This is a genomic window from Micromonospora sp. KC721 (genome assembly GCF_004348355.1).
GTDB lineage: Bacteria > Actinomycetota > Actinomycetes > Mycobacteriales > Micromonosporaceae > Micromonospora.
In genome coordinates, this window is record NZ_SMJY01000006.1 from 1 (window position 1) to 57,671 (window position 57,671).

Genomic DNA, 57,671 nt, shown 5'->3' on the forward strand with positions numbered 1-57,671 from the left:
GGTGGGAGGGACACCGGCCGGTCGAGGCGACGGAGTTGTTCATCCCGTTCCTCGAACGCAGCGGATACGCGGTGCAGGTGGAGGGGTCGACGGAGATCTACGCCGACGCCGCCGAACTGGCCGACACCGACCTCATCGTGCAGTGCGTGACGATGTCGCAGATCACCGGGGAGCAGGTGGCGGGTCTGGCTGCGGCGGTCGCCGCCGGGACGGGTTTCACCGGCTGGCACGGCGGCATCGTCGACTCGTTCCGCGCCTCCTCTGAGTACCTGCACCTGGTGGGCGGCCAGTTCGCCACCCATCCGGGCATCCAGCCGTGCGACCGTAGCGGCGGAGAGGAGGACAACTTCCTGCCGCACTCGGTCAGGATCACCGACCTCGGCCGGGAGCATCCGATCACCGCCGGGATCGAGGACTTCGACCTGGTCACCGAGCAGTACTGGGTGCTGCACGACGACCTGATCGAGGTACTGGCCACCACCACCCACCCGACGCGGGCGTGGCACCCGTGGCACCGGCCGGTCACCTCGCCGGCGATCTGGACCCGAAACTGGGGCGCCGGGCGGATCGTCGTGACGACTCCGGGACACAGTCTCGACGTCTTGGAGCACCCGTGCGTCCGTACCGTCATCGAGAGGGGGATGGTGTGGGCGACCCGCACGGCGTCGGCATCGTAGGTCTCGGGGTCATCTCCCGCGCGTACCTGAACACGCTCGCCAACCATCCCACGGTGCGCGTCGTCGCGGTGGCCGACAGGGACGCGGCCCGGGCCGTCGCTGCCGCCGCCACGATTCCCGGCGCCGAGGCGATGAGCGTGGAGCGACTGCTCCACCACCCCGACGTGGCGACGGTGCTCAACCTCACGATCCCGGCGGCGCACGCCGAGATCTCGGGCGCGGCGATCGACGCCGGCAGGAACGTCTACGTCGAGAAGCCGCTCACCGCCACGTTCCCCGAGGGTCGGTCGATCATCGACCGGGCGGCGTTGGCCGGCGTCCGCGTCGGTTGCGCGCCGGACACCGTCCTGGGCACCGGTACGCAGACCGCCCGAGCGGCGATCGACGGTGGACTGATCGGGCGCCCGCTCTCCGCGTCGGCCGTCATGGTCACCCCGGGACACGAGCGCTGGCACCCTGACCCCGACTTCTACTACGCCCCGGGCGGCGGCCCACTGCTGGACATGGGGCCGTACTACATTTCGGCGCTGGTCCACCTGCTCGGGCCGGTCCGTGCGGTGATCGGGGCGGCCAGCCAGCTGCGTGATACCCGGGTCATCGGCTCGGGCCCCCGCCTCGGGCAGCGGATCCCGGTCGAGGTGCCGACCCACGTGACCGGTGTGCTGGAACACGTGGGCGGCGCCCTGACCACCCTCACGACCAGCTTCGACGGTGTCGCGACGACGGCCGCGCCGATCGAGGTGCAGGGGGAGAACGGCACCCTCGCCGTACCCGATCCGAACAACTTCGACGGCGAGATCCGCCACCTCGCGCTCGACGGCCCCGGGTGGCGCGCCCTCGAACCGCGGGCCGGCTACGTCGCCGCCTCCCGGGGGGTCGGCCTGATCGACCTGGTCCGGGCCGACGAGATGCGTCCACCGCGGGCCAGCGGTGAGGTAGCGCTGCACGTACTCGACGTCATGACCGCCCTGCTCGGTTCGGCCGCCGAGGGCCGACGGGTCGAGCTGACGACGGCGGTCGAACGCCCCGCACCCGTCCCGTTCACCCCGGCCGAGGACTGGCTGTCAGCCCTCGCGCCCGGGCGCTGAGGACGCCGGCACTGTGGTGGTGCCCCGGCGCGGCCTGCCCGGCGGCTTCCCGCCCGCTTTACCGCAGCCTGACCGGAGGCTACGGGCTGGCCGCGACCGCCTCGGCCGCGCCGGCCGCGGGGAGGACGCTGCGCGCGATGCCGTTGGCCAATGGAACTCTCCGCAACAGCATCGGTTGTCGCCGATGTCAACTGCTTGGACAAGCACGATGTCTGAAGTGACGAGAAGGAAACTTCTCACCGCCGGCGCGGCTGGGGCTGGTGCCGTGCTGCTGCCGGCCGGTTGGACGGCCGCGGACGCGGCCTACCGCTCGGTCGGCCGGGACGTGGGGGCTGATGCCAGCGTCGGTGATTTCCGTAAAGCTTCAATGCAACGGTGCTGGTGGGAACGATGAGGATCATCAGTGCACCGCATCCGACGAGGATGGCGGGGGCACTGGTCCGGTCAAGGAGGAAGCCTCCGAGCGCCGCTCCAAGCGGGGAGGCTGTCAGGAGTACGGCGTTGCGTGCAGCCAGAACCGTGGTGAGCGAGTCGGCGGGCGCGCGGTCCTGAATCAGGGTGAAGGAGAGTGCGGAGTAGGGGCCGTAGACGAGTCCGGCGAAAACGAAGCCGATCAGGGAAGGGACGGCGGTGTGCGTGATGGCGAAGGGGAGCATTCCGACGCCGTGACCCGCGATGATGCCGAGCATGGCTGGCCACAGGGGAAGCTGTCTAGCCGTGCCTAGCGCCAGAGCGCCGACGACGGCTCCGATCCCGAAGGCGGCCCAATAGGCACCGAGCAGCCCCGCGCCGGCATCGAGGTTGTCGGAGACGAACAAGGGAAGGGCGACTTTGACGGGGCCGAAAGCGAGGTTGAACACCCAGGTGACGACGAGCAGGCCGAGGAGTTCCGGCTGACGCCGCAGAATACTCAGCCCTTGCCGTGTGTCGCTGGCCACCGGCCCTGATGTCGGTGAACAGGGCAGGTTGATGCGGCCGGTCTGGAAGGCGAGCACGGCGAACGTGGCAGCGTCCAAGCCGATGATCCATACCGGGGACACCACTCCCACGAGCAGGCCCGCGAGAGCTGGGCCAGCGATCATCGCGCTCCACAGACTGGTGCTGAGCACGCTGTTGGCCGTCAGGCGCTGGTCGTCGGAAAGCAGGGGAGCGAACAGGGCATGCTTGCCGGCCTTGCCCCAGGCGTGTAGCAGCGAGGAGGCACCCAGGAGCCCGACGTACACGGCCGGGGTGAGCACTCCCGCCGCGTACGCGACCGGGACCGCCCCCAGCAGCACGGCCCGTAGCGCGGAGTCAGTGACCAGGAGCCACTGCGCCGGAAGCCGCCGCATCCATCGGCCCAGGACCAGTGCGCCGAGGGCACCGGGCAGGACATAGGCGGCGACAGCGACGCCCGCCAGCGCGCCTTGGCCGCCGTCGGGCCCCAGCGCGAACGCGAGCCACGCGATGGCGACGACGGTCATGCCGTCGCCCAGGTCAGACAACGCGAAGACCGGCATCAGCCGCCGAAAGGTGCGGTCGGCGAACAGGGAGCGGTAGGGGCCGGGCATCAGGCGTCCCGGTGCTGCTGAGAACATGCAGGTCACAGTCGTCCTTCAAGCATGCTTGAAGTCAAGGCAGGATCGGGAAAGGGACGGGCATGCGATATCTACCCATCAGTGAGATCGCGAACAAAGCCCGCGTGCGCGCTTCAGCACTGCGCTACTGGGAGGAGCGCGGTCTGCTGCCTGGCGCACACCGCGAAGGCGGACGCCGAATGTGGCCCGCGAGCACCGTCCGTCGGGTCGCCCTGATCAAGATGGCACAGCGGGTCGGGTTCACCCTCGCCGAGATCACGCAACTGCTAGCCGCCGACACCACACCATCCGCTACCCGCCAGTGGCGGGACATCGCCACGCGTAAGCTGCCCGAACTCGACCAACACATCGCACAGACCCAGGCCCTGCGGCAGGCAGTAGCGGACTGCCTGGAGTGCGGCTGCATGAAATTCGATCAGTGCGTACTACTCGACACCACGGACGCGGCACCCTGACCGACAGGCGCTCACGACCGTACGGGAACCGCGCCTGCGGCGTGGCGGGCGCGATGCGCTCCAGGCGAGCGGCGATCGCGGCAAGCCACTGGTCCAGCCCTTCGATGACCGCTGTGGTCGATGCCCGACGGCGCGAGACAGGAGTCCGGCCCGGCGTCGTCCACTGCCAACAGTGCCATCGCAGCGGCGAACCCCGCAACGTCGAGCCCGACAAGTTGAAGCAGGAGAGGCAGTCATACATCACCGTGCGTCGCCGCCGGCGATGAACACCGGTCCACCCGGAGCGGCAGATCCGCATGGGTCAGAATGTGCCGATGACGATGTCCGCTGACGACTCCGGTCGGGCCCGGATTGTGACGGCCGTTCTTCGCGACGGCGATCGGGTGTTGCTGTGTCATCGAAGCGCCGGACGCCGTTGGTATCCGGATGTGTGGGACCTGCCGGGCGGTCATGTTGACGAGGGGGAGGATCCGAAGGAGAGCCTTGTCCCGCGAGCTTCGGGAGGAGTTGGGGATCACGGCATCGGAGCCGTCCAGCCCGCCGATGCATGAGATCCGGACCGCGACGTTCGACATGCAGATCTGGTTGATCGACAGGTGGACCGGAACACCTGTCAACGCCGCGCCGGACGAACACGACGCTGTGGCGTGGTTCGAGACGTCCGACCTTGACAGGTTGCGTCTCGCCCACGAGTCGTACCTCTCGATGCTCACCGCCGTGCTCGCCACGTGACGTCGCTCTGGGAGCCAGGGGTGCGCGCTCATCGGTACGACCGCGCGTTCAGCCGCAGCACCATCAAAAAGCGGGCTGCCACTTGTCTTGCGGCCGTCCCGTCGCCTGCCAGGAACAATCGTCTCGTCCGGAAGGGTCAGGATGTCGCACCCGGGTAACTCGTCTGATGATGCCACCGAGACGCCGACCAGCGATGCTGATCCTGCGGGTGTCGAGGCACTTCGCGACGCCGAACGCCGTCTTCAGCGAGCGCAGTTGACATCTGACGTCCAGACATTAGATCGCCTGCTCGATGACCGACTGGTCTTCACTGGCCCGGATGGCAGGCTCTACTCCAAGCAGGACGACCTACATGTGCACCGATCCGGTGAGCAGACAATAACCAGGGTTGACGAGGAGGACTTGGGGGTGCTGGTGGCTGGCGGCACCGGCTTGACCTTCTTTCTCGGCACGCTCGAGGGGGCGATGGCCGGGCAACCGTTCCTCGCCCGAGTTCGCTACACCCGCACCTGGGTCCACGAGGCCGACCGGGGATGGCGCCTCATCGCGGCGCACGTCAGCGCCGCGAGTGAGGATGTCGTCGCGCCCACGTGATCGAAGATCGGGGGGATGCGTCGACCGGAGCGGACCCTGGCCTGCGCCCTGACCTCGAACACCGTGGCGTCGGCTACGTCCTGGCGGCCGGCTGCGACCGACGAGTGGCGGCTAACGACGCCGCACCCTCATTCGCGTCGGCCACCTCGCCCAGTGGATCCCCAGCCGCGAAGTCGCCTGCTACCTGTGCTGGTCACCCTGCCCGGCCCTGCTGCACACCGACCGGTTCTGCAGGTCGTCTGTTGATGGTCGCGGCTGATAGCCGCCAGCGATAACCCGTCGGTCACTGTTGGCTTGACAGATGCCACGCTTGGTTTCACCTTCGACCGCAACCGCTCGTCGTGCCGTCCGCAGCTTACCGCTGCTCGGTTGGTTGGCCGTTGTCTGGATCGGGATGGGCATCTTCGTCATCGTCACCGCCGAGATCCTGCCGATCGGCCTGTTGACCTCCATCGGGTCCACATTCGGTGTCTCCGACGGCACGGCTGGTCTGACGATGACCATGCCGGGCCTGCTGGCGGCCGTGTCGGCACCCATCGTCGCCGTCGCCGCCGGTGGGCTCGACCGGCGGACGCTGCTGTGCGGCCTGATGCTGCTCCTGGCCGTGGCGAACGTGCTGGCCGCCACTGCGGCGTCCTATGCCGTCGTGGTGGCGTCCCGAGCACTCGTCGGCATCGTGATCGGCGGCTTCTGGTCGATCGGTGCGGGGCTTGCGGCACGGCTGGTGCGGCCCGAGCGGGTCGGCGTGGCAACCGCGGTGATTTTTTCCGCCGTACCGTTGGGATCGGTCTTCGGTGTTCCAGCCGGGACCTTCATCGCCCAGTACGGTGGCTGGCGTAGCACATTCGTCGTGCTCGGTGCGCTGAGCGTGATCGTGCTGGTGGCACTGGTCGTGGTGCTGCCGCCGCTGCCGGCCGAGCGACCGGTCAGGTTCGCCGCGTTGACGGGTCTGGCGGGTGGTTCCACCGGCCGCACCGCCGTGATCCTCACGGCCCTCGTGGTGACCGCGCACTTCGGCACCTACACCTACGTGACCCCGTTTCTGCAGGTCACCGGCGTCGGCTCGGTCACCCCGTTCCTGTTGGTCTACGGTGTCGCCGGCGTCGTGGGCAACTTCGTCGCTGGCGCGGCCGTACGACTGCGACTTCGGGCCACCATGACGGCCAGCGCTGTCGCTCTCGCCTCGGTCACCGCGATGCTGCCCGCGTTCGGCACCGCAACCATCGGCGCGATGGTGCTGTTGGCCGTGTGGGGCTTTGCCTACGGGGCCGTGCCCATCTGTTCGCAGTCCTGGTTCGCGGCCGCTGGCGCAACCGAGGCCGCGTCCGTGCTGTTCACATCGTCGTTCCAGGCCACCATCGCATTAGGCGCGGTCCTCGGCGGCGTGGTGGTCGACGCGACGTCGCCGTCGATTCTGATGGTCCTCGGCTCGGGCGCCGCCCTGCTCGCCGCGCTCGTTTCGGCCAGGTCGGCAAACCCGTGAGGGCACCTCCTCCGAGGCGTTTCCGGCGCCCCGGCGCCCCGCCGCCGGCCTCGGTGACGGGGACGTCCGGGAGTGACCTCAACGGCTTCGCGCTGACCGTCACCGTCATGTTGCTGGTGGCCCGCTGGGCCGTACGGGCGGGCGGTCTGAAACCGGGCACAGCACCGAGTGCCGGTGGTGGTGACCAGCGAACTCTGATGCCACGTGGCCGAACGCGCAGAGCGGTGCCAGTGTCTCGGCGACGGCCGCCGCTGTGCGCGTCACATCCCCACTACGCCGGTGGAGAGCCGCATCCATGGCATATGTGGCGCGAACACGTCGAGAAGGCGGTCCAGGTCGCGTGCGACGGCGTCACCGCTGACGGGCTCGGGTGTGCAGGGCGGCCCGCAGCGCCGGCCCGAAGACGCGCTGCACGTCTGCCGGAGGCAGCGTGGCGATGGAACGGATCGGGTTCAGGTACCGGGTGAAGATCAGGCCGCCGATCACGCCGACCGCGGCGGTGGCGCGTTCGGTCGCGTCGGGGCCGCCGAGAAATTCAGCAATGCGGACGAGTAGCTCATTATCCAGGTAGCCGCGGAAGGTGCGCATCGCGTCGTCGTCCTGCAACGCCATGCGGTTCTCGGTGGGCGCGGTAGCGTCCCACGGGGCCGCCGGCCCCACCGGCCGGCAGCTGACCGAGCAGGCCTTGGCCGCCGGCTACGAGGTCAGCGCGGTCACCCGTCGCCCCGGCGTCATCCAGCCCCGCTCCGGTCTCACGGTGGTCACCGCGGACGTAACCGATGCCGACGCCGCCGACCGTGCCGTCGCCGGCAGCGATGCCGTGCTGTCCAGTCTGGGAGTCCCGCTCTCCCCGAATCCGATCACGGTGTACTCGCGGGGCAACGCGAACATCGTTGCCGCGATGCACCGCCACGGGGTGAAGCGGCTCGTCACGGTCAGCTCCAGCGTCATGGATCCCACCTGGCGACCGACGGGCGAGTTCTTCTTCAACACCGTTATGGACCCGCTGTTCAACCGCAGGCTGGGCCGCACCGCGCACGAGGACATGCGCCGCATGGAGGCCCTCGTCCGCGAAAGTGCTCAACCTCCAGGACCACGCACTCGCCGAACTCGACGTACGCTGTGGATGATCACGCCGTGACGGGTTTGCCACCACGTCTGGTCGGCTCGGACCCGGGTGACCCAATCGTCGAGGGTCTGCGCGGAGTAGACGGTGTCGACGAATCGGAGTCCCACTCCTGCGGGCGCCATGGCGCGGATCTCGGCGTCCATGCCGGGCGTGGGGATGCGATGCACGACCACGGCCCGACCTGGGAAGTCGGTTTCCACGCCGGCCCACGCCTGCGGCCAGCCGGGCGCGGCGGCGTCCTCGATGCGGCCTGCTGTCTCCATCACCTGCTCCCGCCCTGGCCAGTAGGACGGCTCCGGCGCGGGCGCGGGCGGGGGAGATGGCTGCGGGGCGGCAGACGCGGTGGGCATGGTGCAGGCGGGCAGCGCCAGCAGCGGCAGGGTCAACAGCGCGGTCAGGCGTCGGTGCACCATCTCAAACCTCCTCGGCTGGCAGCGGATACCGCCACTACCAGGAATAAGGATCCAGCCGGAGGCGGAACGTACGCCCGGCCCCGGCTGGTGGGTCGGTCAGCTCCGCGTCAGCCTGCGGTGGCAGGTACCGAGGGTTCGCCCTGCAGGGGCTGGTAGTTGGGCTGGCCGAGGCGGCGGCCGATCTCGCGGCGAAGCGGCGTTGCCCTCAGGGTCGCCGGCAGCTTGTCGGCGCCAGTGCAGGGAGCCGACGAGCGCGGCGATCTTGACGGCTTCAGGGCAGGTGGCAGCGAACAGCCGTGAGGTGCTGAAAGTGGTCTGTTCGGTGCCGGGCGGGATGAGCGTGTCGACCCGGGTCCGCCAGGCGTGCCGGGCGTCCAGGTCCGTGATGGGGTCGGGTTGCCTCAGGCCGAGGCTGCGGCGACGCAGAACTCGTTGCCCTCCGGGTCGGCCATCACAACGTGATGCCCGTCGAACTCCTGCCGGACGGCCCCGCCCGCCTTCACCAGCCGCTCAGACTCCGCCTTGATTCGCGCCCACCGCTCACCCGCACTGCCGTGTCCCGGCACCCGAACATCGATATGAAGCCGGTTCTTCGCCGCCTTCGGTTCGGGAACCTTGAGGATGGAGAGGCGAGGGCCGACGCCGTCGGGGTCGCAGAGCCACGCTCCGTCGCCCTCGGAGTCGTCCTCCGGCAGGTCAAACTGCGCGAGCCACTCCTCGCGGGTCTTGAAGGGAGCAGGGGGCGGCTCGTCGATATAGCCCAGTGCCGTCTTCCAGAAATCGGCGAGCAGTTGTGCGTTCGCGCAATCGAGGGTCAGGTCAATTTTGGCTGCCACGACAGGACCGTACTGCACACCTCTGACAGTTGCCGCCGTGACCAGTGCTCGTGATCCCCGGAGAACGTTGACCGACCGTCGCGGACATGTAGTCTATGAATCGTCGCAGTTCAGAGTCGGTTCACGAGCTCCTGCGGTCCATAAGACCACCATCACCTACGTCTACACGGTGTCTGCCGTCCTGCGGCCGGTCAACTCTCCCTGAGGTCGTGCTGTGCCTACTCGGTGACCTGGGGTCACGGAAGCCGCAGCGCTCCCTGGTGCCCGAGGATGAAGGCCCACAAGGGGCTGCCCTCCGGTTGCCGCCACGCGTTAGCAGGGATACCAGCCAGGGTGCCCTGGTCGAGGTCGGCGCGGTCGCCTCGGGTTCGGCGAGCATTGTCGCCGAACCCGACGCGCCACGGCGACGAAGTTTCCGGACGGCCATGACCCCGGCCTTCCGGCCCGGAGGCCAACGCGCCAATCACTCTGGCGGCGACTCGACTCTCCGGGCCGGACCCAATGCCGCCGACCGCGTGACGCTGCGTCACCCTTTTTCGATCAAGGCAACGTCCGGTCGTGCCGATGAACGGCGGCCATTCGCTCATCGGCTTGGCACACCGGCCGTCCGTCGGCGACGTGCCGGTTCGGACGCGAGTGCGGCGGTTCACGCTGCCAGACACGTTGGTAGGCCGACGCCGACATGACCTCGAGCGCTGACCCCACCCACCAGTCCCATCAGGCGTCCCGGTGATAGGCGAGGTTGACGGTGAGTGCGGCCAGAGCGAGTCCGAAGAACAGTGCCCAGGCGCCGAGTCGGAAATTGCCCGCCCGCACATGTGCTACCAGCGCGCCGAGGAAGTACACGACCAGACCGGCTGCCGCGAGCGTACCCACGACCGGCACGACGAACCCGGCCAGCAAGCCGAGCGCGCCTGCGCCCAGGATCATTCCCAATGGCCGTACCCAGGATCGGGGTACCCGATTGCGGTCCGCCTCCGTCTTCGGGTATTCGTGGCCGATCACGTTTGCGATGGCAGCCGATCCGTTGAGGGCTGAGGCGAGCAGGGTCACCGTGAGATAGATGGCGAACATCGGCGTCTCCGTATCCATGACAGCGGCTGGTTTACCAGTCGCTCACGGACGAGGCGGTGACCCCGACATGTGACACAGTGCTGAGTGTTCTAGGTCACAGTGCTATCGCTGTCAGCTTGTGTGGGTTGCTGACGACGTGGATGGTCTGAACCAAGCCGTCCACCATGTGCAGGGTCATCGCGAGCACCGGCGTTCCGGCACAGCGGACGACGACGCCGGGGCCGCCGTTGAGGTGAAGCACCCGGGCCGTCGAGCCCACCGGTTGTTGCCGGGAGAGCACGACGATGGCCCGGGCCACGAGGTCCGAACCGTGGATCGGCCTGCGTGGCGCGCCGGTGAGGCCGCCGCCGTCGCTGACCATCGTCACGTTCGGTGCCAAAACCTCGACCAGTGCGGTGACGTCACCACCGGCACAGGCGGCCAGGAATCGCTCGGTCACCTGCTGCCGGGTCACGGGGTCACTGTCATATCGGCGCCGGCGGCTCTCGACCGCCTTGCGGGCCCGGTGCGCGAGCTGCCGTACCGCCGGCTCCCCACGCCCCACGAAGCGCGCGATCTCGGCATACGGGTACCCGAACGCTTCGCTCAGCACGAACACCGCGCGTTCCAACGGAGACAACGTCTCCAGGACCAGCAGCAGGGCAGTGGAAACAGAATCGGCAAGGACCACATCGTCGGCGATGTCCGGCCGGGTGAGGATGGGCTCAGGCAGCCACGGTCCCACGTACGACTCACGTCGCACACGCGCGCTGCGCAGCTGATCAATCGCCAGCCGGATGGTCACCCGAACCAGAAAGGCTTCGGCGTCCACCACCGTGTCCGGTTCGACGCCACTCCACCGCAACCAGGCCTCCTGCACCACGTCCTCGGCTTCCTTGACGCTGCCGAGCACCCGGTACGCGACCGCGTACAACAACCCACGGTGCTTCACGAAGGGCAGCTCATGCTGGTCACCTGACACGCTCCCGGCCACCCGACCCATGATCCGGCCATCGGCGCACTCCGCACCGCCGGCATCCCCAACATCGCCGCCGCGAACCGGCATCACGCCTCCGACAGCACCCGCCCGCTGGCACTACTCGGCATCACCTGACGACTGTGCCGGGACCCGTCCCGGATCAGCCGGTCGTGGTACGGCCGGGCAGGGCCACACCTTCCTCCAGGCGCCAGTCGATCCCCCGCTCGCGGATGAACTCCAGCCAGCGCCGGGCGTCTGCGGCGTTCTCGGCGGCACGGTGCAGGCCGGCGGACAACCGGCCGGCCAGGATCTCGCCGACACCATAGGCCAGGGGGACGGAGACACACCGGGCCATCGCGCTCTGTGTCCGGTCGCCGACGCTGTCGAGGTGGTACGCGCCCGACCACTGTGGGCCGTCGTCACCGATCACCTCCAGCGCCACCGACAGCACGACCCGGTCGACGTCGGTCTCGGTCATCGGATAGGAGGCGGCCAGCCGGCCGGCCAACTCGGCGATGCGTGCCTCGTCTCCGGCGGTCAGCTCGGCGAAGACCGGCTGCCACGCCGCCCGCCACCCGGCCAGGCGCAGCGTGCCCCGGACGAACGTGTCCGTCCGCCAGCCCGCCGGCAGGCCGTACTGGGCTTGGAAGGGCAGGCTGTCCCGGTTCGGGTAGACCTCGAAGGTCTCCTGACCGATGATGTACGGCCGGGTGTGTTCCCAGGGCGTGGCGGTGGACCGCGCCTCGCCGTCCCACACGTAGCGCGCGGGTTGCTGGAGCGCCGACAACACGGCCCGGGGGGCCCAACTGAACCGGTACCGGAAGTCGTTCGGTACCGCGGGCAGTCCGCCGCAGTACGAGGTGAAGCGGACCGTGCCGGGTCTGGTCCCGACCGCCGCGACCGCTCGCTCCACCAGGTCGTGCGCCATCAGGTGGTCGATACCCGGATCCAGGCCCGCCTCGGCCAGCAGCACCAGACCGGCGCGTTCGGCAGCGGGCAGCTCGGCCGGTAGAGCCGGAAACACATAGCTGGAGCAGGCGAAATGCGCGCCGGCTTCGAGGCAGGTACGGAGTACGGCCGGGTGTTCGGTGGCCGGCAGCATCGACACGACCACGTCCCCGGCCCCCAGCTCCACCGGCTCGGCGGACGGGTGGAGGGCCCGCGGCTCCACCCTGCCGGTGAGGCCGAGACGGTCCAGGCATGCCTGCGCCTTGCCGATCGTTCGCGCCCACAGCACCGTGCGGTCGGACCATTCGGAGAGCAGCCCCAGACCGCTTCCGGTGGACAGTCCGGTACCCAGCCAGTGCACGGTGCCGCTTGCCGGGGCGGCCGACGCGGGCCCGGAGGCCGGGACGGCGGTGGTGGCCTGGGTGACCGAACCCGTCGCCTCAGCTGTCGTGTCACTCATGGCGCTCCTTCGATTCCGAGGGCATGGCTGCTTCGTGGTACCGACGCAGGCACCGGTCCCACTGTGCGGCGGACCGGCCGAGTTCGGCCAGGTGCGGCATGAGATCGGCCGAGAACGCCGCACTCGACTCCCGGGGCAGCAGCGACGGCAGGTTGTCGAGGGCGATGACATCGAGCGGCGGCTCGGCCCCGCTTACCGCGGCCACCGGTTCGTGCCAGGTGGTGGTGTGCCGATAGACCGGCAGGGTGTGGTGGGGGGAGGCGACATCGCACGTCACGTCGGCGATGACGGACAGCCGGCGATGCGGCGACGCCAGGTCCTCGACGCGGACGAACGGCGGTACCGGCTCCCGGACAAGCACGGCGTTGACCAGTAGCTCGTGGTCGAGCAGCGCCGCCCGGTCGAGGTGGCGGGTCTGTGGGAGGTCCCAGTCGGTCGACCGGACGCCGGCGGTCGTCAACGCTTCGCGCGCACCGGTGCCACATCGTCCCAGCGCGCCGATCACCAGCGCCGTGGGCGCCGGGGATCCACCCGTCCCGGCCAGCAGCCGGTCGAGCTCCGCGCGCGAGCCCGGCCGCAGCGGTGGTCGCAGCGCGCCTCGGCGGTGCAGGACGGCCAGCGCGGCCCCGACGTAACCGGCCCAGTAGCCGAACGCCGCGAGGCGCCGGCCCTCGGCGTCGGTCAGATACTCGAGGTCGAGGATGGCGCCGCCCCCGTCCGCGAACCGGCGGAGCAGCTCCCGACTGCCGTGCTGGTGCTGGAACGAGTGGCTGAAGAAGATGTGCCGGTGCCGCAGCGCCCACGGCTGGCCCGGCAACTCCTTCAGCCCGAGGATGTAGGTGTCCGCGGGTGCCTCCGGCCAACTGCCGGCTGGCGCGATCCGGCAGCCGACGGCGGCGTAGTCCGCGGTCGGAAAGGCTCGCTGCGGCGAGTCCTCCACGGTGATCGTCAAGCCGGCGGCCAGTAGGCGCGCCGCGTCCGCCGGCACGATCGGGGCCCGGTGCTCCGAGTCGCGTGTCTCGTGTCGCATCCAGAGCTGAGGCGCATCCGGCATGAGGGCTGCTCTCCTTTCCGTGGCGGTCAGCTGCTGGCCGTGGAGGGACCGCCGGGTACGGCGTCAACCGGTACGCCGTCGTCCGGTGCGGTCTGGCCCCCGTGCCGAACCGGCAGCATCAGGAGCACGGCGGCATAGCCGGCGGCGACGGCGACGACGAGGGCCGGGCGCACACCGCCGAGGTCGTACACGGCACCGGTGAGGGGCGCGCCCACCCCGGCGCCCACCGTGACGCCGGTGGCGAACCAGCCGAAGGCCTCGCCGCGCCTTCGAGGGATCGACGCCCGCACGACGGCGTGGTACAGGACGGCCAGCGCGGGTGCGATCGCCGTTCCGCCGATGGCCAGCGCAAGGCAGACCAGCACGGGGCCGGCCGCGCCGCGGCCCTCACCCACCAGGAGCGCCGGCAGCAGGATCACGAGACCGGAGGCGAACCAGAAGAGGCGGCGTACCGGGCCGGACGCCAGCCGGCCCGGGGCCAGCGTGCTGACGGCCCCGCCGACCAGCGAGCCGACCGCCCAGGTCGCGGCGAACCAGCCGGCGAGCGCGAGGCTTCCGCGGTCCCGGGCCCAGGCCAGCAGGGCGAGGTCCACCGCGGTGATCGCCACCATGACACAACCCATCGCGGCGACAACGGCGAGCAGGGCGGCGGGTCGGTGCCGCCCTGTCCCGTCCGCGTCGTCGTCGGTCGGCGATGTGCGGTCGGACCCGGCGGCCAACCGACGCAGTCGTACGGCGAAGCCCAGGCCACCGCCGAGCGCCAGCCCAGCGAGGGTCCACACCGCGGCCCGGCCGCCGGACGCGGCGCCGACCAGGGCGACGAGCGGCGGCGCGATCACGAAGATCAGCTCCTGGCCGGTCGCGTCCAGCCGGTACAGCCGTTCGAGTTCCCGCCCGTGAGCGAGCCGGGCGAGGATCTTCCGGCCGGTCTGGGTGACCGGCGGGTTCGCCAGCCCTACCAGGAGCGCCAACGCCGGAGCGGTCGCCCGCAGCGGACCTGGCAGCAGCGACAGCGCGACGAGGCCGCCGCTGTACGCCACCACGGTGAACCCGAGAGCGACGTGCTGCGGCCACCGGTCCACCAACCTGCCGTTCACCGGGCCGGCGATGCCCTGGCCGACGGTCAGGCCGGCCAGCACCATCCCGGCCTGACCGTACGAGTACCCCCAGTCGGTGACCAGCAACGTCACCGCGATCGTCGTTGCCGCGAGGTGCAGCCGGGCGGCCAGGCTCCAGCCGATCGTGGCGATGGTGCCCTGGCCCGGTGCGAGGCTTGCCCGGCCCTGCGGTGGCGACGGCGCGGTCACCGCGGCGCGTAGAGGCCGTCGCGCTCGATGGCGCGGATGCGCGCGGTGTCCCGTTCAATCTCCTCGTCGGTGTCGGCGAGCAGGTACACGCAGCCGGGCGAGCTGAAGAGGTCGACCGTGCGCTGCACCGGCCGTCCGGCCCGGACGTCGCCCATCACCCCGGCGAAGGTGGGGATCAACTCGGTACACAGCAGTGACGGATCACCGATCTGGCCGTCGTCCGGTGCGATCAGGGAGACGGCCCGCAGCCGGCGGGCGGCATGGTACGGCTCGTCGACGGTGGCCAGGAACGAGTCCGGGTCCGTCACGGCGTCGACCGTGCGGGTGACGTGGTTGTGGCCCAACGCCGCAGTCACCGGTTCGGTGATGATCGAGCCCTGTACACGCGCGTTGAGTTCGATCAGCATCGGGCCCTCGGCGGTCCACATGACCTCGGTGTGCGCCGGCCCCTCGGTCAGCGCGAGCGCGTCCAACACGCTCTTGACATAGCTGACAAGTTCCCGGGTCGGCCCGACGCCGTAGGGGACCAACTCCTCGATGTCGTACACCAGGCTGCGGCCCGGCAGCGCCCGCTTGCGGTCCTGCCAGATCTCGCAGACGCTGTGCCGACCGGCCCGACTGATCGTGTTGACGAAGTACTGGTCGCCGGTGACCAGGCGCTGGACGCAGACCGAGTCGTTGAGCTCCCCGATCACGTTGATCTGCCCGACGATGGCCGCCACCGCGGCCCGGGCCCGCTCCGCGTCCTGACAGAAGTACACGCTGTCGGTGCCGCAACTGCGACGCGGCTTGATCACCACAGGCCACCCCGGACCTGCCTCGGTCCACGCCACCAGGTCCGCGGCCGTGTCGAAACTGCCGGACTCCGGCACCGGTATGCCCTTGGCGGCCAGGACGTCCATCATCAGGTACTTGTCACGTCGGTGGGCGCTCAGCGCCGTACCGTTGCCGACCAGGCACAACCGCTCGGCCAGTTCGTCGGCCAGCGCCACCCCGGTCTCGGCGCCCGGGAGCACGGCCCTCACCTGGTACGCCGCCAGCCGTGCCAGAACCTCGTCGACGTCCCCGTCAGCCTGGATCACGTCCAGGAAGTCGTCGGGACACAGTTGGGCGGTGTAGAACTCCGGCAGCGTCGGCCGGCTGAGCACCGCGACGGCAGACCAGCCCCGGCGGGCGAACTCGGACGCCAGGAACTTGCCGCCGGACACTGGATCGACGATCGCCACCGTGGCGCCGGAAGCCTGCTCGTTCACGACTCCTCCTTCTGGTACGGCGTCAGGATTCCGGCTTCGAGCAGCACGTCGGCGAGCACCCGTACGGCCAGTACCATCGCCTCCGCCCGCGCGTGGTCCTTCTCGGCCAGGGCCGCGAAGACCTCTGCCGTCACCTCGGCCACGTTCTGCGGCCGGGACCAGCCGGTCACCAGCTCGTCGAGCCGGGCCAGCGGCTCGGCCAGTTGCCCGGCGCCGCCCAACTCCCAGAATTCGTCCGGCAGGGCTCGCGCCCGTGCGTAGTATGACGCCCCGAGGGCCGCCGCGTGCTCCCGACCGACCGCTGCTGTGTCCGCGACGAGGCGGCCGGCGACGGCCTCCCCGAACCCTCCCGGCGATCCGGTCAGGTCCCGCACGACCACGTGACCACGTCCGGCGCCCCGCAGGACAAGAGAACAGCTGGCGAACCCGTCCGCACCCACCTCGATCAGGTGGCCGCGAGCGGCGGCGAACAGCTCGGGGTAGCCGCGGCCCGGGTTGTCCGGGCCGGCGTACGTGGCGGTCAGCGCCGCGCGGACGGAGGCCGGCGCCCACGCCTCGACCAGGACCAACCCGTCCCAGCCGTGGGCGGCGCAGGCTCGCCGGAGGTCCTCCGCGAAGCGCAGCTCACCACCACGGGTCAGGCTCTGGAACCGCATCACCGCCGTCCCGTCCGGCTCCATCAGCTCGGACAGCCGGTCCACAAGGCGGCGGATCAGCCGCAAGCCGTCCGGGCCGCCGTCACCGGCGGGGGAGTAGCGGATCCCGGGCGGCACCGGCACACCAGGCAGGTTGGCCGCCACCACGGAGTACCGTCCGGGCGGCGTGAACTCCTCCAGCGCGCACCGCAGTGGCCGGACCCGGTCCGCCACCCCGTTGAGCCGACTGGAGACGCCGGTCGCCCGTACCGCCTCGGGAACCACGTCGATGGCCGTCACCGATCCGCAACGGACGGCCAGCGCGCAGGACGCGAGGCCGGATCCACAGCCCACCTCGAGGGCGGTGCCGTGCAGGTCCTGTGCCAGCAGGATGTCGACGAAGCGGAGCGAGTCGGGGCCGAGGTAGACGGCCGGCTGCTCCGTCGTGCGGCCCGCACCGTCGCGGCGGTCCTGCACCGCGAGCAGCCCCCGGTGGCCGGTCACGGCCCAGTCGCCGGCCGTGCCGTCGGGGCGCAGCACCCCCAGTTCACACAACTCGCCGAGGACCTCCCGGAGCACGGCAGCGCCGGATCCGTCGCCGTTCGGGCCCGGGTAGGCCGCGGTGAGGCCGCGGACCAGCGCATCGTGCGAGACGTCGTAGGGTGCCCGCACACCCTCGCCCGGCCACACCTGGTAGCCGAAGGGTTCCCGTCGGCGGTCCGCGTCGAACCGCGCGGCGATCCCGGCGACCCGCAGGTGGCGCGCCAGGCGCGTCCGGGATGACGTCATGACGCTCCCTTCCCGGCCGGAACGGTCAACAGTCCCGCCTCGGCCAGCCGTGCCTCGGCACCGGCGGCGTCGTGGTACACGCTGGCCTGCCAGCCGGCCCGGCGGGCCGCGGCGACGTTCTCGGCCAGGTCGTCGAAGAACAGCAGCCGGTCGGGTGACGTGTCCAAGTGGCGCACGGCGGCGGTGAAGACCTCGTCGGCCGGCTTCAGGGCGCCCATCCCGCAGGAGAACAGGATCGGCCGGAACCGCCCCGCCACCTCGGGCAGCAGCTCCGGCAGGGCCTCCAGCAGTACCGGCCCGTTGTCGCTGAGGATGGCACGCCCGACACCGGGCCGGATGCGGTCGACGACGGCCAGCAGGTCCCGGTCCGGCGCGAAGCCGTCCACCCAGGCGCGGCGGAAAGCCGGGTAGTCGCCCCGGTAGCCGAACCGTCGCTGGAACAGTGCGAAGATCTCCCCGGCCGAGTAGCGCCCCCGGTCGAAGTCGTCATCCAGTCCCGACTGCCAGACCTCGGCGTCGAGCCGCTCCGCCGGTACGTCGCTGGCGGCGGCGAGGGCCGCCAGCCGTCGTTCGTGCCGCATCCGGCACACCACCCCGGAGAGGTCGAACACCACCGTATCGATCACCGCGGGTTTCCCCTCGGCTTCCCCCGTCGGGCCGCCCCAGCTGTGCTCACCGTGCCTCCACCATCACCATTCCGGTCCGCTGGCGCCACCGTGCCAACGCGGTCTGCAACTGGAGGGGGTCGGCGACCACCACGTCGGCGCCGGCGGACCGTAGCTCCTCCTCGGTCCCGATTCCCCACAGACAGCCGACAGTGCCCGCCCCCGCCGCGCGGCCGGCCTGCATGTCCAGTGCGGAGTCGCCGACGACCACGGTATCGACCGGATCCGCCGCGAGGGTGCGGCAGAGTTGATACACGCCGTCGGGCGCCGGCTTGCCGGCCTGCGGGTCGTCGCCGACTGCGATGCCGTCGCACAGGCGCCAGAGTCCGAACCGGTCCAGGATTTCCACCGTCCGTTCCCGGTCCTTGCCGGTGTAGATGGCGGTGCGGCACCCGGCGTCACGGACGGCCTCGCACACTGTGAGCACGTCTTCGTGCGCCCTGATGTGCTCGATGCCCGCCCGGGACGCGGCCCGGAACGGCTCGTACATCTGGTGGGGGAGGCCCAGTCGGGCGAGTATCTCCGGAAACGGTGCGCCCAGCAGGCGCAGGAAACTGTCCACGGGTGCCTCACCGCGGCCCACCACCTCGGCGTAGGCCGTCCGGAACGCGTGCACCATGACCGGCTTGGAGTCGATCAACGTACCGTCGAGGTCGAAGACTACGAGCCGGTGTGAGCCGTAGTACGCCGGACGGCTTGGCACGCCGTCAGTGAACATTGACCGCCTCCATGGTGGCCAGGAGGTCCTCGCGTGCCCGAGCGCTGATCGGGGACAGGGGCGGTCGGACCGTCGCCGACTGGATCACGCCGAGGGCGGTGAGCACCTCCTTGAACCGCGCGATGAACTCGCTCTTCGGGTTGCCGGTGGCCAGGACCGTCGCCGCCAGGCGGCCGGCGAACAGCGCGGTCGCCCCGGCGAGGTCACCGCTGGCATGCGCGGCGTGCAGCTTGCTCAGGTCCGCCGACTGGATGTTCGCGGTCGCGATGGCGCTGCCGACCGCGCCGGCCCGCAGTGCCTCCACGAGGGTGACGTCGTCCCCGGCGAACGCCACGAGGTGCGGCACCCGCGCCACCACCTCGGCGACCTTGTCCGGCTTCGGCAGGGCCAGCTTGACGTACCGGACGTTGGGCGCGGCCTCGGCGACGCTGGCGATGGTGGCGGTCTCGACCTCGATCCCGTCGGCGCCGTCGTAGATCATGACTGGCAGGTCGACGGCACTGGCCACGGTGGTGAAGTGCAGCCGTTGCGCCGCGGCGGACCGGGCGAAGTAGAACGGCGGCGGGACCATCACGCAGTCCGCGCCGGCCTCGCGCGCCTGCCGGGCGAGGGCCACGGCGCTGGCGGTGCTGTCGGCGCCGACGCCGACCGTAACCGGCACCCGTCCGGCCACCGCGTCGATCACCGTCTCCATCACCTCGACCCGCTCGTCGGGACGCATCGTGAAGAACTCTCCGGTGGTGCCGAGCGCGACAACGCCTTGGGCGCCGGTGGTCAGGACGAAGTCGACCAGTGAACGCATCGACCGCCGGTCCAGGGCGTGCTCGTCGGTGAATGGGGTAACCAGCAACGCGTGGGTCGCGTGCACGGGTAGCTCACGGGCCATCACTTTTCCTCCGACCGGGCCGACTTCTCGTATTCGCGGATGACGGTGCAGTACTCCTCGACGAGTTGTCCGGACAGTCCGTCGTCGATGGTCAGCGGCGGCATCAACGGCAGCACGTCGCCGGCCCCGACGGGGCGTACCAACACGCCGCGGTCGCGCAGCCGGTGGCACAGCCGGCCGGCGATCCCGGAGGGGTCCGGATCGGCCGGGTGGGCCCGCAGGTGTACGCCGATGGCGAGACCCTGGCCACGGACCTCGCGGACCACCGCGCAGTCCTTCAGCCCGGCCCTCAGCCCGTGCAGGATCTTGGCGCCCACCGTGGCGGCTCGGGCACACAGCCCTTCCCGCTCGATGATGTCCAGGGTGGCGAGTGCCGCCGCGCAGGAGGCGGGATGCCCACCCCAGGTGTAGCCGTGGGAGAGGCTCCGGCCCGGCTCGGCGAACGGCGCGTACACGGTGTCGCTGACCACCGTGGCCGACAGCGGCAGGTAGCCGCCGGTAATGCCCTTGGCGCACGTCACGACGTCGGGCCGCAGATCGTAGTGGGCGGCGGAGAACATGGCTCCGGTCCGACCGAAACCCATCGCCACCTCGTCGGCGATCAGCAGCACCCCGTGCCGTCGGCACACCTGGGCGATGGCGGACCAGAACTCGCGCGACGGTACGACCATGCCGCCGAGCCCCTGGATCGGCTCGCCGATGAAGGCGGCGACGGTGTCGGCGCCCTCCTGCTCGATGAGCGCCTCCAACGCCTCGGCGGCCGGGTGCGCCGCCCCCGCTGGTTCCGACGCGATCATCGCCGAGTAGGGAACAGTCAGGCTGGCGAACCCGCCGGCCACCGGCTCGAATCCGGTTCTCTCCTCGGCGATGCCGCTGGCGGCGAGCGCGCCGAGGCTGCATCCGTGCCAGCCGTTGGTCAGCCCGATCACCGTGGTCCGTCGGGGTTGGCCCTGGTGCAGCCAGTACGCCCGTACGATCTTGATCGCCGTCTCCACCGCCTCGGCGCCGCCCGTCGCGAAGAACACCCGGTTGAGCGGGTCGGGCAGTACGGACGCCAGCCGAGCGGCCAGCCGCGCCGCGCTCGGGTGCGAGCGGCCGTTGAGTGGCTGGTACGCCATCGTTCGCAGTTGGTCGGCAACGGCGTCGACGATTTCCTGCCGGCCGTGTCCGACATTGACGTTCCACAGGCCAGAAATGGCGTCGATGTAGGACCGTCCGGCGGTGTCGTAGACGTGGACCCCGCTGCCCCGCTCGATGAAGAGCGGCGACTTGGCGTAGGCCGCCATGTCCGTGTACGGGTGCCAGTGATGCCGAAGGTCAGCGGCGGTGAGTTCGGCCGCGGTAGCACTGTCCATGGTTCTCCCCATCAGAGACGAACTTCCGCTGGGCGGCCGGTGGACGAGTTGGGGTCCACCGGCGGCTCCACCCAGGACCTTCGTCAGTCGAAGCAGACCACCTGTTTGAGCACGTCCCACTTGGTGAACAACACCTCGGGGGCGTCGAGGTCCTGGAATCGGTGCACTGCGCCGATCGCGGCGGCGAGGTCGACCGGACTGTGCGCCACCACGTCCACCGCGACCCGGAAGTCGGCGTCGCGGGTCTCCGACACGCCCGCGACCCGGATGTCGCGCTGGCAGATCTCGGCGACCGGCACCTCGCCGGGCCCGGCGTCGGCGAAGTTGCCCATCTCGATCACGGTGCCGCCCGGCCGCACCGCCCGGACCGCGCCGGCGAACGCGGCCGGCACGCCTGCGCACTCGACGGCCAGGTCGTACGAGCCCGGCTCGACCTGCGACGGCGTCGCCACCGGGAAGCCCAGCCGCTCGGCGACCTGCTGACGGAGGCCGTCCAGTTCACAGATCTCGACGTGGGCGCCCGCGTACGCGGCGACCGTGGCCACCGCGAGCCCGATCCCGCCGAATCCCACGATCAGGGCACGACGTCCCGACAGCGGTCCCACGGTGAGCGAGGCGGTGTGCATCGCCCGTACCCCGCAGGCGACCGGTTCGATGAAGACGGCCCTCTGGGCGGGCAGTCGGTCGGGCACCCGGAACAGTCGAGTGTCCGGCAGCAACTCCACCGTGTCGCTGAGGCCGCCGTGGATCCCATGGCCGGCCGACCCCAGGCCGTAGAGCTTGCGACGCTGGCAGTACATGCCGTAGCGCAGGCAGTGCGGGCAGCGCTGGCAGGAGATGCCAGGCGCGATAACGACCCGATCGCCGACCCGGACGTCCCAGTCCGCCACCAGCGGAAACTCCGGAGGTAGCGTTTCCACGTGGCCGACAATCTCGTGACCGATAACGGTTCCCGCCGGAGCTGGCAGACGGCCCTCAAAGAGATGTCGATCTGTTCCGCAGACGCCTACGATTTCTGGTTGTATTGAAGCGAATGCGGCATTTCTTGTTCGTGTGGTCCGTACAACGCCGTTGTTTTCGATGAGGGAAATCACTGTGACCGGATTTCCGTCTGCCACGTGCATCATCCTCGCATGGTTCGGCAAACATTCACCGCCATGCTACCGACGCCTTGATCGCCATTGACCGTAGTCGAAGGTTGCTTAGCGGAGGCCGACTCTAGCGACCGTTCTCGGAAACCGTCAAGGCGATGATTCGCCGGAATTGCCGAAACTCGGAGGTGTCATTACTGGTCGCCGCAGTATGGATCTAGCTCTCACTAGAGGTGTGGGAAAGATCACATTGTGTGGCCGTCGGCGCACACGGTACATGATGGCTGTGCCGAAGCCATCCCCATACGCCGCGCAGCTGGCCGGTTCCGGCATCCGCGCCATCATGGAGCGCGCGCGCCGCGCCCCGGGCCCGGTCGTGGGCCTGCACATCGGGGAGCCCGGCTTCCCCACCCCACCGCACGTCGGGGACGCGATCGCCGAGGCGCAGGCGCGAGGGGAGACGGGGTACGCGCCGAGCGCCGGGCTGCCGGCGCTGCGCGACGCGATCAGGGCCAAGTTGGCCAGTGCGAACGACCTCGCCCTGCGGTCCGAGCGGGTCGTGGTCACCGCCGGCGGCACCCAGGCGCTGCACCTGGGCCTCACAGTCGTCCTGCGCCCCGGTGATGACGTGCTCGTCCCCGACCCGGGCTGGCCGAACGCCGGCGGCATCGTCCGCCTGCTGGCCGCGCGACCCCGCGGCTATCCACTGCGGAAGGCCAACGGCTTCCTCCCGGACGTCGACGAACTGGCCCGGTTGGTGGGCCCGCGCACGCGCGCGATCCTCGTCAACTCGCCGGCCAATCCGGTCGCCACCGTGCTGGACGGCCCCCTGCTGGAGCGGCTCGTGCGCCTCGCCCACGAGCGGGACCTGTGGATCCTGTCGGACGAGTGCTATGAGGCGTTCACCTTCGACGGTCCCCACGTGAGCACGGCTCGGGCGGATCCGGACGGACGTGTGCTCACCTGTTTCAGCTTCTCCAAGACCCATGGGATGACCGGCCTGCGGGTGGGCTATCTCGTTCTGCCGGAGGTGCTCGCCCCGCTGGCGGTGCGGGCACAGGAGGCGATGCTCGCTTGTGTGGGAACACCGGTCCAGTACGGCGCCCTGGCGGCGCTGACCGGTCCACAGGACCACGTGGATCGCGCCCGAACAGCCTACCTGAGGCGGCGGGACGAGGCCCTCGAACTGCTGCGAGCCACCGCGGTCCCGTACGCCCACCCGGCCGGTGCTTACTACCTCTGGCTACGGGTGCACACCAGCGACACCACGTCCTTCGCGGTACGCCTGCTGGACGAGCAGCGGGTGGCCGTGGCTCCCGGCAGGGCGTTCGGCGACCACGGCGAGGGCTGGGTGCGCCTGTCGCTCGCGGCCCCGGCCGCCGACCTCGTCACCGGCATCGAGCGGTTGGTCGCATTCGGCGCGGAGGCGGGTTCTTCTCGGCACGCGTAATGCACGACGAGTCTTTAGGCACAACCACCCGGGCTGTCTCTATGACGCCGCAGGCCCAGCCGTCGCGATCCTGGTCGCGGTCACTCCACCCAGGGTCGGGCGCGCAGGGACGGCGTCGGAGGTGCTCATCGACGTGCCGTCGCATGCTGGTCGCCGATACCGGGTTATCGGCCGCGCTGTGATCGACTGATCATTTCTCGTACCGGCCTGCCGACACCACCCAACGCCAACCCCGTCCGGCATGGAGACATTCGCACGAATGACACATCGTCGCCTTCTGAACCGCAGACACGCCCCGACTGCCTGCAAATTCATGCTCATCATCCGGACCTCGACATTCATCGACAGGTGATGTCAGGTCTGAGACCCGCTCGGCCCCGGGCCCGTACTCGTCCAGCCGCAAGTCGCGCGTCACCCAGCGGCGATACGCGAGAAACGCCACAACGGCGTTGGTCAGGGCTTGAGCCCGCGGCTCGCGACGAACTCAAGGAAGTCCTGGGCAACGAGCTCGTCATCGCCAGCCTCGTGAAAGTGAAACCAAACCTGCTCACTGCAGTGACCGTCGATTCTCTACCTGAGTCAGGCCGGCCCGGAGGTCAGGTAAGCAGCCGTAGGGGACGCACGTCAATGGCGTCCATGCCGGCATCTGCCGCCGCGGCCAGTCCCTCGTCGCTGTCCTCATAGACCAGACACTGCCCAGCAGCGACGCCTAGACGCTCGGCAGCCAGGAGGAAGAGGTCCGGGGCCGGTTTGCCTCGTTCGACGTCCTCGCGTGTTACCACGACATCGAAGAGATCGAACAAACGGAGAGCCGCGGCCGTCGCGGTCACGGTCTGCCGCGCGCCGCCGGTGGCCAGAGCGGTCTTCCGATGGCTGCGGTGGTTCCGCAGGACCGACGTCACCACCTCGATCTCACCAACCTCATGAGCGCGCTGCAGGTAAGCGGCATCACGCCGGCCGGCGACTACCTCGGTGTCGACCATCACATCCTGTGCCGCTGCGAGCAGAGCAACCATCTCCCTGGTCGACATCCCAGTGCGCGCATCGAACCAAGGCTGCTCCAGCACCACGCCGGTCGGCTCGAGCGCCGCTCGTAGAACCTGGAAATTCACCGACTGGCTGTCGGCCAGCGTGCCGTCCCAATCGAACAGCAGCGCCTCGTGCCGACACGCTGGCTCAAGATCGGCTGCGCTCGTGGCTTTGATCATCACATACGCATGATCGCAGTCGGTCTCCTCCGTCTCGGCGGCACCTGACGACCCCGACGGAACAGCGTGTGCTCGCCCGCGCGTAGGGGGCGGATGACCAGGTCGGTCACGGGGAACATCCTCTACCGGAGAAGCGGCGTGCTTCCGTGGTTCAGCGGTCGCCCAGACGGGTCGGGAGCACAGACGGAGGCAACACCATCGCGCTCACCTCCTCGTCGCTACGGGATCCGGCAACACCTTGGAGCGAACACTTTGTGGGTTGTCGGGCAAAGACAAGCATGTTGACACAACGATGGGTGGCGGCCGCCGTGGCGGGTGCCACGCTGGTGGGTACCACGATTGCCTGGACCGCACGCAGCGGCGAAGCGACCGCGAAGATCGCCGCCCCACGGCCGGCGCGCGAACAGACCGTGACGCTCCTGACCGGCGACCGGATCATCGTCCACGGTGACAGCCGGCGCCTCGAGGTCGACCGGGCGCCGGGCCGCGAGAAGGCGAGTTTCCTGACCCGGTGGGAGCGCGGTGCCCTGCATGTGGTGCCGACGGACGCGGCGGCGCTGCTGGGCAGCGGCCGGCTGGACCCCCGGTTGTTCGACGTCACCCGCCTGCTCCGCGCGGGCGACAACCCGCCGCTGGTCGTGGCGGGCGACGCGCGGCGGGTACGTCCGGAGGGGCGCGCCGCGCTCTGGCGGGACCTCGCCGCCGGCCGGCTCTCGACGGTCCGGTTGGACGAGCCGGCTCGGGCGGCCGCGATGCCGGATGCCGAGACGTACGAGCTCACGGTTCGCTACCTGGACCGAACCGGACGGCCCGCGACGGACTACACCAGCTTCGCTCACGCGCTGGACGGGTCCGGCACCGAGGCGCTGTACGACTCCGGCGGCACCGTCACGGTCCAGCTGCCGCGCGGTCGCTACCAGCTCGGTACGTTCATCCCGCACGCTGCGGACGATCCCTTCGCCGGCACCATGCTGGTGCAGCCGGTGGTGGAGCTGACCGGTCCGCGGACGGTCGTCATGGACGCCCGGCTCGGCAAACCGGTGTCGGTCTCGGTGCCGGCGCCGGATGCGGTGCCGGGCGACGCGGTCATCGGGTACAGCACGAACGTGGCCGGGGAGGCCGTGGGCGGGGGCTTGATCGCCGGCAGCACCGAACGCCAGTACACCGCCCAGGTCGGTGCGCCCGCCGACAGGTTCACCGCGCTGGTCGCCGCCGGGTGGCGGCAGGCCGCCGAGGGCGACAGCGCGTACGCGTACCACCTGGCCTACTACCAGCACGGGCGGATGTGGACGGGCCTCGACCGCCACCCGACCCACCGGGAGCTGGCTACCGTACGGACCCGACAGGCCCAGACCGCCGCCGGGACCACGGGGCTCGTCGGCGCGTACTACGAGCTCCCCGGCGTACCGTGGGGCATGCGGTGGGCTCAGCCCGGCGCGGCCGGCCCCCTCCCGCGCGTCGCCACCGAGTACTACAACACCGACGCCGGCGTGCACTGGGAGGTCTTCGCCAGCGAGCAGCTAACCGGCGAGGACTACCCGACGACGCTGCAGTGGCACCACGCGGCGCCGGTGGCGTACCGGCCGGGCCGCGTCTACCAGGAGGACTGGAACAAGGGCGTCTTCGCCCCGGTCTTCCCGCCGCGGGAGCATCCGACGCTGTGGGTGACCCGGAGCGCCGACCTGATCATGGCCACGCCCTCGTGGTACGGGGATGCCGCCGGCCGGGACGGCTACGGCCCCGAGGACGCCACCTATTCGATGCGCCTCTACCAGGACGGCGAGCTGGTCGGCGAGTCGGACCGTCACTTCGGCGACTTCCCGGTGCCCGCCGAGCCTCGCCGGTACCGGCTGGAGATCGCCGCCACCCGGGGCCAGCCGCAGACGCTGTCCACCGAGATTGCGACTGCGTGGACGTTCGGCTCCGCGCACGTCGGAGGGGATACGCCGGTGGCGTTGCCGCTGTCGGCGGTGCGGTTCACGCCGGTGCTGGACGACCGCAACGTGGCGCCGGGTGGCCGGGCGTACCCGGTGCCGGTGGTGGTGTCGCCGCAGCCGGGTTCCGCGGCGGGCGCGCTGATGGAGCTGAGCGTCGACGTGTCGTACGACGACGGTGCCACCTGGAGCCGGGTCGAGGTGCGGCGCACCGGAGCCGGCGGCACCGCCTGGCTGCGCCACCCGGCCGGTCCGGGCTACGTCTCGCTGCGCGCCACCGCAACCGACAGCGAAGGCAACTCCGTCACCCAGACTGTCGTGCGCGCCTACCGGCTGCGCGCGGCGTGACGGCCCGCGAACAACCCGCGGGTGATCGGCGACAGCCCCGACAGCAGGCCACGGCGAGAGATGGGGGAGGCGGGCATGTCGGTGCTCACTGAGGCGTCGGACGCGGAGGTGATCGGTCGGGCGCGGCGGCACCCGGAGGCGTTCGCCGCGCTGTTCGACCGGCACTACCGGAAGATCTACGCCTACGCCGCCCGGCGACTTGGTGCCGGCCTCGCCGACGACATCGCGGCGGAGACGTTCCTGATCGCCTTCGACCGGCGGGACGGCTACGACCGTACCCGCGCGGACGCCGGGCCGTGGCTGTACGGCATCGCGGCCAACCTCATCGCCCGCCACGCCCGGGCTGAGGTCCGACACCTGCGCGCGTTGGCCCGCACCGGCGCCATCGGCGTGGTCGAGTGGGACGGCGACGCGGTCGCCGGCCGGCTCGACGCGGCGGCGGTGCGCGACCGGCTGGCGCAGGCGCTGGCCGCGCTGCCCGCACCCGAACGGGAGGTACTGCTGCTGGTGGCGTGGGCCGGGCTGAGCTGCCAGGACGCCGCCACCGCCATGGACATACCAGCCGGGACCGCCCGTTCCCGACTGCACCGGGCCCGTACCCAGATGCGGTCCGCCCTGGGCATGACCAACCTGAACCTCGACCCGGAGGTGAACGAATAGTGGACGACCTGCAGATCCTGCGCGCGTTGGGCGGCCCTGACCCGGTACCCGAGCTGGATAGCGAGGCGCGGGCCCGCAACGCGCTCCTCGCCCTGGCTCAAGCCGCGCCGGCCATGCCGGCGCGCACCGCCCGGCGTACCCGATGGGCGCGCCTGGGCTGGCGGATCGCGGTGCCGGCGGTCGCGGCGGCGGTCGCGGTCGGCGGCCTGGTGGTGGTGGAGACTTCCGGCCCGGTCACCCGGGACGGCCAGGTGGGCCCGGTGCTGCCGGTGCTGCCGGCTGCCAAGCCGGCCAACGCCGCGGAGGCCCTCGGGTACGCCGCGGACGCGGCCGCCAAGCGGCGCTTCACCACGCCCCGGTCGGACCAGTGGTTGTACCTCGAGACACGAACGACGTCCGGCAAGGGGCCGGGCGGGTTCGTCGAGAGCGGTCCCTACGAGAGCCACACCGGCCGGGTGTGGCGCAGTATCGACGGCAAGCAGGTGGCCATCTACAAGGACGGCAAGCTCGTCACCCATCCCAGCGCCATGATGAGCTTCGGGTTCGACTACGCGACGCTCGCCAACCTGCCCCCCGATCCGGACGCGGTGCTGGCCTGGGTTCGTGACCAGGTCGGCGGCATCGGCGGCGGCACCCGCGACGGCGAGGACGGGATTGCCTTCGCCACGATCAATGCCATCGTGCGGGACAACCTGCTGCCGCCGGCCGTTGAGTCCGCGCTGTTCCGCGCGCTGGGCAAGCTCTCCGGCGTCACGCTGGTGCCCGACGCGGTCAACCTCGACGGCCGGCCGGCCATCGCGGTCGCCCGCGTGCAGGACGGCTGGCTGCGGGACGAGATGCTGCTCGACCCGGAGACGTACCGGCTGATCGGCGAGCGGGCGGTGGCGATCGCCGACCACACCACCAACGCGCTCGACGGGAGCAGCCGGATCAAGAAGGGCACCATCCAGCGCCTCCTGGTGCGAAACGCCGCCGTGATAGTGGATGCCCCCGGCCAGACCAGCTGACCCTGGCGCTCCCATGGTCAGGGTTTCCTGACCATGGGAGCAGGCGTATTCCCAAGGTTTTGCGGGGTCGGCTGTCGAGAGTGGCAGCGATGAGGCCGAGGTCGTTGGTGTTCTCATTCGTGCCGCGCTCTGCGCTGCGATCGCGTCGCGGACCGCTTCAGTACGATCCGGCACGGCAGCCGGCGCAGCGAACCGGCTACACCGAGCCCTACGCGAGGCCGGGATCACGGCAGTCAGGACACCCTCGTAACGGAACCCGGTCGATCCGACCGTGACCGTCGGCGTTCGGGATCTGGCCCCGTAGTGGACGACCCGGCCGGTGCCCCGGACGGGCGGGTGCTGCGCAAGGTCCTGGCCCGGCTAGACATCATCGCGAGCGGCGAAGGTGCGACGGGTGCCGGCTTGGCACTGTCTCGCCGAGCCGCAGCAGGTCGTGGCCGACTGCCGCCGACCAGAGAAGCTGATGTCACCCTATCCGCTTCAGGTCGGCGTTTCTAAGCGACATCGTCGACCATTACATCGACCACGTCAGTCCATCGTTGCAGACGGCGTAGGACGTGGCCCGAGATCGATGAGATAGGCGCGGCTATTTCGTGATCTCGATTCCGGGATCGCCCCTCGGCCACGGCCCCGCCACCGCCTACGCCACCCGTACGCCGCCGTCAGCGACACCCGCACCGCGCCGTGAGCTCCGGTACCGCCAATCCTGGGCGAACCACCCAACCGCCTGCCGCCGTACCGCTTTCCGCCTCGCCCGCCCCGCGCGGACAACTCACCTCCGTCGGGACACCTCATCCGACCGGACCTACCCCACCACACCCCGACAAACCAGCGACACACCGACCCACAGTGGACGAACCTGGACTTTCGAGATCGGTATGCGGCGGGCGCATACCGCACAGCCACTTCCTGCGTTGGTCGTCGGTCCCGCTGAATGCCAGATTGGTGGCCATGCTCCGACCGCTCGGGCGGAGTTCCTCCTCGTCGTTTCCGACGCCTATCTGATTGGGAGCCATGAATGAACGCTCAGCGAATTACCGGACCGTTCCTGTCGGTCTTCCGCATCGTCATCGGACTGCTGTTTAGCTTCCATGGGCTGGGCGCGATCTTCGGCATCATGGGCCGCACCGAACCGGTCCCCTTCGGCGAGTGGCCCGGTTGGTGGGCAGGTCTCATCGAAATGGTCTGCGGCGCGCTCGTCCTGCTCGGCGCCGCTACCCGACCGGCCGCGATACTGGCCTCGGGAGCGATGGCGTACGCGTACTTCGTGGTGCACCAGCCGCAGGCGCTGTTCCCGACGCAGAACGGCGGCGTGGAGGCGGCCCTGTATGCGTGGGCATTCCTGGCGGTCGCAGTGCTCGGTGCGGGGCCGTGGTCGATCGACGCGCTGTGGCACCGACGGTCGGCGGAGGTGGTTCCCGCCTGATGGTGACAGCGCCGGTATCAACTGGCCGCTGTTCCCCTTGCTCCTGCAGCCGACTCAACATTCCATTCCGTGCCCGGCCCGAGCCGGCGCCCACCAGAATGAGGAATTTTCGAAGATGCAGTTGCCAGATGGGCCCCGAAAGCACGTTGATGGAGCGATGAAGGCTCTCCCGCGGCCATCGCGGCCATCGCGGCCATCGCGGGCGTCAGGCGGTCACGGACCGATGTTTCGCGTCGGGTCGGCGGTCGCTGCCAGCCTGCTGGTGCTCGGGTTGACGTCCGGCGCGGCTGCCACAACGCCGCCGGATGATGCCCGGACCACGTCGAGTTCGTCCGGCTCCGCCACCGCGAGGATCGTGGCGGCGGCGAACGCGTTCCTCCGCGTCCTCGATGACACCGAGAGAGACGCTGTCCTTTTCGAACGTGGCGACACGGCGCAGCGGCAGCGGTGGTCCAACCTGCCGTCGCCGCTGTTCCAGCGTGCCGGCTTGATGGTCCGAGACCTTGACGAGCAGAAGGTCCGCGCCTTCCTGGCGGTTATGCGGGCGACGCTTAGCACCGAGGGCTACAGCCGCGTGATGGCAGCGCGGGCCGCCGACGACGTGCTGGCCGTCGGCAACACGACCGGGCTGGACTTCGGCAGCCAGTTCTTCTGGATTGCGATCATCGGGGAGCCATCGGCAACCAAACCGTGGCAGTGGCAGTTCGGCGGTCACCATTTGACGGTCAACGCCACCATCGAGGGCGACAAGCTGTCCTTGACCCCCACCGTCCTAGGCGTCGAGCCGGGGACCTACACCGCCTCCGACGGCACCACCGTCCGTCCGCTCGGCGACATCACCGACAAGGCGTTCGCGCTGGTCAATCTCCTGAATGGCAGCGCGAGGGGCAGGGCCGTGCTCGGCGACACATACATCGATGTGGTGCTGGGCCCCGGACAGGACTGCCGTACCCTCTCGCCGGAAGGGCTACCGGGCTCGGCGATGACCGCCGCCCAGCGCGCCACGTTTCTCACACTGATCGACGAGTACAGCGGACTGGCGCACAACCAGGCCGCCGCCGTCCGCCGTAAGCAGCTGAAGAAGGACCTGGCCGAGACCTACTTCGCCTGGTACGGGCCGACGACACCGGGTAGCGCGGCTTACTTCCGGATCACCGGTCCGCATGTCGTCATCGAGTACGCCCCGAACAGCCTGGGCGGCGGCAATGGCAACCCAGCGAATCACACCCACGGTATGTACCGCGACCCCACCAACGACTACGGTGGCACGGTCTGCTGATGAAGCGGCTCGGCGCGATCCTGTCCCTCATCACGGTCACCGCGCTCGCCGGTGTGCTGCTGCCGGCCGGTCCGGCGGCAGCACATCCGCTCGATGCCTACCTGCAGGTGGCTTATCTGGCCCCGGCGCCCCACACGATCGGCGTCGAACTCGCCATCTACCCCGGCGTACTCGTCGCACCCGCCGCCCTCGCCGCCCTCGATCCCGACGCTGATCAGCAGATCACCGACCTCGAAGCCCGTGCCTATGGCGAACGCATCCTGGGATTCCTTGAGCTTCGCGCCGATGGACAGCCGCTGCGAGCCGTGCTGTCCACGGTGGACGTGCCGCCATACCTGACCATCCAGGCCGGCTACGGCACGATCCGCCTCCACGCCGAGGCCCGTGGCGCACCGTCCGCCGCGGGCACGCACGAGATCTTCTTCCGCAACGACCACGCCCCGGAAGGCGCCGCCTACCAGGTCAACGCGACCGTCGGCAAAGACGGACCGGTCGTGCTGGGCGCCCAGCACCGCGACGCGACGCAGCAGCAGAGCCGCATCACCTACCGCATCGATGCCGCAGCGACGTCCTCCTCGATAGCTGCCACCGGCTCCCCGCACACCGCCGAGCAGACCGGCCGCCTGCTCGGCATCCTTGAGTCACCGACGCTCTCGCTGACCGTGGTGCTGCTGGCGTTCGGCTTCGCTGCTCTCCTCGGCGCCCTGCACGCCATGACCCCCGGACATGCCAAGACCCTCATGGCGGCATACCTCGTCGGCAGCGGCGGCACCACCCGTAACGCGTTGACGCTCGGCGCCGTCATCACCTTCACTCACACGGCGTCGGTCATCGGCATCGGCCTCGTCGCCCTGTTCGCGAGCCGCTTCCTCGTGCCCGGGATCCTCGTACCCATCCTGGAAACAGTCTCCGGCGCGCTCGTGCTCGCGATCGGACTGATACTCATCAAGCAGCGCTGGTCCAGCATCAGGAACCGGACACACGGTCACGGTCACGCAGGCGCCGGTCCCCACACGCACAGCCACGGCGGACGGCCACACACGCACGCTCTGCCGGCTGGCGGGGTCACCGCGCGCGGCCTCGTCGCCATGGGAGTCTCCGGCGGACTCATCCCCTGCCCCGAGGCACTCGGCGTCATGGTCCTGGCCGTCGGCGTCAACCGAACCGTTCTCGGCCTCGGCCTGATCTTCTCCTTCAGCCTCGGCCTCGCGGCGGTTCTGATGGGCCTCGGCATCATGTTGGTCCGATCCCGTCGGCTGATCGGCCGCTTCGAACACATCGGCAACCGCTGGACACATGCCCTTCCTCTGGTCAGCGCTGTCGTGGTCACCGGGCTCGGTATCGGACTGCTCCTCCGCGCGTTCGACGCCGGTGTCCCGCCTCTGGCCTGACCGCCCTTGGTCGGAAACGGCACCTCGCAGCGGTGGACGCCTGAAGGGCGTCAGGGGCGGGAAGAAGTCATCTCCGTGGCCGCTTCGCGGACCATCTCGCGTAGCCACTGGTGCGCCGGGTCGGTATCGAGGCGCGGATGCCAGATCATTCCGTACGGGAAGGCATCGAACTCTTCCGGCGCTTCGACCAGCCGCAGCCGCGGATCTGTCACCTGCACCTCCGCCAGTCGGCGAGGAACTGTCGCCACGAGGGACGTGCCGGGCGTCGCGGTGATCGCCGCGCTGAAGAATGTCACCCGCAGCGCGGCTGTCCGGCTGCGGCCGTGGTTCTGCAGCCACCGCTCGATCATCGGCTGCTCGTTCGAGATCAGCGTGATGACCACGTGGCGGGCGTCTAGGTAGTCGGACAGCGAGAAACGATCCTGGACAGGATGGTCGCGGTCCACCACACAGACGAGGTCGTCGGTGAAAAGTTGCTGCCAGCGCAGCGGGGCCGCCGGGTGGAGCACCGACAGGGCGAGTTCGGCACGGCCGCGTTCGAGGTCCGGGTAGCTGTTCTGATCCCGTGGCTCGATGCGGATCTCGAGGTTGGGTGCGGCCGTGTAGAGCCGGGGCAGCAGGTGCGGTCCCAGGGTCGCGGTGGTGTAGTCGGTGCCGACGATGCGCATGACGCCGGTGGCCGTGGCCGGGTCGAAGCCGCGTCCGGCGACGAGGTTCTCCAGGCGCGGCAGCAGGAGCCCCAGCTCATGCCGCATCTCTCGCGCCCGCGGCGTCAGCTCGTAGTCGCCGCCGGACCGCACCAGGAGTTCGTCGCCGAATAGCACCCGCAACCGTTGCAGGGTGCGGCTCATCGACGACTGGCTCAGGTGGAACCGTACGGCGGCTCGGGACACGTGCCGCTCCTCGAGCAGCACGGCCAAGGCGCGCAGTTCCTGCCACAAGCCGAGGTGGCTATGCTTCACGCGCATAGTATGCATGTGATCCTCGCGTCGGCGCTCGATCGCGCGGGTCGGCATATCGGCGGGCAAGTGCGTCGGGCTGTGACGAAGGCGCAGATTCGTGATACTTCGATGTTGGTCGATCACACAGCTCACCGGCTCGGACCTTGACCGGGTAGAGCAGGGTTCTAGTTCGCCTCTGCCGTCGACTATCCGGGCTTCCTGCCGGCAGGATTTCCGACCGAGCTACGGGGTGGCCTCAATATCCGAAGGGTCACGGGACGTGGCCTGCTTCACCGTCATGCATGAGTGACCCGTGGTCATCCGGTCAGCGCTGCCCTCAGCTGGTCCAGTCCCAGCGAGCCGAGTTCCAGCGCCCGACGGTGAAATGCTCGCCGGTCGCCGCGGAAGGATGAGCAGCCTGCCAGCCATACCCGTTCACCTACCTTGTAGGTCAGCGCCTGCCCTGGCCTGCCCAGATAACGCGCGAGTTCCATGGATGCGTACGGCCCTTGATGACAACGGTCCCGCAGTAGCTGTAGCGCGGCATCGGGCGTCCACGATGTGCCGTCACCGGACGGCACCGGCAGCCGTAGGTGCAGGCCGATGTCGAGCACGACCCGCGCCGCCCGCAGCAGCTGCATGAACAGGTACCCCAAGCGTGCACCCGGCTGCTCGTAGCGCCCGAGTTCGTCCATGAACCGCTCGGCGTACAAGGCCCAGCCCTCTTGGCAGCCGGAGAGCCCGCCGAGCAGGTTCAGCCGTTGCCCAAGGCCGCCCTGGCAGGCCTCGTAGCCGATCTGGAGGTGGTGGCCGGGAACGCCCTCGTGGTACGCGGTGCTGTAGGCGAACCAGGTGGGGAAGCTCGCCTGGTCCTCGGGAAGAAACCACCAGACACGGCCTGGCCGCGTCAGGTCCTGCGACGGCCCGGTGTAGCCGGTGCCGGCCGACACGGTCACCCGGGACTCGATGCGCCGCAGTGGCGCGGGGATGTCGAAGTGCACGCCGTGCAACTGCTCGGTGGTGGCCTCCAGCAACTCCTGCAGCCACGCACCGAACGCGGCCCGGCTATGCAGGGTGCCCGGCGCGTCGGGCCTGTCGAGCCGATCGATCACCTCGGGCACGCTCCCGCCCAAGGCCTTCGCCTCCGTGACCAGGTCCGCCTCGATCGCGGTGAACTCGTCCCAGCCCCAGTCGTAAAGTTCACGCAGGTCCGGCTCGATGCCGAGGAAGGCTCGCACCCATAGTGCGTACCGATGCGGCCCGAAAGCCTCCTCACTGCGCGCCTGCGGTGCCAGGTCTGCGGTCAGCATCACGGCCAGTCTCTGGTACGCCTCTCGCGCGCTGCACGCCGCCGCCTGCAGCGACGCTCGCTGCCGCCCATCGCCGTAGCGCTTCGCCAGGGCGATGTCATCGTCGACCCAATCGCGGCAGCGCTGCGTCACGAGCTCCACTTGGCGCCGCGTCGGCAGGTGACCACGCTCGGCGGCGAGCAGGAGGCTGCGGGCATACCCGTCCAAGGCCGCGGGGATCGCGGCCTGGCGCGCGGCGACACGGGCCCAGCCATCCTCGTAAGCTGCGCCCTCGGTTTCGCGGCCGGGCACCGCCGCCTCGACGGACTGGCGGATGAGCTGAAGCGGGCCGGTGGCCGCCGCATGCAGTTCGCGCAGATCCTCCCCGGCATCGTGTAAGGCGATGCGGGCGCGCAGCCGTTCGGCGAGGTGAGCGTGCAGCGCCCCGTGCACGGTCTCGAGCTCGCGCAGGGCGCGGGCAGCGAGATCGGCGCGGGCCTGGTGGCCGTCGGGACTGTAGTCGGTGAGCCCGTCGACCTCATCCTCGCCGACGACCACTGCCGCGCAAGGGTCGAGGCGGGCCACGTCGCGCAGAAGCCGGCTGGCGAAGTCATCGATCACGGAGGCGATGCTAATGCCCGCCCTGCTTGGCGCGTACTGGCCTGCATCAATGCAGTGGCAAGTGGTTGACAACTTGGTCCGCCAACATTGGTGATTCGAGGCAGCGTGTGACGGGCGTGCGGTGGCCTTCTGCGCCCGCTCGTGCCGAGTCGGGCGTGCCGGCAGCGAACGAGAAGGTGTGCGCTCGGGCGTCTGCACCGTGGCTGCCACCTCGGGGCTCTTTGGTGGCAGGCTGGGATGCGTTCAGCGGCGACGCCGAGCGGATCCGGGCCGGAAGGACGTCTTCCGCGCCTCGAACCGCTCCTGAGCGTCAAGGACCGCATCCGCGTACCGGATGGCCCAGGCACCCATCGCCTGCATCGGCTCCAGCAGCGCGGTGCCTGCTTCGGTGAGCGCGTAGTCCACGCGCGGTGGCACTTCCGGGAACGGCCGGCGCTCCACCAGGCCGTTGTACTCCAGCCGGCGCAAGGCGTCGTTGAGTACCTTGGGGCTGATCCCTCCGATCCGGGTGAGGAGCGCTGCCGGCCGCATCGGACCGTCCACGGCGATTGTGAAGATCACGACGCTGTCCCAGCGGTTGGCGAGCACCTCGAATGCCACGCGGGCCCGGCAGTCGGAGGTGTAGTCGTCGAGCGGGGCAGCGGGATTACCCATGCGTCCATCCTGCCCGGTGTATTGCACACCGTTCGGTGTGCATCGACCTGCTTATCGTCCTGCCCGGCGGTCGGTACCGAGCCGCCGCAGAGCGAGGAACGGAGCAGGCGGATGAAAATCGGCATACTCGGCACGGGCGGTATGGCGGCGGCACTCGGCGGCGCGTGGACTACGGCCGGGCACGACGTGGTGATCGGCGGCCGGAATCAGGGGAGGGCGAAGCAGACCGCCGGAAGAATCGGCGCCGCCGGGTATGGCAGCCTCGCGGACGCGGCGGGCCACGGCGACGTCATCCTCGTCGCTGTCCCGGCGGCAGAGGCGCCGCAACTGGTGGACGGCCTCGCCGGGAATCTCGCCGGCCGGACAGTCATCGACTGCACCAACCCCGTCGTACCCACCAGCGACGGGTTGATGCTCAACACTGGTGGCACCATGTCTATGGCGCGGCAACTGGCAACTGCCGCACCCGACGCGCACGTGGTCAAGGCGTTTAACCTCTGCCACGTGAGCATCTGGACACTGCGTCCGCCGACCTTCGAAGGCATACCGCTGGCCGTGCCCTACTGCGCCGACCAGGCCGAGGCAGCAGCGGCGACGGAGAACCTCATCAGCTCCCTGGGCTGCACTCCTGCGCCGTGCGGCGGGCTGGCGCGGGCGGCGTACCTGGAGGCGACAGCGGCGCTTGCGATCGGGCTGTGGTGGGCGGGCCAGCAGCCGCGCGCGGCGTTCCCCTCCCTGGCAGAGGCGCCGCATAGCTGAGTTTGTCGAGTACAGCGGATCCACGGAAGCGGGGACCCGGGCTCAGCCCGAATCGGGTCCCCGCAAATCTGCGGCGAGGCGCCTTCGCCGAGTACGTCAGCGCACCGGCCGACGCGTTGGTGGCCAAGCCGTCCAACCTCACCTTCGAGGCGGCGGCCGCCACCCCGGTGGCGCGTTGAGGGCATCGCCGGGTCTGCGCGACAGGGTCGGATCCGGCCCAGGCGCCGGGTGCTCATCAACGGCGCATCGGGTGGCGTCGGCACCGTTGCCCGGAGCGATACGGTGGCAATCATGACGCAGTCAGTTCCGCGGCCGGTCCGGTGGGGAATCCTCGGCACCGGCGGCATCGCCGCCACGTTCGCCTCCGACCTGAAGCTGGTCGAGGGCGCCGTGCTCGCCGCCGTCGGATCGCGGACCGCCGAGGCCGCGACCACATTCGCCGCACGGCACGGATTCGCCCGCGCCCACGGCTCCTGGGCCGACCTGGCCGCGGACGACGAGGTCGACGTGATCTACGTGGCCACGCCGCACGCGTTCCACCAGGCGGCCGCCGCGGTTTGCATCGCCGGCGGCAAGCACGTGCTCTGCGAGAAGCCGATGACGCTGGACCGGCCGTCGTCGGCGACGCTGGTGGAGCAGGCCCGGTCGCGCGGCCTCTTCCTGATGGAAGCCATGTGGATGCGCTGCAACCCGGTCATCCGGCGCATTGCTGCCCTGGTCGCGGACGGTGCCATCGGCGAGGTGACCGCAGTGCACGCGGATCTCGGACTGCAGGGACCGTTCCCGGCCACGCACCGGCTGATGGACCCGGCGCTCGGTGGCGGCGCGCTACTGGACCTCGGCGTCTACCCGATCAACCTGGCCCACCTGATCCTGGGCACGCCAGCGTCCGTGCAGGCGTGGGCGCATCTGTCACCCGAGGGTGTCGACCAGAACACCGGCCTGCTGCTCGGCTACCCATCCGGTGCGGTGGCCGCGCTGTCGTGCAGTCTGGTCGCCGCGACCGGCAACGCGGCGACGATCACCGGCACCACCGGCCGGATCCAACTGCCGCCGGCCTTCTTCATGCCACGGACGTTCACGCTGCACCGTGGTGCCGACACCGAGGTCTTCGACCTGGACTTCCCCGGCAAGGGCTTTCAGTTCGAGGCCGAAGAGGTGCAGCGCTGCCTGGCCGCGGGCGAGGTGGAGAGCCCGCTGATGCCGCAGGCCACGACGCTGGAAATCATGGGTTTGCTGGATGCGATCCGCGAGCAGATCGGTGTCCGCTACCAGCCGCCCCGGAGCGGTCAGCCGAACAGCGGACGAACCACCAGGTAGACCAGGCAGGCGAAGGCTGCGGCGGCCGGGAACGGCTGCAGCCGGGCGGCGACCTTGCCGCGCCGCCGGCCAGGACGGGCCATGCTACCGGAATTCGGTCCACTTCGGAGTGGGAAGTCGGCGGTGCTCCGGCCGGCGGGTCCCTGGCTGGGCGCTGAGCGTGGTCATGAGAGCACGAATGACCACGCTCAGCGCCAGTTGAGGCGGTGCGGTCAGCGGGTCCGGTCCAGCACGGCGTGCTGGGCGGCCGCGTACTGCTCGCGGATCAACGGAACCGGGTCGTCCTCGTAGACCGCCGGGGTCTCCGCGGACCAGGCCGGCGGGGTGTCGCCGCCGGCAGTGACCCAGGCGGCCTGCCGGGCCGCGCCGTCGGCGACGTACTCCCCGGGCGGCGGGACCAGCACCGGCTTGCCGAACAGCGCGGGAGCGATACGGCGGACCGCCTCGCTCTTCGCCCCGCCGCCGACCAGGACGATCCGGTTGGCCTGGGCACCCTGGCCGACCAGCGCGTCCAGACCGTCGGCCAGCGCACACAGCATGCCCTCGATGGCGGCCCGGGCCAGGTGCGCCGGGTCGGACGTCTTCAGGGTCAGCCCGTGGATCGCGCCGGTGGCATCCGGCCGGTTCGGGGTCCGCTCACCTTCCAGGTACGGCACCAGGACCAGGCCGTCCGCACCGGCCGGCGCGGTCAGTGCGAGCCGGGACAGCTCGTCGTGCGAGACGCCGAGCAGTTTGGCGGCCGCGTCCAGGACCCGGGCGGCGTTGAGGGTGACCACGATCGGCAGGAACCGGCCGGTGGTGTCGGCGAACCCGGCCACCGTGCCGCTCGGGTCGACCGGCGCCGCGTCGGACGAGACGAAGACCGTGCCAGACGTGCCGATCGAGACGATCACGTCGCCGGGCAGCGCGCCGGTCCCGAGGGCGGCGGCCGCGTTGTCCCCGGCTCCCGGACCGAGCGGGGCGCCGTTGGGCAGGTGCCCGGCGATGCCCGTCGGACCGAGCACATCGGGCGTTCTCAGGGCTCGGCCGAAACCGAGCTCCAGCAGGTCGGGGCGATACTCGTTGGTCCTGGCGGACCAGTAGAGTGTGCCGCTGGCATCGCTCCGGTCGGTCTTGATGTCCGCGATATCGGTGGATCCGGACAGCTTCCAGGTCAGCCAGTCGTGCGGCAGGCAGACCGCGGCGACCCGGGCCGCGTTCGACGGCTCGTTGCGGGCCAGCCAGCGCAGCTTGGTCAGCGTGAAGCTGGCGACCGGCACGATGCCGACCGCTTCCGCCCACTTGTCCCCGCCGCCCAGCTCCTGGATCAGGTCGGCGGCCGCGCCGGCGCTGCGGGTGTCGTTCCACAGCAGCGCCGGGCGGACCACGTCACCGTTCTCGTCCAGCACGACCATGCCGTGTTGCTGGCCGGCCACCGAGGCGGCGGCCACGTCGTCCAGGCCGCCGGCCTCCTCGATCGCCTGCTGGAGCGCGGCCCACCAGGCGTCCGGGTGCACCTCGGTGCCGTCCGGATGGCTCGCCCGCCCCTGCCGGACCAGCTTCCCGGTCTCGGCGTCGCGGATCACGACCTTGCACGACTGGGTCGAGCTGTCAATCCCGGCAACCAGCGCCATGGTCAGCGGGCCCCGAGGACGTGCTCGATGGCGAGCTGGTTGAGCTTGACGAACCCGTAGCCCTGAGCGCCCGCGGCGTCGGCGTCGAAGTCCTCGAACGCGCTGCGGTCGGCGAGCAGGTCGGTGTACGACTCGCCCGGGCTCAGGGTGGGGGTGGACAGCTGGCCGACCTTGGCCGCGGCCAGCGCCTCCTGCACCTCCGGGTCGGCCCGGAACGCCTTGGCCCGCTCCTTGAGCAGCAGGTACACCCGCATGTTCGCCTTCACCGACTCCCAGACGCCGTCGAGGTCCTCGGTGCGCGACGGCTTGTAGTCGAAGTGGCGCGGGCCGTCGTAGACGATGCCGCCGTCCAGCCCGTTTTCCAGCAGGTCGACCGTGGAGAACGCGTTGAGCAGGTCGCCGTGGCCGAAGACCAGGTCCTGGTCGTACTTCGGGCCGTGCTGGCCGTTCAGGTCGATGTGGAAGAGCTTGTTGTGCCACAGCGCCTGGGCGATGCCGTGCGTGAAGTTGAGGTTCGACATCTGTTCGTGGCCGACCTCGGGGTTGATGCCGAACAGCTCGGGCCGCTCCAGTTCCTGAATGAAGGCGATGGCGTGGCCGGCGGTCGGGAGCAGGATGTCGCCGCGGGGCTCGTTCGGCTTCGGCTCGATGGCGAAGCGGAAGCCGTAGCCGCGGTCCTCCGAGTACTGCGCGAGGAGGTTGAGGGCCTCGCGGTAGCGGTCGAGGGCGGCCCGGACGTCCTTCGCCGAGTCGTACTCCGAGCCCTCGCGGCCGCCCCACAGCACCAGGATCTTGGAGCCCAACTCGGCGCCGAGGTCCATCTGGCGCAGCACCTTGCGCAGCGCGTAGCGCCGGACGCTGCGGTCGTTGCTGGTAAAGCCGCCGTCCTTGAACACCGGGTGGTTGAACAGGTTGGTGGTCACCGACGGGACGATCAGGCCGGTCTCGTCGAGCGCCTTCTTGAACTTGGCGATGATGCCGTCCCGGGTCGCGGCGTCGGCGCCGAACGGCACCAGGTCGTCGTCGTGGAACCCGACACCGTACGCCCCGAGCTCGGCGAGCTTGTACACGGTCTCGATCGGGTCGAGCGCGGGACGGGTGGCCTCACCGAACGGGTCGCGCGCCTGCCAGCCGACGGTCCAGAGACCGAAGGAGAACTTGTCATCACGTGTGGGCTGCACAGACACGCTTACCTCCGGGTAACGCGTTGGATTTGTTTGTTCGTTGAATTATTTGGCGGGGGTGTGGCGTTGTCAAGCCGTGACGGCTCGACTGACCTCCTCCTCGAGTGCCCCGTCGCTGCCTGGAGCAGTACGCCGGTCAGGAGGCGCTCGCCGCCGACGAGCCCCGGGCCGCCGCCGTGCCGGGCATCGCGCTGTCCGCGGTGGTCAACCTGCTGGACGTTGAGGCCGAGCTGCGGCACCGGGTGCTGACCGCGGGGCTCGCGCCGGTCACGCTGCGGGCAGCACGGTGGGGAACGAACGCCGCGGTGCAGGGGGCGGCGGTCGCGGTGGTACGGGAGGTGCGCGACGATCCGGCGTCCTGGCTGCGGCGGGTGGGCTGAGGGCGTACGCGGGCATCGCGGCCTGGCGCACGGCCGACCGGACCCGGAACAGCGGCGCGAAGGAGACACCCGCCGTCCCGCCGGTGTTGTCGCTCTTGCCGTCGGTGAGCAGGCTGATCCCGGTGCTGCCCGGCACCCTAGCCCGCCCCGAACACCGCCGGACGCGGCCGGGCCGGGTTGACGATGCCGAACCGGGGCCCGGCCCGCCGACCTGACCGACCTGAGCGGGGAGGCCCGGCAGACCTTCTTGCCCTGCAGACGCGCACCCTTGCCCTGCAGACGCGCACCGGCTGCGGACGACGACCCTGGCGGTGCGGGGGCGGCACAGGCCCGGCACCGGGTGACGCCTGTCAGAGCCGGGCCGCGGACGAGCTCAGGTACGCACGGCTCTCCGCGAGCGCCGCGAAGACATCGCCGTCGCTGGTCTGAAGCTCGACGATGTGCAGCGCGCCGGCCGGGGCGGCGGCCAGGATCCGCGCCGTCGGCATCGCGCCTCGCCCGAGGGCGACGTGCGGGGCGCCCTCGGTGATCGGGCCGTCCTTCAGGTGCAGGGCCGGCACCCGCTCGCCGAGCCGATCGATGACGGCGGGCACGTCGGCGCCACCGAGGGCCGCCCAGTAGCAGTCGATCTCGAAGAAGACCTCCGGGCTCAGGAGGTCGGCCAGGACCTCCAGGGCGTGCCGGCCGTCGATCTCGGATGCGAACTCGGACCAGTAGTTGTGGTAGCCGATCCGCAGGCCGTACCTGGCTGCCCGGTCGGCGAGGGCGTTCAGCGAGTCGGCGGTGCGGGCCAGCGCCCCCCGACTGGTGAAGGCGTCGTCGGGGAGGCCGGTTCCCACGATCGCCAGGTCGGTGCCGAGGGTGGCCACGGCCTCGAGAGCCCTGTCGCGGTCGGCGCTGAAGAATCGGTGCGAGTGGGCGCTGCAGATGGCGAGGCCGAGGTCCTCGGCTGTCGCGCGCAGGCCGGCCGGGTCGTCGAGGGCTTCGAACGGCTCGACGCCGCGGTATCCGAGGTCGGCTAGGCGGTGCAGAGCGGCGCGGCGGTCGGCCGCCAGCGCGTCACGGATGGTCCACAGGTTGACCGCCGGAGAGCTCGACATCAGTCAGTGCCTTTCCCGGTTGCTGTCGGGGGGATGTTCGGAAGCGCGAAGGACGAGACCCACGTCACCACCAGCAGGGCGGCGCACAGCCAATAGGCCAGCTCGCTCGCGGCGAACGGCGACGCGCCCCGGCCGATCTGGTCGAAGATCACCGTCGAGAAGATCGCCGCCGCCACCGCGCCGCCCAACTGCTGGAGGGCGTTGACGGCGCCGGTGGCCGACCCGAGCTCGCGGTCGTCGACCCGGGACAGGACAAGATTCAGGAACTGCCCGAAGAACAGGCCGGTGCCGACGCCGGCGATGAGCAGCGCGGGGGCCAGGTTGAAGCTGGTCAGGCCGGTGTCGAACAGCAGGCCGTCCGGACCCTGGCGGGTGGTGGTGCGGGCATTGCTCGCCACGGTCACCGCAGCGAGACCCATGCCCACGGCCTGGGCCAGGATTCCGGCCTGGAGCACCAGACGCGGGCTCCGCCTCGCGAGCAGCTGCCCGATGCCCATCGCGGCGATCGTGCCCACCGGCCACCAGGTGCCGGTCAGTCCGCTGCGCATCGGCGACCAGCCGACGTACAGCTGGACCAGTACGGGGTAGATGATGAAGGCTCCCGAACAGGCGCCGAAGAACAGGAAGACGACCACCGCGCCGCCGGTGAAGGACCGTTTGCGGAACAGGCTCGTCTCGATGAACGCGTCCAGCCTCCGCCGGTGCCGGGTCCGGGCATGGAGCGCGAAGAGCGCGAGAACCAGCACCGAGGAGATCATCATCGCCTGGGTCCACCAGGCCCACTGGTGCTCACGGCCCTGAATGACCGGATAGACGAACAGCCCGACGGCGACCGAGCACAGGATCATGCCGATGCCGTCGAGCTTCGGCCGGTTGTCGGGCCGGTGCCCGGCGGGCAGCGTACGGAGGGCGAAGAGGTACACGATGAGGCACGCCGGGATGTTGATGATGAACACCCAGCGCCACGACGCGTAGGTGATCAGCGTGCCACCCAGGATCGGGCCGGCGGCGGAGGAGAGGCTCATGAAGGGCCCGAAGATGGCGAACGCCTTCGCGCTGTGCTCCTGGCCGAAGCTCTCGCGGATCATGCTGACGCACTGCGGGATCATCATCGCCGCGGCACCGCCCTGCAGCAGCCGCGCGACGATCAGCTGGACCGGGGTCTGCGCCACCGCGCACGCCGCCGACGTGAGCGTGAACCCGGCGAGGCCGATGAGGAACATCCGGCGGCGACCGACGATGTCACCGAGACGGCCGCCGGCGAGCAGCAGCACCGCGAACGTCAACAGGTAGCCGATGCTGATCCACTGGAACTGCGCGTCGGACGCGCCGAGATCGTTCCGGATCGCCGGGGCGGCGACGTTCATCGCCGTGGCGTCCAGCAGGTCCATCATCGCCGCGCCCAACACCGTGAACAGGACCGCCCAAGCGGCCCGAGGCGGTGCTGAGGGGCCGGCCTGACGGCCGGGTCGCGATATCACGGACACGGGAGCCTCGGCAGCGCCCGGATCAGCGGTCGCCAATGGGCCATGGCCACCCTCCGGGTATTTCGGCAACGATCTGGACCAAACTAATGGGCCGGACCGCGAACTGCCAAGGCCCTCTCCATCGACGCAGGTCGGGCCGGGGGTTCGCCGTGGGCTCCGGCATCCTGCCGCGAAGGCCGACCTGTAGCGTCCCACCCATGCCGATCGACATCGGCGCACCCATGCGCCACGCCACCATGCGGGAGCGGAATCTGGCCGTCCTGCTCGGCGTCATCGCGGAACATCAGCCGGCCACCAGGGCACAGCTCGCCGCGCTGACCGGCTTCACCAAGACTACGGTGTCGAACCTGATCGCGGTGCTCGCCGAGGCCGGCCTCGTGCACAACGGCGGCATGGTGCACGACGGCGACCGCGGCCGCCCGGGAACCGGCGTCCTGGTCGACGGCGCGGGTGCCGCCGGGCTCGGCCTCGAGGTGACCGTCGACTACCTGGCGGCCTGTGTCCTCGACCTCAGCCGCCGGGTGCGCTACCGGCACCTGGTGACGGCCGACAACCGGAACCGCCGGCCCGAGGAGATCGCCGCGGCGCTGTCCCTGCTGGCCGGGAAGGCCATCGGTTCCGCGCAGGAGCAGGGTCTGACCGTGGCTGGGGCCGTCGTGGCGGTGCCCGGTCTGCTCGACCGCTCCGGGATGCTGCGCGCACCCAGCTTCCGCTGGCGCGACGTGCCGGCCGCGACATTGCTCGACCGCGTCCTTCGCGAGCTGCGGCTGCCGACCAAACTGGAGAACGAGGCGAACCTGGCGGCGCTCGGCGAACTGTGGTTCGGCGCGGGACGCCCGCTGGGCGACTTCCTGCACGTCTCCGGTGAGATCGGTATCGGCGCCGGCATCATCCTGAACGGCCGGATCTTCCGAGGCTTCCACGGGTTCGCCGGCGAGCTGGGCCACATCCAGGTCGATCCGGACGGGCCGCAGTGCGCCTGTGGTGCGCGTGGGTGCCTGGAACTCGTCGCCGGCCGGGAGGCGATGCTCCGCGCGGTGGGGCTCGAGCCGTTGACCGCCTGGTCCGGCCTGGACGAACAGATCTCCGCCCTCATCGAACTACTCGAGGCGGGCGACCGCGGTGCCATGGAGGTGGTGCGGCGGGCCGGTGACGCTCTCGGACGCGCGCTGACCTGCATCGTCAAGGGACTGGACCCGGGCGCGATCGTGCTGGGCGGCACCTTCTCCCGGCTCGCCGCATGGATACTGCAGCCGACCGAGGCGGCACTGCGGGCCGGGGCGCTGTACGAGCAGACGCCCACCGTCGTCATCTCGCCCCTGGGTGGGGACGCGGTGATGCTCGGCGCGGCCGGGCAGGTCATCGAGGACATCTACGCCGATCCGGCAGTCCTGCTCCGCTGACGCCCGTCACCCAATCGGCACCATTGTGGATTAACGTGCGTCCATGCCTCGCATCGCAGTCCTCGGCGCCGGTCCGGTAGGTGTGGGTGTGGTGGAACGGCTGCTGGCCAACGCCGGTCTCCTGACGCCGGACCGGGCCATCGAGATCGTCCTGGTCGACCCGCACCCGGCCGGTCCCGGACGGATCTGGCGGGACGGGCAGTCGCCGCTGATGCGGATGAACTCGCTCGCCAAGGACGTCACCCTCTTCCCCGGCGAATCCGTACGCTGCGCCGGCCCGGCGCGTCCGGGACCGTCGCTGGCCGAATGGGCGGCGGCCACGGCCGCCGGGACTCTTCCGCCCGTCGATCCCCGGCTGGCCGATGATGTACGCGAGACCGGCCCGGCCTCGTTCGCGACCCGGCGGCTGCAAGGCGCCTACCTGTCCTGGTTCCTCGGCGAGGTGATCCGACAGGCGCCGCCCGGCACCCGGGTGACCGTGCATGAGGGCCGCGCCGTGGCACTCACCAGGGCGCCGGACGGCACCGAGCGGGTGCACCTGGCGGACGGTTCCCGGATCGACGCCCACGCGGTGGTCCTCGCACTCGGCCACCTCGACGCCCGGCCGCAGGGTGAGCAGGCGGAGGCGGCCGGGTTCGCGGAGCGGCACGGACTCGTGTACCTGCCGCCCGGCTTTGTCGCAGACGCCGATCTGTCGGTGCTGCCGGCCGGCGCCGACGTCCTGGTCCGGGGCATGGGACTGGCCTTCTTCGACCTGATGGCCCTGGTCACCGAGGGACGCGGCGGCCGGTACGTCCGCGAGGTCGGCGGCGAGCTTCGCTATGTGCGTTCCGGACGCGAGCCACGGCTGCTGGTTGGTTCCCGCCGGGGCATGCCGTACCGGTGCAAGCCGAGCCACCGGCTGGTCCATGGGCCGGTGCGGGACCTGCGCTATTTTCCCCAAGCTCTCGGGCAGTCGCTCGCCGGAGACGCGATGCTCGACTTCCATCGCGACATCTGGCCGCTCATCCTGAAGGACCTGAGCTACGCGTACTACCGCGAGTTGTTCGCCGCCGCTCCGCAGCACACCGCCATGCCGTGGCAGGACTTCGAACGCCTGCATGCTGCCGCCGCCGTGGACGAACTCGACGCGCTCGCCGAGAAGGCGGTTCCCCAACCGGCCCATCGGTGGAACGTGGACGATCTCCGTGCGCCGCTGCGGCACACCGAGCCGCACACCGTCGACGACTTTCGCGTACGGTTCGTCACGCTGTTGCAGCAGGAACTGCAGCGCAGCGCCGATCCGGCCCGGTCCGCCGATTCCGCCGTCTACGGCGCCCAGCTGCTGTTCTTCGAGCACCTTCCGCGCCTGCGGCCCCGCCTGGCCCCCCGGGCCCAGGTCGAGGAGCTGGACGGGGCCTGGTTCGCCCTGTTCAACCTGGTGGCGAGCGGTCCGCCCGCCTTCCGGATGGAGGAGCTGCTGGCGCTGTGCCGTGCGGGCGTGGTCCAGCCGCTCGGCTCGGGGATGCGGGTGCGACTCGACGAATCGACCGGCCGCTACTGGGCCGGCGGCGCCAACATCTGCGAGGAACGCCCGGCCGCCGTGCTGATCGACGCCCGGCTGCCCGAGCCGACGGTCGCCGGCACAGTCGACGAGCTGCTGGGAGCGCTGCACTCCTCCGGAGCCGCTTCGGAGGAGTGCCTGACCGATCCGGCGACCGGCTACCGCAGGCCGACCGGACGGATCGCCGTCGACGAACGGGGCCGCCTGGTGGCTGCCGACGGCACCGTGCATCTGGCACGTTATGCGCTGGGCTGGAACACCTCGCTGCGCGGGGCGCGGGCGTTCGCCATACCCGGCACCGATGCGGTCACGTTCCGGCACGGGGACCAGGTCGCGCGGGCCGTGCTGACCGGGCTGCCACCCGTGGCGTGAAAGGACGGCATGGCATCGACGTTGACAACTCTGATGATGCATGCTCCCATTAGTCCATCATTTGGACTTAATGACGGGGGCACGCTGTGGGCGACAGCGGGAAAGATCCAGGGGAGATCGTGCTCAGCGTGGTCATCCCCAGTTACTACAATGTGCAGTGCCTCGAACTCGTGCTTCAGTCGCTGGCCGTTCAGACGATGCCGGCGGAAAAATTCGAGGTCATCGTGGTCTACAACGGCTGCGAGCCGCCGGCCCGGCTCGCCGAGCTGCGCGCGAACACGCCTTATCTGCTGCGGGAGCTGACCTCGCCGAAGGGCTGGTCCGCGGCGCGCAACGCCGGCATCCTGGCCGCCAACTGTGAGCGGCTGCTGCTGCTCGACAACGACTCGCTCTGCCCGCCCGACCTCCTCGAACGTCACTGGAACCTGGCGGAGAAGGATCCGTCCAGCGTCGTGATGGGCGGTCGCGGCGAGCTGGGCGTCCAGGGCTGGGCCGCGCTGCACACCGTGATGACCGGCAAGGGCGTCGTCGACACCATCCCCGTGGAACACGATGTGCGGGCCCGGTCCGCACCCTCCGAGCCGTGGATGTACGGCTTCACCAACAACTTCGGCCTGAGTCGGGCGGACGCCCTGGCGGTGGGCATGTTCGATGTGGACTTCGACGCCCGATGGGGCGGCGAGGACCTGGACATCGCGTACCGGCTGTACCGCCACTTCGACCGTGATCGCTCGCGGTTTCACTACGAGCCCACACTGCGTGTCTGGCACGTGCCGCACTATCGCAACCTGCGGAAGGCCTTCGGCGACCATTTCGCGAGCCTGGCGTTGCTGCGGGACAAGCACCGGCACTACGAGGTCGAGCTGATCGCCGGACTGCCCGAGGTCCTGGCCGGCTCGCTCGCCGACATCGCGGAACGGGTCACCGAGTACCGCAGGGTCATGGCGGTGTGCGCCGACGCGGGCCTGTGCTCGATCAAACCCTGGCGAGCCGCCGTCGATCCGCTGCGTGAGCAGGATCCGCAACGCCCCGACCTGGTCATCGCCTACGACACCGAGCAGCTCGGCACGCAGCGCCTGGTCACCTTCGACTACGGACGCGGCACGGACGCGACCAACCTGCATCTGCTCGGGGCCGATGTGCCGTTCTCCGAGGGCACCTTCCGGGCCGCGTTCTCCGTCGACTTCTGGCGTCTGCTGCGGATGCCGGATCTCCTCGCCTTCGTCACCACAGCACTGATCGTCGCCGACGAGTTGTTCCTGGCCGCCTCCGAGGACCTGATTGCCCGCGGGCCTGCGCTGGGCCTGGACCCGCTGGTGGACCTCCGGTACTTCGCCGAGCTGGTCGAGCCGGTCTACCACGTCACGAGCCAGCAGGTCGCCGGCGTTGGGACCCTGCTGCGCGTCGTACCCGCCACCTGATCCGCGTCCTGGTCCTGGCCCGGGCCGGCGTCACGCGCCGCCCTCCTCAGTCTTTCATCCGCTGGACACCTTGAGGTGACTCGCATATGCATGACCTGGAACTCGAACGGCTGCTGAGCCGCGAGAACCGGCACTATCTGGACAGCATCGACCTGATCGCCGCTTCGAACGCACCGATCGCCGCGGTCCGTGACAACCACGCGTGGGGCGTGGCCCAGTTCCGCTCCGCCGAGGGGCGCCTGGGGAACAAGCCCTACGCCGGCACCTCGATCTTCGACGAGGTGGAGCGACTGGCGGTGGAGCGGGCCCGCGCGGTGTTCGGCGGCGAGCACGCCAACGTGCAGCCCGTCTCCGGCTCCCTGGCGAACCTGGCCGCCTACCGGGCGCTGATGAAGCCCGGCGACACCATGATGGCCATGGCGGTGACCTCCGGCGGGCACCTCTCGCACGGCCATCCCAAACACATCGTCTCCGAGCTGTACCGGGTCGTGCCGTACACCGTCGATCCCGGAACCGGCCTGCTGCCGTACGACGACATCCGGCGGATCGCGGAACGGGAACGCCCGCGCGTCATCGTCGCCGGGTATTCCGCGTATCCCCGGGCGGTCGACTTCGCCCAGCTCAGCGAGATCGCGCAGGGGGTGGGTGCGACCCTGATCGCCGACATCTCGCACATCGCCGGCCTGGTGGCGGCCGGACTGCACGACAACCCGAGCGCGTACCCGGACACCGTCGTGACCACCTCGGTGGAGAAGACGTTGCGCGGTACCCGCGGCGGGATCGTCCTGTGCCCCGCGTCGCTGCAGGCGCGGATCGACTCGGCGGTCTTCCCCGGCCTGCAGTCCTCGGTGGGGATGGCCGGGCTGGTCTCCCTCGCGGCCACCCTGCACGATGCGGCCGGCCCCGCCTTCCAGGCATATCAGGAGCGGGTGGTGAGCAACGCGCGGCGGATGGCCGGGCTGCTGCTCGACGGCGGGCTTGACCTGCTGACCGGTGGCACCGACACCCACCTGCTGGTCATCGACCTCACCCGCACCGCGCTGACCGGGCGGGACGCCGAAGGCCGGCTGCAGGAACTGGGAATCCTGTCGAACCGGAACATGCTGCCCGGCGACCCGAGGCCGCCATTCGTCGCCAGCGGGCTGCGACTCGGCACGCCGACGATCACCTCGCGCGGCTACGACGACGAGGACGTCGCCGAACTCGCCGACATCGTGCTGGCGGCGCTGCGCGCGCAGGACTGGGACACGTCGAAGGCCACCCTGCTGCGCAAGCGCGCGGACGTGCTGCGCGCCCGGGTGCGCCCGAACGACGCACTGAGCGACCTGGCTGCGTCGGCCGCCGGCGATGAGCTCTGAGGCCAAGCCCGGACCGGCGAGCGGCGGTACGCTCCGACGACACGGGCCGGTCGCGGGCTTCCACACCTTCCGCAGCTACGCGGGCCATCCGGGCAAGGACGGCGCGAACTTCGCCTACACCGAGGTCGCCCGGCTGCTGGGTGACAGCGTCGAGGTCCGGCCCAAACCGCACGACGTGGTGGACCTGTTCCGCAGCGACGAGGCGGCGCGGGCGGCTCTGTCCGGCTGCGACGTCGTGGTGGCGACGGTGGGCCCGCACGCCTACCTGTACTTCCACCTGCGGGAACGGCTCGGGCTCAACTTTCGGATCATCCGTGACGCACGTACCGCGCTGTGGAACGGCTATCTGCAGCAGGAGGTGCTCTCGGCTCCCTACCTGCGCCCCGACGACGTGCTCTACCACTCGTCGCGGTACTCGCTCGTGCTCTACAGCATGCTGTTCCCCGGCCTCGCGCACTCCCGGCAGGCCGTCTGTTATCCGCTGCTGCGCTGGTTTCCCGCGCAGCTGGCCGGATCGTGGACCGGCTCGGGAGGCGGCAGCACGCGCATCGGTTTCGTCGGCCGGCTCACCGATGACAAGAACCACTCGCAGGCGGTCGACCTGCAGCGGGAGCTGAACCGGCGCGCTCCCGGCGCCTTCCGGACGGTGGCGATCGGCGAGGGCGGGCAGGGCACGGCGGCCGGCGCACCAGCGGTCCCGGGCTACACGTGCCGGCCACCGGTGGATCGGGCCCGCCTGTGGCAGGACTACCGGGAGATGGACGTGTTGTTCTTCCCCAGCACGTCGTCGCTGGAGACCTTCGGGCGCGTGCTGGTCGAGGCGTCCTTCATCGGGACACCGGTGCTGGCCTCCACGCACGCGGCCGCCTCCGAGTTGCTGCCGAGTGAGTCGTTGTTGCCCACCACCCTGCGCGAGGACATCGATTTCACTACCCACCTGGCCGCACGACTGGGCGATGTCGACATCGCGCACGCGGCCGACCTGCTTGTCGCCGGCGCGATCCCACCCGCCGGACGGGGACACACCCATTACGCCGAGCACGACCGGCTCCTGCTCGACATGATCCGCGGGGACGCCCCGGACCGGTCCGGGGCCCAACCGACTCCGACCGCGGTCCAGCAGGCGTTCCTCGACCGGCTCCGGATGCGCGGGCTGGACCTGCCGCCGGATCCCGCGGCGGCGGACCGGATGATCAGTAAGCTGCGCCGGTCGTTCACCGCGCTGCACCGCACTGGCACTCCGCGGCACCTGGGCACGCTCGCCATGCTGCTGGCGCGCTCCGGCTACCGCCGCAAGACCGCGTCCTTCGTCCGCAAGAGCCTGTTCCACGGCGAGGACTTCACCAACATCGGTGGCATCGATCTTCAGCTGAGTCACCTCATCGGCTTCGAGCCGCGCTTCACGATCACCTCCCACCGCGACGAAAGCGGAAGCCCGTGCTGAACAAACTGATCGTTCCGTACGACAAGCAGCGGTTCGACTTCGCCGCCGTGATGAGCGCGGCGACCGGTGTGCCGGACCTCGCTCAGTGGCATCACCACCACGCACCCGCCGAGGCGGAGGAGCCGCCGGGCTTCGGCGATCAGGCCTCCGCGATGCATCAGAAGCTCTACGACATCGAGGAGATCTCCTCGCTGTACCGGGAGTTCGTTCTGACGGTGATCACCGAACTGGTCGGCGAGGACGTCCGCTACCAGCATGTGCCGAACTGGCGTATCCAACTGCCGGGACGCCACGGCGTCGGCAGCTATCACCGCGATCGCAGCGGCGGTCACAACCCCTGCGAGATCACGTTCTGGGTACCGCTCACCGACGTGACCTCGGAGAACTGTCTGTGGGTCGAATCGAGCGAGGGCGCTGAGGACTTCCGGCCGCATCCCATGCGCTATGGGCAGATGCTCGCGTTCGACAGCGCGAACCTCATGCACGGCAACGTCCGCAACGCCTCCGACCGGACCCGGGTCAGCTTCGACTTCCGGGTGATCCCCGCATCCGTCTTCCACGACGGACTCGTCACGCCGCACCACACCGGTGTCGACGGCCCCATCCAATGGCACGCGTCGCGCCCCGCGCAGCGCACCGGAGGAGCGAGGACGTGACCGAGGTCGGTGCCGAAACCGGTCCGGTGTACGACGCGATCGTCGTCGGTTCCGGGTTCGCCGGCTCCTGGGCCGCCAAGGAGTTGGCGGAAGCCGGATTCCGCACCCTGGTCCTCGAGGCCGGGCCGGTGCGCCGCGCCGCAGAGATCCCGGACCGCGCCGCCTCGTATGCCGCCGCCGGCCATCACGACGATCGCACCTGGGCGCGGCAGCCGGTGCAACGCAGCCACTTCAACTTCGCTCTGCGCGGGCCCCACCTGTTCGTCGACGACCTGGAGCACGCCTACGAGACGCCACCCGGGAAGCCGTATACCTGGATCCGCGGTATGCAGGTCGGCGGGCGGTCGTTGCTCTGGGGCGGGTCGGCGCTGCGCCTGTCCCCGTTCGAGATGACGGTCGGCGAGGTCGACGGCTGCTCGCTGAGCTGGCCGATCGGGTACGACGACCTGGCCGCTGCCTACGACGTCGTGGAGGAACTGGTCGACCTGCGGGGCACCGCCGAGGATCTCGCGCAGCTCCCCGATGGGCGCTTCCGAGGCAAGCCGCCGGCGCTCACCCCCGCCGAGGTGCATTTCCAGCACATCTACCGTCGGCGGAACACTCGCCCGATCCCGGTGCGCTTCGTCGCGGCCGATCAGGGCGAGGACCGCTGGCCAGGGTTCACCATGCAGGCCACCGCCCTCGCCAGGGCCGAACGGACCGGCCGGGTGACGCTGCGATCGGACGCCCGTGTCACCTCGGTGACCGTCGATCCGGACAACGGCCGGGCGACCGGCGTCAGCTACGTGGACGTCATCTCGGGCTCCCGCCACCACGCCCGCGCCCGGGTCGTGTTCCTCTGCGGTGGCACCATCGAGACCGCCCGGCTCATGCTGAACTCGCACAGCCCTCGTCATCCCGACGGGCTCGGCAACAGCAGCGGCTGGCTCGGCCGCGGGCTGATGGACCACCCGCTGGTCACCTCATCCGGGGTCCTCGACGGTCACCCGCCGATGCCCACCCACCCGCCGGCCGGCCGCCAGAGCGGCCTGCTCGTCCCGCCGCCGCAGCCGGAGACTGGCGACGTCCGCCCGTTCGCCCTCTGGGTGACGCTGCAGCGTGGCGACTCCGGTCCGGCGCCGGGCGGGATCGACGCGCAGGGGGAGATGCTGCCGTACTGGCACAACCGGGTGCGGCTCAGCGACACCCGAGACCGGTGGGGTGTCCCCGTGCCGATCATCGAATGTGGATACGGGCCGCACGAGGATCGGCTCTACCACGCCATGCGGAGCGAGGTCGAGCGGGCCGCGTGGGTCGCCGGCCTGAGGCTCACCGCGGTCGCGGACACGCTGACGGCGCCCGGCCGCAACGTCCATGACCTGGGTACCGCCCGGATGGGCCGGTCACCGGCCGACTCCGTCGTGGACCGGAACAATCGCTGCTGGGACGCACCGAACGTCTTCGTCGCCGACGGCGCCTGCTTCCCCTCCGGTGGCTGGCAGAATCCGACCCTCACGATCATGGCGATCGCGGTGAGAGCGGGGCGGTTCGCGGCGGGGTTGCTGCGCGACAAGGCGTACTGACCGGGAACAAGACATCGCCGGACGCGGGCCCTGCTCCGTGGTTCCGCTTGGGAGGAAACAATGAACTCACAGCCACACCCGCTGTCACATGCCGAGTACACGAAGAGCGTGGATGAGGAACGTTACCCCGACGACCCGCACGTTCCACTGGATGAACCCTTCGTCAACGCGGCGGGCAGTATTCTCAACGTGCTTCTCGAGAGGTTCACCTCGGTAGCGCTCATCGAGAGTCACCCTGGCGCTGTTCGCGCCAACCACTATCACAAGACCGACTGGCACTACGCGTACGTCTTGTCCGGCAGCATCGTTTACGGGTGGAGACCTGTGGACGGCGCAGAAAGCGTTCAGGTAAGAACCTTCAAGACGGGCCAGCTCTTCTTCACGCCACCCCGCGTTGCGCACGTGATGTACTTCCCTGAGCGGACCACGTTCATGACGTTCGCACGGAACAAGCGCGACCACGAGTCCCACGAGAGTGACGTGGTGCGCGTACCGTCGATGTTCGATGTCAACTGGTCTCCGTTCACCGGGCAGTACCAGTACACCGTCGGCTCGAACGGTTCCGAGGTCGACACCGGAACGCCGTCGTGAACTCGATGCATGAACGCCGCACGTGTGCGCTGTGCGGGACGGAAACGGTCGATCATGTGGTCCTGTCGCTCCCGCCCACACCTTGCGCGAACGAGTTCGTGGACAAGCCGAAGGACCAAGCGCGATATCCCCTGGATCTCCAGCTCTGTCCGTCGCCGAGTTGTGGACACCTCCAGCTGGCCGCGGTGGTCAGCCCGTCGACCCTGTTCGACAACTATGTCTACGCATCGGGGACGTCTCCGTCATTCGTCCAGCACTTCTCGAATTATGCCAGGCGGGCGATCGCCCTGCTCGGCCTCGACGATAAATCGTTCGTCATCGACATCGGATCGAACGACGGAACACTGTTGCGGCAGTTCATCGATCACGGAGTGACCCGTGTGCACGGCATCGAGCCCGCGCGTGGGATCGCCGAGATCGCCGAATCCCGGGGAATCCCCACGACGGTGGCCTTCCTGGACCCCGCCGTCGCGCTCGGCCTGCGACACAGATTCGGACCCGCGGACCTGGTCACGGCGAACAACGTCTTCGCTCACATCGGTGACCTGGAGCAGGCCACTTCTGCCGTCCGCACCCTGCTCGGCTCTCGCGGAGTGTTCATCTTCGAGGTCTCCTACCTCGCTGATGTCGTCGAGGACCTGCTATTCGACACGATCTACCATGAGCATGTCGCATACCACACCGTCCGCCCGCTGGTCCGTTTCTTCGACCGTATGGGAATGACATTGTTCGACGTGGAGCGGGTTCCTACCCATGGGGGCTCGATCCGTGTCTACGTAGCAAGCGACAATCGTGGCGTGAGCCCACGAGTGGCGGAACTCGTGAAATTCGAGGAAGCGGCGGCGCTCTTCTCCGCCCGGACGTACGAGAGCTTCGGGGAGCGTATCCGGACGCAGGGGCAGAGATTGCGTGAGCACGTCGCGTCCCTGAAGGACGACGGATGGCGCCTATGTGGTTACGGGGCGCCGGCGAAACTGACGACCCTCATGTACTCCTTCGCACTCGATGCGAACGATTTCGAGTTCATAGTGGAAGACAGCCCCCTCAAGCGGGGACTCTTCACGCCCGGCACGCACATACCCGTGGTCGGCCCCGAGAAGCTCGCGGAGGTGTCCGCTCAGCGATACTGCGCACTTGTCTTCGCATGGAACTACTACGACAACATCGTCGCCGGCCACGCGGACTGGTCTGGTCTCTGGTTGAATCCTCTGACATTGGAACGGCTGGACGGGGAGGGCAGTTGATTGAGTTCACTCATCGATTCGGATATTGACGACATCTGCGTCGGCCTGGGGGCGTACGCACAGCGGTTCGACGGCAAGAGTGTCCTGATAACAGGCGCTCGCGGCTTCGTGGGCCAGTACTTGACGGCCGTCTTCCGGAGGCTCAATTCCGCGTATCTGCGCGAGCCCTGCCACGTGTTGGCGATGGACAACCTGAGGACGCCCGCCGACGCCGGCACCGCACCGCCGGAGGGCCCGCACATCACATACATCGAACACGACGTGATTCGGCCCTTCCGCCCGGACTCGAAAGTCGACTTCGTCGTTCATGCGGCCGGCATCGCCAGCCCGTATTACTACCGTAAGTTCCCGTTGGAAACCATGGACGTCGCCACCCAGGGCCTGCGGAACATGCTCGACGTCGCCCGTACCGATGAGGCAAGGCTCGTGTTCCTGTCGTCATCGGAGATCTACGGGAATCCCGACGCCGCCCATGTGCCGACGCCCGAGGACTACAACGGGAACGTCTCGTGCCTCGGTCCGCGAAGCTGCTATGACGAGTCGAAGCGATTCGGCGAGAGTCTGTTGCGGGTCTACGTACAACAATTCGGCGTGGAGGCGGTGATCGTACGGCCGTTCAACGTCTATGGGCCCGGCCTGAGTCGCGAAGACTATCGCATCATGCCGAACATCGCGGTTCGCCTCTCGAATGGACAGGCGATCGACGTCTACGGCGACGGGAGTCAGACCCGTACCTTCTGTTACGCCACGGACGCGATCACCGGGTTCCTGCTGGCGCTGTTGCGTGGGCGTCCGGGCGAGGCGTACAACGTCGGTGCATCAGAACCGGAAATCTCCATCATTGACCTGTTGAACCTGATTCGCGATGATGTGCCGGCACCCGACCTCACGTACACGGTGCGGGATTATCCGGACAGTTACCCCAGTGACGAGCCGATGCGGCGATGCCCGGACCTGACCAAGGCGTTCGACCATCTGGGCTATCAGCCCTCCGTTCCCTTCACCGATGGCCTGCGGAAATTCATCAAGTGGTCTCAGGAGTACTACAGGTGATCTCGTGCAGCGAATAAGGCTGGGGATCATCGGCACAGGGCGGTGGGGTTCGAGATACGTCGAAACCGTCGGCCGCATCTGGTCGACCGGTGAGGTGCTGATCTCCGACACGGCCGGGGGCAGAGGAGCCGGGCGCGCTGACGCGGTGCGCTGGGACTCGCCTGCCGCGCTCATCCGAAACGCCGCGGTAGACGGTGTCATCATCGCCTCACCAGCGACAACTCACTACGCGATCACGACTCTGGCGCTCGACGCCGCTCTCCCCGTGCTGGTCGAAAAGCCACTGGCGCTCAGCCTGGGCGAGACCCGATCCATCCGGGATCTTGCCGAAGCCCGGGGAAGTACGGTCATGGTCGGCCACCAGCATCTTTACGCACCAGCATTCCGCGAGATGCGCGAGCGTATAGCGGGACGCGCAGTGAGCACGATATCCAGTACCGCCGGCGGTGACGGGCCGGTGCGCGCGGACTGCGACGTCCTCTGGGACTACGGCCCACACGACATCGCCATGGCGCTCGACCTCCTCGGCGACAAGGATCCGGTGACGGAAGCGTTCGCACGGTGCGAGGTCTCGGGGCCGGGGCGACAAACCTGGCACGTGGGCATCAGTGTCGGCGAAACGCTGGTCACGTCTCGCTTCACCAACTCCGCGACGGTCAAGCATCACCGGTTCTGGGTGCGGCTGGTCGACGGCGACGAGTTCTGGTACGACAACTTTGCCGCACACCTGCTGACCGTCAACGGCGTCCCGATCGGCATCGCGGAGACATTGCCGCTGGACAAGCAGATACAGACC

Annotated in this window: 53 protein-coding genes (1 of these 53 running past the window's edge); 29 read left to right on the plus strand and 24 right to left on the minus strand. The window is 69.8% G+C overall.

Annotation, left to right across the window (positions count from 1 at the left end; genetic code table 11):
- Together E1182_RS01995 and E1182_RS02000 are read left to right on the plus strand one after the other, a co-directional pair.
- A partial coding sequence (locus E1182_RS01995; RefSeq protein WP_132260890.1) for a ThuA domain-containing protein occupies nt 1-677 on the plus strand: 677 nt, incomplete at its 5' end.
- Complete coding sequence (locus tag E1182_RS02000; RefSeq protein WP_132260891.1) at nt 647-1,765, plus strand: Gfo/Idh/MocA family protein; 1,119 nt, start codon at nt 647-649, stop codon at nt 1,763-1,765. The genes E1182_RS01995 and E1182_RS02000, both read left to right, overlap by 31 nt.
- A 236-nt stretch (nt 1,766-2,001) precedes the next feature.
- On the opposite strand, the gene E1182_RS02005 is transcribed toward E1182_RS02000, so the two are convergent.
- Nucleotides 2,002-3,315 carry an MFS transporter gene (locus tag E1182_RS02005; RefSeq protein WP_243705977.1) on the minus strand — a complete coding sequence of 438 codons (1,314 nt, stop codon included), beginning with the start codon at nt 3,313-3,315 and terminating at the stop codon, nt 2,002-2,004.
- A gap of 131 nt (nt 3,316-3,446) precedes the next feature.
- Here E1182_RS02005 and E1182_RS02010 point away from each other — a divergent pair, with 131 nt between their 5' ends.
- The 5 genes from E1182_RS02010 (at nt 3,447) to E1182_RS02030 (ending at nt 6,606) form a co-directional block, all read left to right on the plus strand.
- Nucleotides 3,447-3,797 carry a MerR family DNA-binding protein gene (locus tag E1182_RS02010; protein WP_207921226.1) on the plus strand — a complete coding sequence of 117 codons (351 nt, stop codon included), beginning with the start codon at nt 3,447-3,449 and terminating at the stop codon, nt 3,795-3,797.
- 320 nt (nt 3,798-4,117) lie between these two features.
- Complete coding sequence (locus E1182_RS32875) at nt 4,118-4,348, plus strand: NUDIX hydrolase (RefSeq protein ID WP_371687503.1); 231 nt, start codon at nt 4,118-4,120, stop codon at nt 4,346-4,348.
- Entirely contained in the window at nt 4,281-4,529 is a 249-nt protein-coding gene (locus E1182_RS32650) for an NUDIX domain-containing protein (RefSeq protein WP_207921228.1), read from the plus strand. The genes E1182_RS32875 and E1182_RS32650 overlap by 68 nt, the downstream gene beginning before the upstream one ends.
- Before the next feature lie 141 nt (nt 4,530-4,670).
- Nucleotides 4,671-5,123 (plus strand): nuclear transport factor 2 family protein, encoded by a 453-nt coding sequence (locus E1182_RS02020; RefSeq protein ID WP_132260894.1) that lies wholly within the window; start codon nt 4,671-4,673, stop codon nt 5,121-5,123.
- Between the two features lie 394 nt (nt 5,124-5,517).
- Nucleotides 5,518-6,606 carry an MFS transporter gene (locus E1182_RS02030; RefSeq protein ID WP_243705978.1) on the plus strand — a complete coding sequence of 363 codons (1,089 nt, stop codon included), beginning with the start codon at nt 5,518-5,520 and terminating at the stop codon, nt 6,604-6,606.
- Nucleotides 6,607-6,957: 351 nt separating this feature from the next.
- On the opposite strand, the gene E1182_RS02035 is transcribed toward E1182_RS02030, so the two are convergent.
- Nucleotides 6,958-7,218 (minus strand): hypothetical protein, encoded by a 261-nt coding sequence (locus E1182_RS02035; protein WP_165942474.1) that lies wholly within the window; start codon nt 7,216-7,218, stop codon nt 6,958-6,960.
- Here E1182_RS02035 and E1182_RS02040 point away from each other — a divergent pair.
- Complete coding sequence (locus E1182_RS02040) at nt 7,217-7,747, plus strand: NAD(P)H-binding protein (protein WP_132260896.1); 531 nt, start codon at nt 7,217-7,219, stop codon at nt 7,745-7,747. The two genes, E1182_RS02035 and E1182_RS02040, sit on opposite strands and share 2 nt — an antisense overlap.
- On the opposite strand, the gene E1182_RS02045 is transcribed toward E1182_RS02040, so the two are convergent.
- From E1182_RS02045 to E1182_RS02115, 14 genes are all read right to left on the minus strand, one after another.
- Nucleotides 7,687-8,148, minus strand: a complete 462-nt coding sequence (locus E1182_RS02045; RefSeq protein ID WP_132260897.1) for a hypothetical protein — start codon at nt 8,146-8,148, stop codon at nt 7,687-7,689. The two genes, E1182_RS02040 and E1182_RS02045, sit on opposite strands and share 61 nt — an antisense overlap.
- A 401-nt stretch (nt 8,149-8,549) precedes the next feature.
- The gene (locus tag E1182_RS02055) at nt 8,550-8,984 is read right to left on the minus strand and encodes a VOC family protein (RefSeq protein WP_132260898.1); all 435 of its coding nucleotides are present in this window, start codon (nt 8,982-8,984) and stop codon (nt 8,550-8,552) included.
- 717 nt (nt 8,985-9,701) lie between these two features.
- Nucleotides 9,702-10,058 (minus strand): DoxX family protein, encoded by a 357-nt coding sequence (locus tag E1182_RS02060; RefSeq protein ID WP_132260899.1) that lies wholly within the window; start codon nt 10,056-10,058, stop codon nt 9,702-9,704.
- Between the two features lie 94 nt (nt 10,059-10,152).
- The gene (locus E1182_RS02065) at nt 10,153-11,040 is read right to left on the minus strand and encodes an RNA polymerase sigma-70 factor (RefSeq protein ID WP_132260953.1); all 888 of its coding nucleotides are present in this window, start codon (nt 11,038-11,040) and stop codon (nt 10,153-10,155) included.
- A gap of 136 nt (nt 11,041-11,176) precedes the next feature.
- Nucleotides 11,177-12,424, minus strand: coding sequence for a saccharopine dehydrogenase family protein (locus tag E1182_RS02070; RefSeq protein ID WP_132260900.1), 1,248 nt, complete (start codon nt 12,422-12,424; stop codon nt 11,177-11,179).
- A complete protein-coding gene (locus E1182_RS02075) occupies nt 12,417-13,478 on the minus strand; it encodes a saccharopine dehydrogenase (RefSeq protein WP_132260901.1) in 1,062 nt (353 codons plus the stop codon). Before E1182_RS02075 ends, E1182_RS02070 begins: the two co-directional genes overlap by 8 nt.
- Nucleotides 13,479-13,504: 26 nt before the next feature.
- Complete coding sequence (locus E1182_RS02080) at nt 13,505-14,785, minus strand: MFS transporter (RefSeq protein ID WP_132260902.1); 1,281 nt, start codon at nt 14,783-14,785, stop codon at nt 13,505-13,507.
- Complete coding sequence (locus E1182_RS02085) at nt 14,782-16,038, minus strand: ATP-grasp domain-containing protein (protein ID WP_165942475.1); 1,257 nt, start codon at nt 16,036-16,038, stop codon at nt 14,782-14,784. Before E1182_RS02085 ends, E1182_RS02080 begins: the two co-directional genes overlap by 4 nt.
- Nucleotides 16,035-17,462 carry a 50S ribosomal protein L11 methyltransferase gene (locus E1182_RS02090; RefSeq protein ID WP_132260904.1) on the minus strand — a complete coding sequence of 476 codons (1,428 nt, stop codon included), beginning with the start codon at nt 17,460-17,462 and terminating at the stop codon, nt 16,035-16,037. The genes E1182_RS02085 and E1182_RS02090 overlap by 4 nt, the downstream gene beginning before the upstream one ends.
- Nucleotides 17,459-18,088 (minus strand): HAD-IA family hydrolase, encoded by a 630-nt coding sequence (locus tag E1182_RS02095; protein ID WP_132260905.1) that lies wholly within the window; start codon nt 18,086-18,088, stop codon nt 17,459-17,461. Before E1182_RS02095 ends, E1182_RS02090 begins: the two co-directional genes overlap by 4 nt.
- 46 nt (nt 18,089-18,134) lie before the next feature.
- Complete coding sequence (locus tag E1182_RS02100; RefSeq protein WP_165942476.1) at nt 18,135-18,830, minus strand: HAD family hydrolase; 696 nt, start codon at nt 18,828-18,830, stop codon at nt 18,135-18,137.
- Between the two features lie 4 nt (nt 18,831-18,834).
- Entirely contained in the window at nt 18,835-19,731 is an 897-nt protein-coding gene (locus E1182_RS02105; protein WP_132260907.1) for a dihydrodipicolinate synthase family protein, read from the minus strand.
- The gene (locus E1182_RS02110; protein WP_165942477.1) at nt 19,731-21,086 is read right to left on the minus strand and encodes an aspartate aminotransferase family protein; all 1,356 of its coding nucleotides are present in this window, start codon (nt 21,084-21,086) and stop codon (nt 19,731-19,733) included. The genes E1182_RS02105 and E1182_RS02110 overlap by 1 nt, the downstream gene beginning before the upstream one ends.
- Nucleotides 21,087-21,169: 83 nt before the next feature.
- The gene (locus E1182_RS02115; protein ID WP_243705984.1) at nt 21,170-22,054 is read right to left on the minus strand and encodes a medium chain dehydrogenase/reductase family protein; all 885 of its coding nucleotides are present in this window, start codon (nt 22,052-22,054) and stop codon (nt 21,170-21,172) included.
- Nucleotides 22,055-22,463: 409 nt separating this feature from the next.
- On the opposite strand from E1182_RS02115, the gene E1182_RS02120 reads away from it, so the two are divergent.
- Complete coding sequence (locus E1182_RS02120) at nt 22,464-23,627, plus strand: pyridoxal phosphate-dependent aminotransferase (protein WP_165942479.1); 1,164 nt, start codon at nt 22,464-22,466, stop codon at nt 23,625-23,627.
- Nucleotides 23,628-24,223: 596 nt separating this feature from the next.
- On the opposite strand, the gene E1182_RS02125 is transcribed toward E1182_RS02120, so the two are convergent.
- Nucleotides 24,224-24,835 (minus strand): HAD family phosphatase, encoded by a 612-nt coding sequence (locus E1182_RS02125; protein ID WP_132260954.1) that lies wholly within the window; start codon nt 24,833-24,835, stop codon nt 24,224-24,226.
- Nucleotides 24,836-25,161: 326 nt separating this feature from the next.
- Here E1182_RS02125 and E1182_RS02130 point away from each other — a divergent pair, with 326 nt between their 5' ends.
- The 6 genes from E1182_RS02130 (at nt 25,162) to E1182_RS02155 (ending at nt 32,880) form a co-directional block, all read left to right on the plus strand.
- Nucleotides 25,162-27,117: a hypothetical protein gene (locus E1182_RS02130; protein ID WP_132260911.1), complete on the plus strand. Its 1,956-nt coding sequence runs from the start codon at nt 25,162-25,164 to the stop codon at nt 27,115-27,117.
- Nucleotides 27,118-27,192: 75 nt separating this feature from the next.
- A complete protein-coding gene (locus tag E1182_RS02135; RefSeq protein WP_132260912.1) occupies nt 27,193-27,777 on the plus strand; it encodes an RNA polymerase sigma factor in 585 nt (194 codons plus the stop codon).
- Nucleotides 27,777-28,784 carry a CU044_5270 family protein gene (locus tag E1182_RS02140; RefSeq protein ID WP_132260913.1) on the plus strand — a complete coding sequence of 336 codons (1,008 nt, stop codon included), beginning with the start codon at nt 27,777-27,779 and terminating at the stop codon, nt 28,782-28,784. The genes E1182_RS02135 and E1182_RS02140 overlap by 1 nt, the downstream gene beginning before the upstream one ends.
- A gap of 1,018 nt (nt 28,785-29,802) precedes the next feature.
- Nucleotides 29,803-30,210 (plus strand): DoxX family protein, encoded by a 408-nt coding sequence (locus E1182_RS02145; RefSeq protein ID WP_132260914.1) that lies wholly within the window; start codon nt 29,803-29,805, stop codon nt 30,208-30,210.
- A gap of 37 nt (nt 30,211-30,247) precedes the next feature.
- Nucleotides 30,248-31,489, plus strand: coding sequence for a DUF3500 domain-containing protein (locus E1182_RS02150; protein WP_132260915.1), 1,242 nt, complete (start codon nt 30,248-30,250; stop codon nt 31,487-31,489).
- On the plus strand, nt 31,489-32,880 hold the full coding sequence (locus E1182_RS02155; RefSeq protein ID WP_132260916.1) for a nickel/cobalt transporter: 1,392 nt from the start codon (nt 31,489-31,491) through the stop codon (nt 32,878-32,880). Before E1182_RS02150 ends, E1182_RS02155 begins: the two co-directional genes overlap by 1 nt.
- A gap of 50 nt (nt 32,881-32,930) precedes the next feature.
- On the opposite strand, the gene E1182_RS02160 is transcribed toward E1182_RS02155, so the two are convergent.
- From E1182_RS02160 to E1182_RS02170, 3 genes are all read right to left on the minus strand, one after another.
- The gene (locus E1182_RS02160) at nt 32,931-33,974 is read right to left on the minus strand and encodes a LysR family transcriptional regulator (protein WP_132260917.1); all 1,044 of its coding nucleotides are present in this window, start codon (nt 33,972-33,974) and stop codon (nt 32,931-32,933) included.
- Nucleotides 33,975-34,138: 164 nt separating this feature from the next.
- On the minus strand, nt 34,139-35,731 hold the full coding sequence (locus E1182_RS02165) for a DUF885 domain-containing protein (protein ID WP_132260918.1): 1,593 nt from the start codon (nt 35,729-35,731) through the stop codon (nt 34,139-34,141).
- 243 nt (nt 35,732-35,974) lie between these two features.
- Nucleotides 35,975-36,385, minus strand: coding sequence for a helix-turn-helix domain-containing protein (locus tag E1182_RS02170; protein ID WP_132260919.1), 411 nt, complete (start codon nt 36,383-36,385; stop codon nt 35,975-35,977).
- Nucleotides 36,386-36,406: 21 nt separating this feature from the next.
- Between E1182_RS02170 and E1182_RS02175 the strand changes: the two genes are divergently transcribed.
- A complete protein-coding gene (locus tag E1182_RS02175) occupies nt 36,407-37,144 on the plus strand; it encodes an NADPH-dependent F420 reductase (protein WP_256370795.1) in 738 nt (245 codons plus the stop codon).
- A gap of 291 nt (nt 37,145-37,435) precedes the next feature.
- Entirely contained in the window at nt 37,436-38,464 is a 1,029-nt protein-coding gene (locus tag E1182_RS02180; protein WP_132260921.1) for a Gfo/Idh/MocA family protein, read from the plus strand.
- A 212-nt stretch (nt 38,465-38,676) separates the two neighbouring features.
- Here E1182_RS02180 and xylB read toward each other — a convergent pair whose 3' ends face one another.
- Nucleotides 38,677-40,077, minus strand: a complete 1,401-nt coding sequence (gene xylB, locus E1182_RS02185; RefSeq protein WP_132260922.1) for a xylulokinase — start codon at nt 40,075-40,077, stop codon at nt 38,677-38,679.
- A 2-nt stretch (nt 40,078-40,079) separates the two neighbouring features.
- Nucleotides 40,080-41,264 (minus strand): xylose isomerase, encoded by a 1,185-nt coding sequence (gene xylA, locus E1182_RS02190; protein ID WP_132260923.1) that lies wholly within the window; start codon nt 41,262-41,264, stop codon nt 40,080-40,082.
- Between the two features lie 101 nt (nt 41,265-41,365).
- On the opposite strand from xylA, the gene E1182_RS02195 reads away from it, so the two are divergent.
- Entirely contained in the window at nt 41,366-41,641 is a 276-nt protein-coding gene (locus tag E1182_RS02195; protein ID WP_243705980.1) for a hypothetical protein, read from the plus strand.
- A 350-nt stretch (nt 41,642-41,991) separates the two neighbouring features.
- On the opposite strand, the gene E1182_RS02200 is transcribed toward E1182_RS02195, so the two are convergent.
- Both E1182_RS02200 and E1182_RS02205 read right to left on the minus strand, forming a co-directional pair.
- Nucleotides 41,992-42,741, minus strand: a complete 750-nt coding sequence (locus E1182_RS02200; RefSeq protein ID WP_132260924.1) for a sugar phosphate isomerase/epimerase — start codon at nt 42,739-42,741, stop codon at nt 41,992-41,994.
- Nucleotides 42,741-44,135 carry an MFS transporter gene (locus tag E1182_RS02205; RefSeq protein WP_132260925.1) on the minus strand — a complete coding sequence of 465 codons (1,395 nt, stop codon included), beginning with the start codon at nt 44,133-44,135 and terminating at the stop codon, nt 42,741-42,743. The genes E1182_RS02200 and E1182_RS02205 overlap by 1 nt, the downstream gene beginning before the upstream one ends.
- Before the next feature lie 290 nt (nt 44,136-44,425).
- On the opposite strand from E1182_RS02205, the gene E1182_RS02210 reads away from it, so the two are divergent.
- From E1182_RS02210 to E1182_RS02260, 11 genes are all read left to right on the plus strand, one after another.
- Nucleotides 44,426-45,631, plus strand: coding sequence for an ROK family transcriptional regulator (locus E1182_RS02210; RefSeq protein WP_207921230.1), 1,206 nt, complete (start codon nt 44,426-44,428; stop codon nt 45,629-45,631).
- Between the two features lie 43 nt (nt 45,632-45,674).
- A complete protein-coding gene (locus E1182_RS02215) occupies nt 45,675-47,546 on the plus strand; it encodes an FAD/NAD(P)-binding protein (protein ID WP_132260926.1) in 1,872 nt (623 codons plus the stop codon).
- Nucleotides 47,547-47,674: 128 nt separating this feature from the next.
- Complete coding sequence (locus E1182_RS02220; protein WP_165942480.1) at nt 47,675-48,967, plus strand: glycosyltransferase family 2 protein; 1,293 nt, start codon at nt 47,675-47,677, stop codon at nt 48,965-48,967.
- An 86-nt stretch (nt 48,968-49,053) separates the two neighbouring features.
- Nucleotides 49,054-50,325: a serine hydroxymethyltransferase gene (gene glyA / locus E1182_RS02225; protein WP_132260928.1), complete on the plus strand. Its 1,272-nt coding sequence runs from the start codon at nt 49,054-49,056 to the stop codon at nt 50,323-50,325.
- Nucleotides 50,315-51,769 carry a glycosyltransferase gene (locus E1182_RS02230; RefSeq protein ID WP_132260929.1) on the plus strand — a complete coding sequence of 485 codons (1,455 nt, stop codon included), beginning with the start codon at nt 50,315-50,317 and terminating at the stop codon, nt 51,767-51,769. The genes glyA and E1182_RS02230 overlap by 11 nt, the downstream gene beginning before the upstream one ends.
- Nucleotides 51,770-51,819: 50 nt before the next feature.
- The gene (locus tag E1182_RS02235) at nt 51,820-52,425 is read left to right on the plus strand and encodes a hypothetical protein (protein WP_132260930.1); all 606 of its coding nucleotides are present in this window, start codon (nt 51,820-51,822) and stop codon (nt 52,423-52,425) included.
- Entirely contained in the window at nt 52,422-53,987 is a 1,566-nt protein-coding gene (locus E1182_RS02240) for a GMC oxidoreductase (RefSeq protein ID WP_243705981.1), read from the plus strand. The genes E1182_RS02235 and E1182_RS02240 overlap by 4 nt, the downstream gene beginning before the upstream one ends.
- Before the next feature lie 60 nt (nt 53,988-54,047).
- Nucleotides 54,048-54,578 carry a cupin domain-containing protein gene (locus tag E1182_RS02245; protein ID WP_132260932.1) on the plus strand — a complete coding sequence of 177 codons (531 nt, stop codon included), beginning with the start codon at nt 54,048-54,050 and terminating at the stop codon, nt 54,576-54,578.
- 5 nt (nt 54,579-54,583) lie between these two features.
- The gene (locus E1182_RS02250) at nt 54,584-55,822 is read left to right on the plus strand and encodes a class I SAM-dependent methyltransferase (protein ID WP_243705985.1); all 1,239 of its coding nucleotides are present in this window, start codon (nt 54,584-54,586) and stop codon (nt 55,820-55,822) included.
- On the plus strand, nt 55,823-56,875 hold the full coding sequence (locus tag E1182_RS02255; RefSeq protein ID WP_132260934.1) for an NAD-dependent epimerase/dehydratase family protein: 1,053 nt from the start codon (nt 55,823-55,825) through the stop codon (nt 56,873-56,875). It abuts the gene before it with no gap.
- Nucleotides 56,876-56,879: 4 nt separating this feature from the next.
- Nucleotides 56,880-57,671 carry the 5' portion of a Gfo/Idh/MocA family protein gene (locus E1182_RS02260; RefSeq protein ID WP_165942481.1) on the plus strand. 120 nt of this gene lie beyond the right edge of the window, so 792 of the gene's 912 nt are visible here — the first part of the coding sequence; it begins with the start codon at nt 56,880-56,882; its stop codon lies beyond the right edge, outside the window.

What these genes read in the sequence shown, in the direction of transcription:
- E1182_RS02180 (WP_132260921.1), top strand. Translation starts at nt 37,436, where the DNA reads ATGACGCAGTCAGTTCCGCGGCCGGTCCGGTGGGGAATCCTCGGCACC.
- E1182_RS02230 (WP_132260929.1), top strand. Translation starts at nt 50,315, where the DNA reads ATGAGCTCTGAGGCCAAGCCCGGACCGGCGAGCGGCGGTACGCTCCGA.
- E1182_RS32875 (WP_371687503.1), top strand. Translation starts at nt 4,118, where the DNA reads ATGTCCGCTGACGACTCCGGTCGGGCCCGGATTGTGACGGCCGTTCTT.
- E1182_RS02210 (WP_207921230.1), top strand. Translation starts at nt 44,426, where the DNA reads ATGCCGATCGACATCGGCGCACCCATGCGCCACGCCACCATGCGGGAG.
- E1182_RS02200 (WP_132260924.1), bottom strand. Translation starts at nt 42,741, where the DNA reads ATGTCGAGCTCTCCGGCGGTCAACCTGTGGACCATCCGTGACGCGCTG.
- xylB (WP_132260922.1), bottom strand. Translation starts at nt 40,077, where the DNA reads ATGGCGCTGGTTGCCGGGATTGACAGCTCGACCCAGTCGTGCAAGGTC.
- E1182_RS02245 (WP_132260932.1), top strand. Translation starts at nt 54,048, where the DNA reads ATGAACTCACAGCCACACCCGCTGTCACATGCCGAGTACACGAAGAGC.
- E1182_RS02030 (WP_243705978.1), top strand. Translation starts at nt 5,518, where the DNA reads ATGGGCATCTTCGTCATCGTCACCGCCGAGATCCTGCCGATCGGCCTG.
- E1182_RS02235 (WP_132260930.1), top strand. Translation starts at nt 51,820, where the DNA reads ATGAGCGCGGCGACCGGTGTGCCGGACCTCGCTCAGTGGCATCACCAC.
- E1182_RS02060 (WP_132260899.1), bottom strand. Translation starts at nt 10,058, where the DNA reads ATGTTCGCCATCTATCTCACGGTGACCCTGCTCGCCTCAGCCCTCAAC.
- E1182_RS02250 (WP_243705985.1), top strand. Translation starts at nt 54,584, where the DNA reads ATGCATGAACGCCGCACGTGTGCGCTGTGCGGGACGGAAACGGTCGAT.
- glyA (WP_132260928.1), top strand. Translation starts at nt 49,054, where the DNA reads ATGCATGACCTGGAACTCGAACGGCTGCTGAGCCGCGAGAACCGGCAC.
- E1182_RS02090 (WP_132260904.1), bottom strand. Translation starts at nt 17,462, where the DNA reads ATGACGTCATCCCGGACGCGCCTGGCGCGCCACCTGCGGGTCGCCGGG.
- E1182_RS02075 (WP_132260901.1), bottom strand. Translation starts at nt 13,478, where the DNA reads ATGCCGGATGCGCCTCAGCTCTGGATGCGACACGAGACACGCGACTCG.
- E1182_RS02135 (WP_132260912.1), top strand. Translation starts at nt 27,193, where the DNA reads ATGTCGGTGCTCACTGAGGCGTCGGACGCGGAGGTGATCGGTCGGGCG.
- E1182_RS02125 (WP_132260954.1), bottom strand. Translation starts at nt 24,835, where the DNA reads ATGATCAAAGCCACGAGCGCAGCCGATCTTGAGCCAGCGTGTCGGCAC.
- E1182_RS02005 (WP_243705977.1), bottom strand. Translation starts at nt 3,315, where the DNA reads ATGCCCGGCCCCTACCGCTCCCTGTTCGCCGACCGCACCTTTCGGCGG.
- E1182_RS02215 (WP_132260926.1), top strand. Translation starts at nt 45,675, where the DNA reads ATGCCTCGCATCGCAGTCCTCGGCGCCGGTCCGGTAGGTGTGGGTGTG.
- E1182_RS02020 (WP_132260894.1), top strand. Translation starts at nt 4,671, where the DNA reads ATGTCGCACCCGGGTAACTCGTCTGATGATGCCACCGAGACGCCGACC.
- E1182_RS02205 (WP_132260925.1), bottom strand. Translation starts at nt 44,135, where the DNA reads ATGATGGACCTGCTGGACGCCACGGCGATGAACGTCGCCGCCCCGGCG.
- E1182_RS02065 (WP_132260953.1), bottom strand. Translation starts at nt 11,040, where the DNA reads ATGGGTCGGGTGGCCGGGAGCGTGTCAGGTGACCAGCATGAGCTGCCC.
- E1182_RS02040 (WP_132260896.1), top strand. Translation starts at nt 7,217, where the DNA reads ATGCGGTTCTCGGTGGGCGCGGTAGCGTCCCACGGGGCCGCCGGCCCC.
- E1182_RS02035 (WP_165942474.1), bottom strand. Translation starts at nt 7,218, where the DNA reads ATGGCGTTGCAGGACGACGACGCGATGCGCACCTTCCGCGGCTACCTG.
- E1182_RS02110 (WP_165942477.1), bottom strand. Translation starts at nt 21,086, where the DNA reads ATGGACAGTGCTACCGCGGCCGAACTCACCGCCGCTGACCTTCGGCAT.
- E1182_RS02070 (WP_132260900.1), bottom strand. Translation starts at nt 12,424, where the DNA reads ATGAGTGACACGACAGCTGAGGCGACGGGTTCGGTCACCCAGGCCACC.
- E1182_RS02145 (WP_132260914.1), top strand. Translation starts at nt 29,803, where the DNA reads ATGAACGCTCAGCGAATTACCGGACCGTTCCTGTCGGTCTTCCGCATC.
- E1182_RS02155 (WP_132260916.1), top strand. Translation starts at nt 31,489, where the DNA reads ATGAAGCGGCTCGGCGCGATCCTGTCCCTCATCACGGTCACCGCGCTC.
- E1182_RS02105 (WP_132260907.1), bottom strand. Translation starts at nt 19,731, where the DNA reads ATGGCCCGTGAGCTACCCGTGCACGCGACCCACGCGTTGCTGGTTACC.
- E1182_RS02045 (WP_132260897.1), bottom strand. Translation starts at nt 8,148, where the DNA reads ATGGTGCACCGACGCCTGACCGCGCTGTTGACCCTGCCGCTGCTGGCG.
- E1182_RS02170 (WP_132260919.1), bottom strand. Translation starts at nt 36,385, where the DNA reads ATGGGTAATCCCGCTGCCCCGCTCGACGACTACACCTCCGACTGCCGG.